This window comes from Frigoribacterium sp. Leaf44 (assembly GCF_001421865.1).
GTDB lineage: Bacteria > Actinomycetota > Actinomycetes > Actinomycetales > Microbacteriaceae > Frigoribacterium.
Genome location: NZ_LMLG01000006.1, coordinates 793,262 through 848,806 on the forward strand (window position 1 = coordinate 793,262; position 55,545 = coordinate 848,806).

Sequence of the window (55,545 nt, forward strand, 5' to 3'; positions counted from 1 at the left end):
ACGGGAACCGGCCGACTCGAGTGCGGCCGGGGTGGGCCTCAGACGGAGGGCTGTCCGGCGGCGTACCAAGCGGCGAGCCGGCGCAGACCCTCGTCGACGCTGACGGCGGGCGTCCAGCGGAGGTCGTGCTGCGTGCGCCGCTGGTCGAACCAGTGCGCCGTGGACAGTTGCTCGGCGAGGAACCTCGTCATGGGTGGTTCGTCGGTGCCCGGCCGCACGGCCCAGACGCGCTCGACCAACGACCCCGCGGCGCGGGCGATCCCGGCCGGCACCCGCAGGCGAGGCGCGGGCACCCCTGCGGCCGCGCAGATCCCGGCCATCAGGTCGGCGACGGTGCGGGGCTCGCCGTTGCTGATCACGTACGACCCGCCGCTGACCTCGTCCACGCGCTCGAGGGCTGCGGCGATGCCGGACGCCGCGTTGTCCACGTAGGTGGAGTCGATCAGGGCGGCGCCGTGGTCGAGCAGCGGCAGGCGGCCGGAGCGCGCACGGTCGACGATGCGCTCGACGAGTTGGGTGTCGCCCGGGCCCCAGACGAGGTGCGGGCGGACGGCCACGACGCGCAGGTCGGCGTCGGCGGCGCCGAGGGCGACGCGCTCGGCCGCGGCCTTGGTGCGGGCGTAGTCGCCGCGAGCGTGCCCGGGTGAGGCGGGCAGGGCGTCGTCGCCGACGATCGACGATCCGGCGTGCGCGACGGACGGCGACGAGACGAAGACCAGCCGCGGGACCGAGGAGGCGCGCATCGCCTCGACGAGGGAGCGCGTGCCCCCGACGTTGACGGCCTCGAACTCGGCGGCGTCACCCGTGAGCGACACCTTCGCGGCGAGGTGGACGACGGCGTCCTGGTCGCGGGCGGCGGCGGCCACGGCCCGCGGGTTCGTCATCGACCCGAGCACGTCGCGGACGCCGGGCACGCCCGAGGCCCGGCGTTGGAAGGTCGTGACCTCGTGTCCGGCGGCGGCCACGGCCCGGGCGACGGCGCCGCCGAGCAGGCCGCTCGCGCCGGTGACCAGCACCCTCACGGGCGCACCCCGCATCGGCAGACGGGCGTGTTCGCCCAGGAAGGGCGTCCGTGTGCGCCCGTGTCGGACGAACCCGCCCGGGTTCGGGCAGCGCCACCGACCGGCACCCTCACGGGCGGCGCATCCGGCCGCCAGACAGCACGGACGTCGCCCACGCGGCGAGGCCGGTGCGGTCGATCTTGCTGTTGTGTCGCACGTCGGTCGGCAGCTGCGGCACGACGAGCACCGCGGCCACGGGCCGACCCGACGCCGACCCGACGGCCGAGCGGACCGAGGCCGCCAGGGCCGCGGACGCCAGCCCCGCGCGACGAGCCGGGGGGACGGTCTCGGCCACGACGACGACCTGCTGCGTGCCCGCCGGGCCGACGCCCACGACGGCGGCGCGGGCGATGCCGGCCCGCGCCTCCACGGCCTGTTCGGACGCCACCGGCGTCAGCACGCCCGTCGCCGTCGTGATCACGTGGGGCAGGCGGCCCTCGACCCAGAGTCGCCCCTGCGCGTCGAGGTGCCCGACGTCGCCGGTGCGGTGCCGGCGGGTCTCGGCGGTCGAACCCAGGCGGCTGATGCGGTGCGTCAGCCAGAGACGGTCGTAGTGGTCCTCGACGTGGGGCGCCGAGACGACGATCTCGCCGGTCACGCCGGCGTCATCCGTGAACGTCGAGGAGGCGCGGCCCGCGTCGTCGAGCGGAGCGATCCGCACCGTCGTGGTCGCGCCGGGCAGCCCGACGCAGACACCGCCGGCGTCGAGCGCGCCCGCGGCGACGGCGGCCGCGCGGTCGGCCGTCGCGGAGCGCACGCCCTCGAGGGTGACGTCGGTCATCAACAGGCCCTCGGTCATGCCGTAGGGCGTGTGGGGCGTCGCGTTCGGCATGAGGTCGCCTGCGGCGGCCAACAGGGTCTCGGAGACGGGCGCACCCGCCGACAGGAACGTCTCGACTCCGGCGAGGGCGCGGTGGTCGGCGTCGTCGAGCTCGTCCGACGTCGCGACGACGTTCGTCAGTGCGGCGGGGGAGAGGAACACCACGGTGGCGTCCACCGCCGCCGTGGCGGCGGCGACGGCGCGGGCGGTCAGGGTGCGCGGCTTCGTGACGTCCATGTCGGGCGTGACGCTCGTCGCCCCGAGGGCGGGGCCGAGCAGGGCGAACGGGGCGAAGCCGGCCACCAGGCCGGTGCCCGGTCCGACGCCGTACTGCTCGGCCAGCGCGTCGCGCAGGGCGGTCAGCTGGCCGTGCCGGTAGACGACGCCCTTCGCGGGGCCGGTCGAGCCCGAGGTGAAGAGGATCGCGGCCTCGGCGTCGGCCGTGGGCGCGTCGGGCAGCTCGGCGAGGGCGTCGTGGGCGCGGCGGCCGAGGGCGGCGATCTCGGGTAGCGACGCCTCGACGCCGAGCGCCCGGGCAGCGACGGGCGACAACGTCGTCGTCGAGATCTTGCGGCCCGGCCAGCCGAGGGCGGTCGCCGCCGTGAGCCCCGGGAGCTGGCCGATCACGTGGTCGGGCCAGGCGCCCCGGACGGCGCGGGTCAGGCCGCGCACGCCGAGACCGGCGTCGGCCACGACCACGACGGCGCCGAGGCGGACGCAGGCGTAGAGCACGGCGGTCAGGTCGGCGCCGGGCTGCACGAGCAGCGAGACGCGGTCACCGGGGCGCACGCCGTGCGCGCGGAGACCGAGGGCGATCTCGTGGACGCGACGGGCGAGCAGGCTCCAGCTGACCGAGCGGGGGCCGTCGGCACCCGCGGGTGCCATCTCGACGAGCGCGGTGGCCGGGCTGTCGGCCAGGGAGTCGAGGTACGACCAGAGCGGGCGGTCCTGCGGGGAGGCGACCCGCGCCTCCTCGGCTGCGACGGCGGCGTCGGCGACCGCGGCGGCGCCGTCGGGCAGGCGGTCGCCCAGCCAGGTGAGCACGGCCCCGGCGTAGTCGACGTCCTCGGCGACGAGGTGGCCGGCGCCCTCGAAGCGGTGCACGTCCGCGTGCGGCAGACGGTCGACCAGGTCGTCGAGGTACCGGTCGGAGAAGATCGGGTCGCGCGGGCCCCAGAGCATCAGGGCCGGCACGGTGAGTTCGCGCAGACCCTCGGCGATGCGGTCGAGCTCGGGGCTGCTGACGTGCCCGTCGTCGACCGGGATGTCGGCCACGAAGCCGCCGATGCCGCCGCGGCGGTCGGCCTGGCGGTACGGAGCCCGGAAGCCGTCCTTCACCTCGGCCGACAGCGGCGGGTGGGCGAGACCGAGGGTCACGTCGAGGAACCCGGTGGTGCCGACGGTCGCCCGGCCCAGCACGCCGCGGGCCAGGGTGAGGCGCAGGGGAGCGGGGATCTTCTCGCCCTCGGGCTGGTGGATCGCGGTGTTGAGCAGCATGAGCCCGGCGAGCTGGCCGGGGTGGTCGACTGCCCAGCCCATCGAGACGACGCCGCCCCAGTCGTGGCCGAGGGTGACGACGGGCCCGGTGACCTCGAGGGCCTCGGTCAGGTCGCCCAGGTCGGCGACGCGGCGGGCCAGGGTCTGCGGCGAGCCCGTGCGCTCGGAGAAGCCCATGTCGAGCTGGTCGACCGCGACGACGCGCCAGGCGGGCCCCCCGGCTGCGGCCGTCTCGACCGTGCGGGCGACGAGGCGGCGCCAGAGGTACGACCAGGTCGGGTTGCCGTGCACGCAGAGGATGGTGCCGACCGGTTCGGCGCCGACCTCGGCCAGCGCCTCGGCGTTGTCGAGGACGTGCCAGGTGCGGGAGGCGCGGTGTGCGCCGAGCCCGTACGGCACGTCGACGAGACGCGACCACGACGGGTCGAGCCCGTCGAGACCCGCGGGGGGACGTGACGCCGGCGCCGTGGCGGAGGCGGACCGCGGGAGCCGACTCACCAGGCGAGTTCCATCATCGCGGTGTTGATGCCCGAGCCCACTCCCATCAGCAGGACGCGGTCGCCCTTGCTGAGGGTCTTGCTCTCTTCGACCAGCGTGATCGGGATCGACGCCGGGCCGACGTTGCCGAGGTTCGGGTAGGTCAGGGGGACGAGCTTCTTGTCGATGCCGGCGGCCTTGACGAACGCGCCGGTGTGCACGTCGCTGACCTGATGCATGATGTAGCGGTCCATGCGCTGCCAGTTCCAGTCGCGCTTGGCCTCTTTCCAGGCCGAGACGACGAGTTCCATGCCGCGCTTGAGCAGGGCCTTGGCATCGGTGAACATGCCGTCGACGCTGCCGACGCAGAGGTCGTAGTTCTCGGTGGCGGCGCGGGTGACGCCGCCGACGATGCGGTGACCCTCGGGGTGGAGGTCGGCGCGGCCGATGACGGCGGCGGCGGCCCCGGAGCCCAGGGTGAGGCTGGCGAACTCGCTCATGAAGTCGTCGCGGCCGTAGCCCTTGGTCAGCAGACGGTCGATCGTGTTGACCTGGACGTCGTCCGCGTCCTCGCCGTCGATGATGACGGCGTAGTCGATCTGGCCGGCGTCGATCAGCTGGGCGGCGAGGGTCATGCCGTTGACGAAGCCGAGGCAGGCGTTGGCGATGTCGAAGTTCGTCGCCGACGAGGGCAGGCCGAGGCCGTGGTGCAGGCGGACCGCGACCGAGGGCTCGAGGTGGGGGCGCGTGACCGACGTGTTGATCAGCAGGCCGACCTGGTCGGGGCGGATGCCCGCTTCGGCCATCGCGCGCTTGCCCGCGTCGATCGCCGCCGAGTCGAAGCTCTGCTCGGTGCTCCAGTTGCGGCGCTCGTACACGCCGGCGACTCGCTGCAGCAGGCCCGTGGGCAGCTTGAGGCGCTTGAGCACGGGGGCGAGCTTCTCGTCGATGCTCTCGGAGGTGGTGACCCGGTCGGCCATGGTGCTGGTGACCGACAGCAACGCGACGTTGCTGTGCCGGGTCGTAGCGTTTCCGTTCAACGGAACTCCCTGTCGAGTTGTGGCGGGATAGGGCTGCACGCGCGCGCGGGGTCGCGAGCGGAGCCGAACGTCGTGGGCACCGGTTCGGTGCATCCGTCAGTTTACGGCGACGGACGCTGGGTGGTTGCCAGGTTGACGGGGCACGTCCATGCCCTGAACGGCATGTGACCGGGGGTTCCGGCGTCAGGCCTCGGGGTCGCGGGGCAGCCGGACGACGCGGCGTCGGTCGTCGCGCGTCCACCAGACGAGGTCCGCCACGGCCCAGGTGACGGCACCCAGACCGGCGGCCACGACGATCACGGTGATGACGGTGACGTGGCCGCCGCCGACCGTCAGGGCGGCGACGATGCTCGCGATCACGACGAGCGCGCAGAACGACGTGACGAGGGGCAGGGCGAGGCCGCCGCGTTTGGTGAGCAGCCAGTTCGGCACGTCGGGGTCGACGTGGACGTCGCGTCGTCGCACGGTGCCTCCTCGGCGGATCGGGGTCCCGGCGATCGTAGCCCGCGCACCTTGTACCCTCGGGTGCATGAGCGACCTGCGGCGACCCTGGTTCACCCTGACGAAGACGGGCGCCGTGGTGCCCGCCGTGTTCGAGGTGCTGATCGGCCTGTTCGGCCTCGTCGTCCAGGTGCTCAACATCGCCTCGGGGGTGCCGGTCCAGGCGCTGACCGTCATCATCCTGATCGTGGCCGTGCTGCTGGTGGCCCAGGGCGTGGCCGACCTGGTGTGGTGGAGCAAGGACGGCCGCCGGGCGAGGGCGCGCCAGGTCTGACCACCGACCGGGGCCTGCCCCGGGCCTAGGCGCTCGCCTCCGGGCGCGGCCGCCGCAGTCGGTGCGTCGCGAGCAGCACGACGACCACGACGCCCACCCCGATGGCGGTGTCGGCCGTCCGGGCCGCCACGAGGGCGCCCACGTCGACGGGTGCGCCGCCGAGTGCCCGCATGCCGAGCGCCATGGGCGTGATGAACACGAGCGCGAGCCCGTAGTTGCGGACGATGAGCAGCTCGGTCGCGAACTGCAGCACGCCGAAGGCGACGATCAGGGCGGCGACCCCGGGGTGCCAGGCCAGCAGCAGGGCGGCGAGGCCGACCCCGACGAGGGTGCCGAGGAGGCGGTGGCCGGCCCGCACGAGTTGGCCCGCCGTCGCGGTCCCCACCACGGGCACCACGGCCGACACCATCGCCCAGTACGGGCTCTGCACGCCGAGACCGAGGCTGATCAGCCCGGCCACGATCGAGGACACCAGGCAGACCGAAGCGTGGACGATCGTCCGTCGGCCGTCCAGGGGGCGCGGGCCGCGCCTCCATCGGCGTCCGTCGACGGTGGCGAGCGCGCGACGGCCGGCGGGCAGCAGCACGCCTGCGAGCGAGGCGAGCAGGGCGAGCGCGAGACTCGCCGGGGCGACGACCGCTGCCACCGCGACGGTCGACGCGGTCGCGGGCACGAACGCCGAGACGCCGAGTCCGAAGACGAAGAAGAGCGGGCCGGGCGGGCTCCACCGGCGCAGGTCGGAGACGGCCGACGTGACGCTGGCGACGAGACCGATCGTGACGACCAGCACCCAGACCGGGGCCGCCGAGGCGGCCAGCGCGGTGCCCAGGACCACGCAGGCGACGAGGGAGAGCCCGGCCTCGAGCTGCATCTCGAGCCGCTGGAAGCGGGGGAGCCCTCGGCCGAACGCCGAGGCGAAGGCGCCGAAGACCGCGTAGGGCGTCCACTCGACGTGCCCGATCAGGGCCAGGACGACCATGGGTACGAGCACCGAGACGGCCACCCGGGCGGCCGGACGGTGGGCGCCGTCGTGTGGGCCGAAGCGGACCAGGTCGCGTGGGTGCGGCAGCAGGCGGTGGGTGGGGGTCGTGGTCGTGATGGGGCGGTCCTCTGGTCGACGCGGCGTGGGCGCTCGTCGTCGAACTGCTTCACGGGTGAATGATCTGGGGGCTACTTTACTCGTGAACCATCGATAGGCTCAAGGGCATGACCGACGCCGGGCCCCGCGACGTGATGGACGACGTCCACGACCGATGGCGCGAGCTGCGGCCCGACCTCGACGTCTCGGCCATCCCCGTCATCGGCCGCGTCAACCGGCTCGCCCGCATCGTGCAGCGGCGCAGCGACGACCTGCTCGCCGAGTTCGGCCTGGGGCGGGCGGACTTCGACCTGCTCGCGGCCCTGACCCGACGCGACGCACCGACGAGTCCGACGCAACTGGCCGACGAGACGCTCCTGTCGCCGCCGGCCGTCACGAAACGCGTCAAGGGCCTGCTCGCGGCAGGCCTCGTCGATCGCACGGCCAATCCCGCCGACCACCGCGGCTACTTCGTCGCGCCGACCGTGGCCGGGCGCCGCCTGATCGACCGCGTGCTCGAGGTGCAGCTCGCCGACGAGCGGGCGATCCTCGCCGCCCTGCCCGAGGAGGCGCGCGCGGCCGTCGCGGACGGCCTGCGTCACCTGCTCGTCGCCCTCGAGGGCTGAGCCGCACGCGTCCTGTCGGGACGACGAGAGAAGAGAGCCGGCCACGGGACTTGAACCCGTAACCTTCCGATTACAAGTCGGATGCGCTACCAATTGCGCCAGGCCGGCGGAGCGTGCCCATCTTACCCAGCCCGCGCCTCCTCACCCGGCCTGGAGGATGCGGTCGGTGCAGGATTGGCGTTCCGAGGCCGAGAAGTGGTGAAGTAGACGCAGCGCACCGCGCCCGCCGGACGCACCGACCTGAGGAGCCCCCTTGTCCACGATCTTGACCGCGCTCGGTTCGCTCGCCATGCTCTTCGTCGCCTTCGCCCTGTTCGCCTACTCGTTCGGCTCGGGCGAGCCCAACGCCTTCGTCTTCTTCGGGGGCATCGTCCTGATGACCGGCTCGTTCTGGCTGCCCATCACGGTGATCGGCAACAGCCACAAGACCTGGTGACCGGGTCGGTGCCCGCAGGGGCACCGACCGACTAGGGCGTGCTGACGAACTGCTCGGGGTCGAGCAGCTTCCGCGGCTTCGCGTCGTCACCGTCGCGCCCGCCCACGTAGAGCCAACCCAGCAACTGCTCGCCGTCGCGCAGGCCGTGCGCCGTCGCCACCTCGGGGGCCCGGGTCAGGACGCCGGTCCGCCAGAACACGCCCCACCCCTCGTCGTCGAGCACGAGCGACAGCAGGTGCGCCACACCCGAGGCGACCGATTCTTGCTCCCAGTAGGGCACCTTGCGGCTCTCGCGCGGCGAGACGACCACCGCGACGATCAGCGGTGCCCGCAGCGCCTTCTGCGTCAGCTTGTCGCGGGCGTGGCCCTCGGCCCCACCCGCGTCGGCCAGTGACCGGCCCACGACGAGCCGGTCGTCTCCGCGGAACTCGATCAACCGCCACGGGCGCAACTCGGAGTGGTCCGCCACCGTCGCCGCCGACCGCACGGCGTCGAGCAACTGCTCGTGCGTCGGGGCGACGTCGGTGACCTTGGACCGTGACCGTCGACGCCGGGCGGCGTCGGCGACGGCGCTCACTACTCGGCGGCCTTGAAGTCGAGCGAGATGCTGTTCATGCAGTAACGGTCACCGGTCGGCGTGCCGAAGCCGTCGGGGAACACGTGGCCGAGGTGCGAGCCGCAGTTCGCGCACCGGACCTCGGTGCGGGTCATGCCGAGCGAGTTGTCCTCGATCAACTGCACCGCGTCGGGGTTCACCGACTCGTAGAAGCTCGGCCAGCCGCAGCCGCTGTCGAACTTGGTGCCGCTCTTGAACAGTTCGGCGCTGCACGCCGCACAGGCGTAGACGCCGGCACGGCTCTCGTCGAGCAGTTCACCGGTCCAGGGACGCTCGGTGGCGGCCTCCCGCAGGACGGAGTACTGCTCGGCGTCGAGCTCTTCGCGCCACTGCTCGTCGGTCTTCTCGATCTTGTACGCCACGATGATCTCCTTGCTTGTCGGGACTCCTCATTCAACACGGTCGACCGGTGCACGATTCCCCGGCCCCCACCGGGCTGTCAGACTCCTGGTCGTGAGCACCTCCGACCGCTTCCTGGCCGCGGCCCTCGCCTTCGACCGTGAGGGGTCGCCGTCGCAGGCCGAGCTCGCGCGGGGCATCGCGGGCGATCCGACGGCGCTCGCCGTCGTCGAGCGAGCCGAGGAGGCGCGGCGCCAGCCCGTCCTCGTCCTCGCGGTCTGCCGGTGGCTGGGTGCGCCGCACGGGTCGTGGTCGGCGCTGAGGCCCTGGCTGCTCGCCCGCTCCGACGACGTCGTGGCCGAGCTCGGCAGGCGACTCACCCAGACCAACGACGTGCGCCGCTGCGCCCCGCTGTCGATCGCGTTGGCCCGCGTGCCCGGCCCGATCGCCCTCATCGAGGTCGGCGCCTCGGCCGGGCTCTGCCTCGGTGTCGACCGCTACGGCTACCGCTCGGGCGACCGGATCTGGGGTGACGCGTCGAGCACGGTGCAGCTCGGGATCGACGTGGTGGTCGAGGGCGCGACCCGTTCCCGGGCGGAGCTGCCGACGGGACGGCTGCCCGAGGTCGTCTGGCGGGCGGGGATCGACCTCGACCCGGTCGACGTCCGCGACCCCGAGCGGGTGGCCTGGCTCGAGACCCTGCTGCCGCCCGAGCGCGGTGATCGGCGGGACCTGCTGCTGCGGGCCGTCGCGCTCGCCCGCACCGCGCCTCCTCGGCTCGTTGCGGCGGACGCCGTCGACGGTCTCGCCGCCCTCGTGGACGAGGCCCCGACGGACGCCACACCGGTCGTGGTCTCGACGGGCACGCTCGTCTACCTGCCGGGTCGGCGGCGCCAGGCTTTCGTCGACGAGGTCGGCCGGCTGGGTGCGCGGTGGATCTCGTACGAGCGCCGCGACCTGCTGACGGACGTGGTCGCCGAGGTGCCGCCGGGGGTGTCCGCCGACGACGCGTTCGCGGCCCTCGCCCTCGACGGCCGGGTGCTGGGCGTGGGGGACGCCCACGGCACGCGGCTGCACCTCACGGCCTGACCGCGGGTCGACGGGTCGCGGCACGAGGCGACCGGCGGCGCCTCGGGCGGGTGGACGCGTTGTCGGACCACGCCCCCGGCCTCCGCGATCGGTCGGGGCGCCGCCCATAGGATGACCCGGAACCCAGGGGAGGGCCGCCACGATGGACGAGAACGCGACAGGTGACGACGTGCGCTCGAGCGTGCTGTCCGAACGTGACCGCGCCGTCCTGGACTTCGAACAGCGTGCCCCCGCCTCGGCCGGTGCCCGGGAGGCCGCGATTCGTCGGGAGTTCGGCCTCGGGGTCGTCCGTTACCAGCAGTTGCTCAACTCGCTCATAGACCGACCCGCTGCACTGGCTTACGCACCCATGCTCGTCGGCCGCCTGCAGCGCCTGCGAGTCGCCCGCCACGACGCCCGATCGACCCGTTCGTTCGGTCCGACCCGCTGATCCACGAGAGACCACGCATGCCGAAATTCGACCGAGACCGGTTCGACGACGTCCCCGCCGACCTCGACCGCGTCGGGGCCCACCGGGCCGAGAAGCGCCCCGGCAGCGGCTGGATCGGCTTCGCTTGGGCGGCCCTCGCCGTCGGCGTGCTGGTCGGTGCCGGCGTCGTGTACCTCGGGGTCGCGAACAACAGCTTCCAGTTCGTCAACCCGTCGGCGTCCGGCACCGCCGAGGCCCAGGCGCCCGACACCGAGACGGCGACCCCTTCGGCCACGCCGACGGTGGCCCCGCTGACGGACCCCTCGCAGGTCGACCCCGCGGTCACCACGATCACCGTGCTGAACGGCACGGCCACCGCCGGGCTCGCCGGTTCGGCCTCCGAGCGGCTCGAGACCGCCGGCTGGGTCGTCGGCACGCAGGGCAACGCCAGCGAGCGCGTCGCGACCTCCACCGTCTACTACTCGGCGGCCGACGACGAGGCCGCGGCGCTCGGGCTCGCCCAGCAGCTCGGCATCACCGACGTCGAGGCGAGCGCGGCCTTCCCGGGGGCCGCCGTCACGATCGTCCTCGGGGCCGACTACAGCTCCTGACGCCGCCGTGCGACGCCCTCGCGGCGTCGCCCGATCCGAGGAGGCGCGAGTCCCGTCGGGCCCTCACCGCGCCTCCCGTGTTACGCCCGCGTTTAATTACCGGTGAAATCCTCGTTTTCTGCGGGTGTTTCTCGTTCGAGGTGTGTTCTTCCGCTTTTCCCGTGGCTAGCATCTGGAATTGGTCGCCTCCCACGGCTCGCCGACCTGGTGTTCTGCACGAGTGACGCTGTCCCGTCCGGGCTCGCAGATGATTGCGTCGACGACCCGGCTCTGCAGCACCGCACGCGCCGTACCACCACAGCAAGGGGAGCGACACCATGGCAAACGGGACCGTGAAATGGTTCAACGCGGAGAAGGGCTTCGGCTTCATCACCGTCGAGGGAGACGGCCAGGACGTCTTCGTGCACTACTCGGCCATCGACATGAGCGGGTACAAGGTCCTCGAAGAGGGCCAGGCCGTCGTGTTCGAGGTCGGCACGGGCGACAAGGGGCCGCAGGCGGAGTCCGTCCGGCTCGCCTGACGCCCACCGGTGCGCCTCGACGCACCGACGCCTCGCCGCACGCCGTCACGGTCCGCCGTGGCGGCGTGCTCGTGCGTCCGGGCCCCGCCACGTCACTTGCACTCTCATCGGGCGAGTGCCAGAATCGTTGCTGGCACTCGCGACACGTGAGTGCCAATGCTTCTGCTTCATGACGTCCGGGAGGGACGAAAAACACACATGGCTAAGATCATTGCTTTTGACGAAGAGGCCCGTCGTGGCCTCGAGCGTGGCCTGAACATCCTGGCCGACGCGGTGAAGGTCACGCTCGGCCCGCGTGGTCGCAACGTCGTGCTCGAGAAGAAGTGGGGCGCCCCCACCATCACGAACGACGGCGTCTCCATCGCCAAAGAGATCGAGCTCGACGACCCCTTCGAGAAGATCGGTGCCGAGCTCGTCAAAGAGGTCGCGAAGAAGACCGACGACGTCGCCGGCGACGGCACGACCACCGCGACGGTGCTGGCCCAGGCCCTCGTCCGCGAAGGTCTGCGCAACGTCGCGGCCGGTGCCGACCCCATCTCGCTGAAGCGCGGCATCGAGAAGGCCGCCCAGGCCGTCTCCGACCAGCTGCTGGCCGACGCGAAGGACATCGAGACCAAAGAGCAGATCGCTGCCACGGCCTCGATCTCGGCCGCCGACCCCACCATCGGTGCGCTCATCGCCGAAGCGATCGACAAGGTCGGCAAAGAGGGCGTCGTCACCGTCGAGGAGAGCAACACCTTCGGCACCGAGCTCGAGCTCACCGAGGGCATGCGCTTCGACAAGGGCTACCTGTCGCAGTACTTCGTCACCGACCCCGAGCGCCAGGAAGCCGTCTTCGAAGACGCCTACGTGCTCATCGTCAACTCGAAGATCTCGAACATCAAAGACCTGCTGCCGATCGTCGACAAGGTCATCCAGTCGGGCAAGCAGCTGCTCATCATCGCGGAAGACGTCGACGGCGAGGCCCTGGCCACGCTCGTCGTGAACAAGATCCGTGGCATCTTCAAGTCGGTCGCCGTCAAGGCCCCCGGCTTCGGCGACCGTCGCAAGGCGCAGCTGCAGGACATCGCGATCCTCACCGGTGGTCAGGTCATCGCCGAAGAGGTCGGTCTCAAGCTCGAGAACGCCACGCTCGACCTGCTCGGTCGTGCCCGCAAGGTCATCATCACCAAGGACGAGACGACCATCGTCGAGGGTGCCGGTGACGACGAGCAGATCGCCGGCCGCGTCCGTCAGATCCGCAGCGAGATCGAGGCGACCGACAGCGACTACGACCGCGAGAAGCTCCAGGAGCGCCTCGCGAAGCTCGCCGGTGGCGTCGCCGTCATCAAGGCGGGTGCCGCGACCGAGGTCGAGCTGAAAGAGCGCAAGCACCGCATCGAGGACGCCGTGCGCAACGCGAAGGCCGCCGTCGAAGAGGGCATCGTCGCCGGTGGCGGCGTCGCCCTCATCCAGGCCGGCAAGACCGCGCTGGCGAACCTGCAGCTCGAGGGCGACGAGGCGACGGGTGCGAACATCGTCCGTGTCGCGATCGACGCTCCCCTGAAGCAGATCGCCTTCAACGCCGGCATGGAGCCCGGCGTCGTGGCCGACAAGGTCCGCGGGCTCGACATCGGTTGGGGCCTCAACGCCGCGACCGGCGAGTACGTCGACATGCTGGCAGCCGGCATCATCGACCCCGCCAAGGTCACGCGTTCGGCTCTGCAGAACGCCGCGTCGATCGCCGGTCTGTTCCTCACGACCGAGGCCGTCGTCGCCGACAAGCCCGAGAAGAACCCGGCCCCGGCCGGCGACCCCTCGGGTGGCATGGACTTCTAGTCCGCAGCCGCGCGGCTCACACCGCGCACACGCTCAAGGGCGGTTCCCCTCCGGGGGAGCCGCCCTTCGGCGTTGCCGGGGGGAGGGACGTGAGCCGCGGTTCGGCCGGGCTTCGGCACCGGCTCCGGACGACGCCAGAAGTGGACACGACACCACGTTGTGGACACGGCGCCACGAGAAGACGTGGTGCGGTGTCCACTTCCTGGCGTCGTGGGCCGGTTGCACGGGTCGCGGGGCGTCCGGCGTCCGGCGCGGGCCGGGGTCGGTCGGGCTACGCGGTCGCGACGGAGGGCTCGGCCGGGGTGAGAGCGTCGGCGGGCATCAGCGGGAGGGCGACCCGGAACGTGGCTCCACCCCCGGGGGTGTCGTCGACGTCCACCGAGCCGCCGTGGGCCGCGACGATGCCGGACACGATGGCCAGGCCGAGGCCGCTGCCGCCCGTGTCGCGGGTACGCGACGAGTCGGCCCGCCAGAAGCGCTGGAAGATCTTCTCGCGGATCTGCGGTGGGATGCCCTCGCCGTGGTCGACGATGGCGACGGTGGCGACACCACGCCCGGGGTCGGACTGCACCACGAGCTCGATCGGGCTGTCCGCCTCGGTGAACCGCATGGCGTTGCCCATCAGGTTGGTGATCACCTGGCGGATCTTGTTCTCTTCGCCGTGCACGATGGCCGGGGCCTCGAACCTCTGCACTTCGCCCTGGAGCTGGGCGGCGGTGGCCGTGTCGCCGTTGCGGACGGCGCGAGCCCTCAGGCTGCGGAGGCGGGCGAGGGTCGCGCCCGCGAACGAGATCGCACCCGTCGCGCCGGGTGAGGCATCCGTGGGTGAGGTGCCTGCGGTCGGGGTGCTCGCGGCCGGTGGTGCGGCCTCGGGGGAACGTCCGTCGGCCGGTGTCTCGTCGCCGTCGGTCAGGGCCGGCACCGCGGCGAGGACGGGCTCGAGCACGATCACGTCGATGTCTCGATCCGGGTTCGACGCCATGGTGTCGAGGGCCGAATCGCGGGCCAGCTGCACGAGGTCGACGGGACCGAGCTCGAGCGGTTTGGACTCGTCGAGACGGGCGAGGGCGAGGAGGTCCTGCACCAGCACGCCCATGCGGATGGCCTCCTTCTCGATGCGGTCCATGGCCTGGGCGACGTCCTCGGGCTTGGTCAGCGCACCCATGCGGTACAGCTCGGCGTAGCCGCGGAGGGAGACGAGCGGCGTCCGGAGTTCGTGGCTCGCGTCGCCGACGAAGCGGCGCATCTGGTCGATCGTCCTGGCGCGGTCGTCGAAGGCGCTGTCGATCCGGTTGAGCATCGTGTTGAGGGACCGGTTCAGTCGTCCGACCTCGGTGTTCGGCGTCGTCGAGTCGAGTCGCTGGGTGAAGTCGCCGTCGGCGAAGCGGGCCGCGGTCGCCTCGACGTCGCGCAGCGGCGCGAAGGTCGACGTGACGAGCAGGCGGGTGAGGGCGGCACCGAGCACGACGACCGAGAGGCCGAACCCCAGGAAGATGCCGCCGAAGCGCCCGATCGTCGCATTGGTGCCCGCCAGGTTGGTTCCGGCCACGATGACGGCGGGCACGGTCGTCACGCTGCCCTGGGCGTCGGTCGAGCGCAGGGCGGCCGCGTGGGCGAAGAGGCGCCACTCGTTGTCGCGGCTCGAGTTGTACCGGTTGAAGGCCTCGTCGAGGGGAGCGCCGGCGACGCCGACGCCGGTGAGGTCGGGGGCGTCGGTGGCACTCGACAGCTGCGAACGGGTGTCGCAGATCAGGTCGCCCTCGTCGTCGAGGATCGCGACGTAGCTGCTGGTGAGGCCCGCGAAGTTCACGGTGCACGACCGGGAGTCCGCCTGGTCGAACGAGGCGCTGGTGAAGTTGGTCGCCGAGTTGCGCAGGGACGTGTCGACCTGTCCCATCAGATAGGTGCTCAGGACGGTCATCGTGCCGAGGCCGGCCACGACGAGGCCGAGGGTGACCAGGGTCACCGTGATGCCGGTGATCTTGGTGCGGATGGAGATCTCGTTCCACCACTGCGAGAGGCGAGCGTGCATGAGGACAGACGCTAGCGGAACCGGCTGGGCACACCCCGCCCGTCGGAGCACGGACGACGACGCCCGACCGCTCGGGGCGGTCGGGCGTCGTCGTGTTCACGCACCAGGGCTGGTGGTCAGGCCTTCGTGGCCTTGAGCATGTAGCCGAAGCCCCGCTTGGTCTGGATGATGGGCTCCGTCGAGAACTGGTCGAGCTTGCGACGCAGGTACGAGATGTAGCTCTCGACGATGCCGGCGTCGCCGTTGAAGTCGTACTCCCACACGTGGTCGAGGATCTGGGCCTTCGAGAGCACGCGGTTCGGGTTGAGCATGAGGTAACGGAGCAGCTTGAACTCGGTGGGGCTGAGCTCGATGGCCGTCTCACCGATGGTGACCTCGTGGGTGTCTTGGTCCATCGTCAGCTCGCCGGCACGGATGATGGCGTCTTCGTCCTCGTTCATCGTGCGACGCAGGATCGCCTTGATGCGCGCGACGATCTCGTCGAGGCTGAACGGCTTGGTGACGTAGTCGTCGCCGCCGACCGTGAGGCCGGTGATCTTGTCCTCGGTGTCGTCCTTCGCCGTGAGGAAGAGGATCGGCGAGGTGTAACCCGACGAGCGGAGGCGCTTGGTCACGCCGAACCCGTTCATGTCGGGCAGCATCACGTCGAGGATGATCAGGTCGGGTTCTTCTTCGAGGACCGCCGAGATCGCCTGCGCACCGTTGCCGACCGCACGGACGGCGAAGCCCGCGAACCGCAGGCTGGTGGTCAACAGGTCGCGGATGTTCGGTTCGTCGTCGACGATCAGGATCTTGGGGCCGTCACTCATGCGCCCAAGTATCTGCGCGCCTCCTCGGTGTTTCCTGTGAGGCGGAGGAGCGTCACCCGCACGTGGGCGGAGCGGCAGCCCTCAGGCGGCCGAGACGGCAGGTCGCTCAGGCGTCCGGGCCGGACCACTCGACGTTGGGTACCAGGGCGACGCGCGTGGTGAGCTCGAGCAGCTCGTCGGGCACGGCCAGGGTGAAGTCCACGCCCTCACGCCGCTCGAGCACCGCCGTGTAGCCCGAGGCCCGTGTGATCTGCCAGCCCGGGAACTCCTCGACGGAGGCGGCGACGACCTGGGCCTCGGAGGCGTCGTCGGTCGCGCCGATCGCGGTGAGCCCGGCGAACAGGTGGTCCTTGACGGGCGACCCGGCGAGCAGGTCGCTGCGTTCGATCACCTCGGGGTCGGGGCTCCAGGTCACGATGCTGAGGGTCGCCCCCGCGTGGAGGCCGCCCTGCACCTCGTAGGTGCGGGCGACCGACACGACGACGGACGGGTCCCACTCGGCGAACCGGGCGACCTGGCCGCGGAACTCCATGGCGTCGTGGTCGAGGGAGGCCACGAGCGGACCGAACGTCGCGAACGGGGCCTGGTCGGCCGCGAACACCCTTCGCAGGCTGTCGCGCCAGAGCTCGTCGTCGCCCAGGGGGAGGTCGGCGTCCGTGGCGTCGCTCACGCGGCGACCACCGGCGAGTCGAGGATCGTGTAGCTGTAGCCCTGTTCGGCCAGGAACCGCTGACGGTTCTGGGCGAAGTCCTGGTCGACCGTGTCGCGGCTGACGAGCGTGTAGAACGAGGCCGGCAAGCCCGACTTCTTCGGCCGCAGCAGACGACCGAGTCGCTGTGCCTCTTCTTGCCGCGACCCGTACGAGCCGCTCACCTGGATGGCCACGGTCGCCTCGGGCAGGTCGACCGAGAAGTTGGCCACCTTCGAGACGACGAGCACCTTGAGGTCGCCGTCGCGGAAGCGCTGGTAGAGGCGCTCGCGCTCGTCGATGGCCGTGCTGCCGGTCAGCGTGGGGGCGTCGAGCACCGCGGCGAGCTCGTCGAGCTGGTCGAGGTACTGGCCGATGACGAGGATCTGCTCGCCGTCGTGCCGGGCCACGAGGTGCTTGACCACGTCGAGCTTGGCCGGGGCCGTCGCGGCCAACCGGTAGCGCTCGTCGTCGGGGGAGGCCGCGTACTCGAGCCGCGCCTCCTGGGGGAGGTCGACCCTCACCTCGTAGCACGAGGCCGGCGAGATGAAGCCCTGGGCCTCGATCTCCTTCCACGGGGCGTCGAAGCGCTTGGGGCCGATCAGGCTGAAGACGTCGCTCTCGCGGCCGTCCTCGCGGACCAGCGTCGCGGTGAGGCCGAGGCGCCTGCGGGCCTGCAGCTCGGCCGTCAGCTTGAAGACCGGCGCGGGCAGGAGGTGCACCTCGTCGTAGACGACCAGGCCCCAGTCGAGCGCGTCGAGCAGCGAGAGGTGCGTGTACTTGCCCCCGCGGCGGGCCGTGAGGATCTGGTAGGTGGCGATGGTGACCGGCTTGACCTCTTTCACCGAGCCGGAGTACTCGCCGATCTCGTCCTCGGTCAGCGAGGTGCGCTTGAGCAGCTCGTCCCGCCACTGTCGCGCGGAGACGGTGTTCGTGACGAGGATCAGCGTGGTGGTGCCGGCGGCCGCCATGGCCCCGGCCCCGACGAGGGTCTTGCCGGCGCCGCACGGCAGCACGACGACGCCCGAGCCGCCCTCGAAGAAGTTGTCGATCGCCTTCTGCTGGTAGTCGCGCAGGTGCCAGTCGCTCTCGTCGAGGTCGATGGCGTGCGGGGTGCCGGGCGTGTAACCGGCGTGGTCCTCGGCGGGCCAGCCGAGCTTGACGAGCTGTTGCTTGACCTCGCCGCGCGCCCACGGCAGGAGCTCCCACAGGTCGTCGGCCCGCTTGACGCCGAGCAGCTCGCCGACCTTCTTGGCCCGGGTGACCTCGCTCAGCACGGAGCTGTCGGTGCCGCGCAGCAGCAACTGGTCGCCGTCGCGCTCGATGACGATGCGGCCGTAGCGGGCGACGGTCTCGGCGATGTCGACGCTGACGCTCTGCGGCACCGGGAACTTGCTGTACTTCTCGAGCGTGCCGAGCATGTCGTCGGCACTGTGCCCGGCCGCCCGTGCGTTCCACAGTCCGAGGCGGGTGATGCGGTAGGTGTGCACGTGCTCGGGAGCGCGCTCGAGCTCGGCGAAGACGCTCAGGTCGTGCCGCGCGTCCTCCGCCTGCTCGTGCGCGACCTCGAGCAGGACGGTGCGATCGCTCTGCACGATCAGGGGTCCGGTCATGAGGGTCGAGTCTAGGCGCGCCCGGTCTCGGCTCTCACAGCCGGGCACCGGTCGGCGCCCACCCGGCAGGACGAGGAGGCGCGGCTCGGCCGACGAGGGGCGCCCGCCTCAGTCGCGACTCGCGACCGCCACCACGTTCTTCAGCGGCAGCGTGCGCTCGACGTCGGACTTCTTGTCGCGACCGCGGACGCGTCCGCCGCCGATGCCGGTGGGCTCCATGTCGAGGGTGGTGGTGCTGCCGTCGGGCATCGCGACCGTCACGGTGACCGTCAGACGGCCCTTCACGGCGGCGTCGAGCTGGCGGGCGATCCAGGCACGGTCCGTGGACTCGTCACCGGAGCCGGGGTCGGTGTGCAGACGCTGGACGAGTTCGCGCAGCGGGTCACGCGTCTCGATCGGGGCCGGTCGCCGGGGTCGGCGTCGGGACGGCGGGGCGACCTCGGCACCGCCCTCGTCGACCACGACGACGGGGTAGCGCTCGTCGCTCAACGACCAGAAGACGGTGTCGCGTTCGAACCGGCTCGCCACGGTCGTCGCGTCGACCCGGGTCAGGGCGAGGGGCGAGAGCGACTGGTCGACCTCGAGGGTGTCGAGGCTCGCGCGGTCGTCCGCGACCACGAGCGACAGTGCGTCGCCCGGCACGCCCGCGGGGGCGCCGCCCGGCGCGATCGCGCGGACGCGGTAGCGCCCGTGCCGTTCGGCGCTCTGCTGGATCAGGTAGTCGAGCGGCTGGGGGATGCCCGTCGACGAGATGCCGCCGAGGAACTCGCGCAGCGAATCGGCGGACTCGCCCTCGCTCAGGGCCCGTTGCAGTCCGCCCTCGGTGATGCGGTAGGTGGCCGCGAGGCCTGCGCTCTCGACCACCGCGATGACGCGGAGCCGGGCGTCGATGGCGGGCGACAGGGGCCCGGGCGACACGACGCTGAGGTCGTGCTGCAGGTAGACCTGCTCGACCGCGTCGGGCAGCAGGGCGGCGACCCGGGTGCGGGCGGCGGCCGGACCGTCGCGGAACAGGGCGACGGCCGCCGAGGTGGGGGTGTCGTCGGAGGTCAGGCCCAGCACCTCGGCGCTGCGCGAGAACGCGGCGATGCGCTCGGTGATCCAGCTGCCGCCGGCCGGGTAGGACCAGTCGGAGAACTCGCGCAGCGGCAGTCCCCACGACGTGTCGACGCGTTGCTCGAGCACCGCGAGGATCTCGGTCGGCAGCGATGCGAGCCAGGCCCGCGTCAGCGTCTGCCACCGGTCGGGCCAGGAGGCGCGGAGCCAGTCGGTCGCGTCGGCGGCCACGACCCAGCCGTCCGGGCTCGGCGCGGCCAACCCGGCCCGCACGGCGATGGCGAGCACGGTCGCCACGTCGTCGACGTCGATGCGGGCGGCCTCGGCGAGGCGCCTCGATTCGGGCAGGGCCAGGCCCCCCTTCGCGAGCTCGCGGGCAGGTGACTGCTCGAGGGCACGGAGGATCTCGGCGACCTCGATGACGACGGCGTACAGCCGCTCGGCCGAGCGGGCGTCGGCGTCGTCGCGGGCCTGGTCGAGGACGGTCTCGAGCACCACCGGCGGTCGTTCGGAGGTCAGGACCTCGAGGGTCAGGGCGGGGTCGTCGTCGAGTCGCTCGCCCACGGCGTCGAGGGTCGAGACGGAGTCGCCGCGGCGGACCACGAGGAAGGCCTCGTCCACGCGGTCGAGCGCGGCGGCCACCGTCTCGCGGTCGACCTCGAAGGCGGCGTCGATGCGCTCGTGCACGGCGTCGACGTCGCCCGGCGCCCGCACGACCTGCAGCACGATGAGCGCGACGCGGTCGAGGTGGGCGAGGGCGTCGCGCACGCTGGCCGGCTCCAGCAGGACGTCCGCGAGGTCGAAGGCGTCGTGGACGCTCGACGCCCGGACCTGCCGTCGAGCGAGGCGGCGCAACAGGTCGTCGTCGTCGATGGCGCGCAGGACGCCTGCGAGGTCGAGTGCACTAGCCATGGTCGAGGCCTCCAGCCGTCGTGCAGCCCGGGTCTGCGGTTACCGTCTGGTGCCCCGTGAGTCGCGGCTGCGACGCACGGCGCTCGCCACCACGAATGCGAGGAGCATCGCGAAGGCGATCGGGAGCCCGATGAGGGGCAGGATCGTGAGTGCGGGCCAGACGCCCGCGGTGAAGTCGGTGACACCCGTCGCCACGCCCACGAACCTCGTGAAGAACGCGAGGACCGAGACGACGACGATGGCGAGGAGCATGAAGAGGAGGACGCGCTCTGTACGATTGACGTCAGAGGGCGCACTCGGTTCGATCTTCTTGGCCACGGGTCAACGATAGTGCGGTGCGGCCCTACCCGGCGATCTAAGCTGGGGCGACCCACCCCCAGGGTCACCCGTCTTCACGAGAGGTCCAGTCATGCCCACCGGCAAGGTCAAGTTCTACGACGACGAGAAGGGCTTCGGCTTCATCAGCAGCGATGACGGCCAAGAGGTCTTCCTCCACGCGTCGGCCCTGCCCGCCGGCACCGTGGGTGTCAAGGCGGGAACCCGCCTCGAGTACGGCATCGCCGACGGCAAGCGCGGCGCGCAGGCCCTGTCGGTCCGCGTGCTCGAAGCCGCCCCCAGCCTCGCCAAGATGAACCGTCGCTCCGCCGACGACATGGCCGTCATCGTCGAAGACCTCGTCAAGGTGCTCGACAAGGCCGGCGGCGACCTCCGTCACGGCCGGTACCCGCAGAACGGCGCCCGCATCGCCGTGCTGCTGCGCACCGTCGCGGACTCGTTCGATGCCTGAGGCCGCCACGCGCACGCCCTGGTCCGAGCTCGCCCGTCGCGCCCTCACCGAGATCACGCCCGACGAGACGATCGGTGCCGAGGTCGACCCGGTCGACGACGAGCCCGGCGTCACCTCGGTGCGCTTCGCCACGCTGCTGCCCGGTTACCCCGGCTGGCACTGGACGGTGAGCGTCGCCCACCTCGACGGCGAAGAGCCCTCGGTGCTCGAGGCCGAGCTCATGCCCGGTGACGGCGCCCTGCTCGCCCCGGACTGGGTGCCGTGGGCCGACCGCCTCGCCGACATGAAGGCCCAGGAGGCGCACGGCGACGACGAGGACGACGAGTCGGACGAGGACGACGACGAAGACGACTCGGACGACGACGACGCGGACGACGAGGACGAGTCCGACGACGAGCGCGGGTCGATCGTGCACGGCGGCGACGTGGACGGCGTCGACATCGACGACCTGGTCGACGCCTCCGAGGACTCCGACGACGACTCCGACGATTCCGGGCGGGCCGCGGACGCACCGGTCGTGCCGGCCGCGCACCCCGAGGCGGACCTCGACGACGACTCGCACGACGACGACTGGGACGGCGAGGATGAAGACCCGCTGAGCAGGCGACGGAAGTAGTCCCTCAAGCCCGACCCGCGCCTCCTGCGTCGGGGTCGAACCACGACGAAGGCCCCGACACGATCGTGTCGGGGCCTTCGTCGTGCGGGCGATCGGTCAGAGGGCGTCGACGACGAACTCGATCGACCGGATCAGCTGGCGGACGTCGTCGGGCTCGATGGCCGTGAAGGTCGCGACGCGCAACTGGTTGCGGCCGAGCTTGCGGTAGGGCTCGGTGTCGACGATGCCGTTGGCGCGGAGCACCTTCGCGATCGCGGCGGCGTCGATCGACTCGGCGAAGTCGATGGTCGCCACGACCTGGGAACGGTGCGACGGGTCGACGACGAACGGGGTCGCGTACTCGGAGGCGGTGGCCCAGTCGTAGAGCGCCGACGACGACTCGCGCGTGCGGGCGTCGGCCCAGGCGAGTCCGCCGTTCTCGAGCATCCAGCGGGTCTGGTCCTCGAGCAGCAGCAGGGTCGTCAGGGCGGGCGTGTTCAACGTCTGGTCGAGCCGCGAGTTGTCGACGGCGTTCTTGAGGCTGAGGAACTCGGGGACGTAACGGCCGCTGGCGGCGATCCGCTCGACGCGCTCGATCGCCGCGGGGGAGAAGAGCGCGAACCAGAGGCCGCCGTCGCTCGCGAAGTTCTTCTGCGGGGCGAAGTAGTAGACGTCGGCCTGCGAGGCGTCGACGTCGATGCCGCCCGCCGCGCTCGTCGCGTCGACGACGGTGAGGGCGCCGGGGTCGCCCGCGACGCGGGTGACCGGGGCCATGACGCCGGTCGAGGTCTCGTTGTGCGGCCAGGCGTAGACGTCGACGCCCTCGAGCACCTCGACCTCGGCCAACGAGCCGCCCTCGGCGGTGACCACGTGGGGGGCCTCGAGCCAGGGGGCGGCGACGGCCTTGGCGAACTTCGAGCCGAACTCGCCGAACGACAGGTTCTCAGCCCGCTTCTCGACGAGCCCGAACGCCGCAGCGTCCCAGAAGGCGGTCGAGCCGCCGTTGCCCAGCACGACCTCGTAGCCGTCGGGCAGGCGGAAGAGCTCGCCCAGTTCGGCGCGGACGCGACCCACCAGGTCCTTCACGGGGGCCTGACGGTGCGAGGTGCCGAGGATCGTCGCGCCGGCGGTGACGAGGTGCTCGAGCTGGGCGGCCCGCACCTTCGAGGGGCCGCAACCGAAGCGGCCGTCGGTGGGCAAGAGGTCAGTGGGAATCCGGATGTCCGCCATGCGCTCGATCCTAGTGACGCGGCGCGGTGCCCAGCGTGCAGCCGGTAGGCTTGCGGGGTAGTCCACGTGTTCCACCGGGAGGCCCCTGTTGACCGATCTCGTCGACACCACAGAGATGTACCTGCGCACGATCCTCGACCTCGAAGAAGAGAACATCGTGCCGCTGCGTGCGCGCATCTCCGAGCGTCTCGGCCACTCCGGTCCGACCGTGTCGCAGACCATCGCCCGCATGGAACGCGACGGCTTGGTCGTCGTCTCCGGCGACCGACACCTCGAGCTCACGCACGACGGACGCGCGAAGGCGACCCACGTCATGCGCAAGCACCGCCTCGCCGAGCGCCTGCTCGCCGACGTGATCGGCCTCGACTGGGCCTACGTGCACGACGAGGCCTGCCGGTGGGAGCACGTCATGAGCGAGCAGGTCGAACGACGACTGCTCGACATGCTCGACCACCCGACCGAGTCGCCTTACGGCAACCCGATCCCCGGGCTCGACGAGCTCGGCGACTCTCCTGCGGGGCGCTTCCTCGACGGCGTGGTCAACCTCGTGGCCGTGCTCGCCGAGCATCCCGAGGGTGTCACCCGGCCGATCCGTCGCCTGGCCGAGCCGGTGCAGTTCGAGCCCGAGCTGCTGCAGCAGTTGCAGGGCGCCGGCGTGCTGCCGGGCGGCGTCGCGACCCTCCGCTCGGCGGGGTCGTACGTCTTCGTCAAGGTCGAGGGCCACGACGAGGGCCTCGAGCTGCCGACCGAGGTCGCACAGCACATCTACGTCGGGCTCTGACCGCTCACCGAGGCGGGATGCGGCCACGCGGGATTCTTGCGTCCGTGCGCCGCGCCTCCTGCGTTCTGCGCCGGATCACGCAGTCGTTTACCGATTCGTTACAAATATCCCTCTCGAGGATGATCTCGCAGGGGTCGCTGGGCTACAGTCGCTGAGTCCCCAGGCTACTGAACCGGCCGCCGGACCCGTGGCAGGACGTCTCTCACGCCCGTCTCCTGCCGTGTGTCGTCGCGATACGAACGAACGGACGGGACAGCTTCCCGAAAGCTGTCGAGACGCAGGAGACCCACCCTCTTGACCCTCCCCGGCTCAGACCACACCCCCGACGTGCGCCCGAACCGCACCGTCGCCACCCGCACCCCCGCCGATCTGCCGACCCGCTCGTCGCTGCGTCGCGCCCAGGCCGCGCCCGCCGCCCGCCCGGGCCGCCCGTCGGTCAAGCGCAGCGTGGTCTCGGTGACCGTGATGACGCTCACCGCCGGTCTGATCGGCACGATGGCGCTGCCGGCGTTCGCGTCGAACCCGGCGGCGGCAAACGGCCCGAGCGTCGGGGCCGCGTCGACGAGCTCGTCGACCAGTCACGCGCAGAGCGTCGCGGTCGGCGACGACGTCGCCCTCGCCGACGCCACCCGAGACGGGTACACGGCGACGTCGCAGGCCGAGCTCAACGCGGCGGCACTGGCCACCCAGCGCGAGGCCGAGCGTGCCGCCCTGGCCGCGAGCTACGCCAGCTACACGGGCCCGACGGCTGCCCAGAACGTGGCCGCCGCGACGAGCTCGGCGACGGGTACGGTCGCGACGCCCGGAGCGTTCAGCCTGAGTGCCGTCTACGCGACGGCCTTGCAGTACGTCGGCACGCCCTACGTCTTCGGTGGAGCGACCCCGGCCGGCTTCGACTGCTCGGGCTTCGTCATGTACGTCTACTCGCAGTACGGCATCTCTCTGCCGCACTCGGTCACGCGCCAGGGTGCCATGGGCACGCCGATCTCGGCCGCCGAGGCGCAGCCCGGCGACGTCGTGATCTTCAACGACGGGTCGCACGACGGGTTCTACGCCGGCAACGGCATGATCCTCGACGCGCCGAAACCCGGTGGGTCGGTCAGCGTGCGACCGCTGTGGACCTCCGCGGTGCACTACGTGCGCTACGGGGCGTAGGCGACCCGCGCCTCCTGCGCCTGAACACCCTGTGAAGAGCCGCCCTGCCCCTTGGCAGAGCGGCTCTTCGGGGCTTAGCCTGGCGATCTCGGAGTTCCGCTGAGACCAGGAGCGTCAGATGCCTCGTTCGACCGCCACCCGCACCATGGGTGCGCTGTCGCACGAGCACATACGACACCCCGCCATGTGACAGAGCACCGTCCCCGTGACGGTGCTTTTTTCGTATCGGCGGGCCTGCTGGGCCTGCGCCACCCCCGAGAGATCGAATCCCTGGAAGCCGTCCAGGGTGCTTCGAAAGGGAAAGCATGCGCACTCTCGTCCTGAACGCCGGTTACGAGCCCCTCGCCGTGGTCTCCGACCGGCGGGCCCTCGTCCTCGTCATGAGCCGGAAGGCGACCGTCGTCGCCGCCGATGCGGAGCACCCCGTGCTCGGGGCGGTGACGTCGTGGGACCGCCCGTCGGTCATCGTGCTGACGCGGTACGTACGCATCCCGCACACCCGTCAGATCCCCGTCTCGAGGCGCGGCGTCATGCGGCGTGACTCGCACCGGTGCGCTTACTGCGGGCGGGCCGCGACGACGATCGACCACGTGCAGCCGCGGTCGCGAGGTGGGGCGGACAGCTGGGAGAACCTCGTCGCGTGCTGCCTCCGGTGCAACAACCTCAAGAGCGACCGCACCCCGCACGAGATGGGCTGGGTGCTGCTCGTCACGCCGAAGCCGCCGCACGGGGTCGGCTGGGTCGTGCGCGGCATGGAGCGGACGCAGGCGGACTGGGACGAGTACCTCGCGGCCGCGTGAGGGTGGCGCCCTCCGCTGGCAGCTCGTCCGCCTGCCGATGAACGCGGTTTCGAACGATGCACCGGGTTGCTTCCGGGTGCATCGTTCGAAACCGGGTTCATGGTGGGCCGAACGGCAGGAGGCGCGGCTTCGGTAGACTCGGACGGTCAGCCTCTGTAGCTCAATGGAAGAGCAGTTCCGTCCTAAGGAAAGGGTTGGGGGTTCGAGTCCCTCCAGGGGCACCGATGCAACAACGATCCCTGCCCTTTGGCGAGGGTATGAGCACACACCAGTGAGCCCGGACAACAACGGGTCCCGTGTGGCGAGGTCGTGACAGGCCGTAGTCGACGCACTAGCAGCGTCCTCCCCGACGCTCGACGGATGGCTTGTCGACATGCGCCGACAGCTGAGGCGTGTTCCTCTAGTCGCCGTCGTCCTCACCGTCGCCAGGTACTACTTCCTCCCGATTGAGTTCATCGAATCGATGTAGTCCTCCAAGAGTCCAGATGCAGCAAGGAGTCGCCAAGGGTTACTTGCTGCCGCAACTTCACGATCAGCATCCTGGATCCTGCACCATGAGCAGCGATTGCCCTCTTGTAGAGGCTCGCTGCAGACCTCGCAAGTGTTCTCGGGTCTCGAGATCGCACCTTCCGCAAAGACACGAGATGAACCGTCCGAAGCCAAGAAGAATGGGCTCATATTGTTTCGCCCAATCTTGCACTCGTACACCTCGCAACCGATTTCTGCGGCGTAAGAGCGCAGTTGAGACTTCGTCTCGGCAGTAGTGTTCGAGCCCAGGATCACTGCGGTCACACAATGCTGCGGAATCGAAAGGAGTGACGCTCCATCCACATCAACGAGGTTGGTCGCATCATTCAGGACTAGACGCCTCTCCTTCTCGTACGACCAGCACGAGGCCTTTGTGAAGTATGCGGCGTGGTACACGCTATTGCGAAGAAAGTAGACGTCCCTAGGCTTCTGTCGAAACTGTGCCCGTGCGAGAGAATGCGCGAGGTCCTCGGCGCGCGAGTCGCGATAGGTGACGTTCTGAATAGCGGAGGAGTCGCCCAGTTCAGCACGTAATTGAGCCTCATCCACCTCGATGACGAACCCCTCACCGTTCTGTCCGTAGTGAGCCCACATAGGAACGACATCAGGGTGACGCGAGAAGCATGTTGTGGGCATCATATTTAACTCGCCAATCACTTCCTCATAGAAAGCGAGAGTTTCCGGCGGAGAATTATGGTCAACGGTGAGGAATAACTCGAAAGGATCATTGAACTCGCTCGGCAGGGAGAACTTGAGCGTTGCGCCATCGCGCGAAAGTGCCTTGTCTGCAAGCTCAGGGGCGAGATATTTATACAATTTATCGGCCAAAGGATTTTCCTCCAGGAACAGAGTCTCACCTTGATCAGGCTTTGCTTTGCCACGATCGGGGCGCAGGGAAAACGATACAGCGATCATCCGCCCGGTATGTCTCGACCCGGGGAACCAGGCTCGTCCGAAGTGAACGCGTGCGGACAACGATCGGGCTCCTCGCTCGCTGGAGGGGCCAGCGCAAGAAGCGCCCGGCTAGTATCCGATCAAGCGGTCCGTGGCTATGTCAGCAGAAGTGGTGCCCACGCAACGAGTCGGAACGGGGAACATGAACGATCAACACTCGGTGAAAAATATTGTTCTCCGGAACTTTCGCGGCATCGTTGGGCCAATGGGGGTCGAGTTTCCTGTCCCTGGGGCGTCCGGGAGCGTGTTGTTCATCCTTGGAGACAACGGCACGGGCAAGTCCTCCGTCTGTGACTCCATCGAGTTCGCAACGCGCGGTGTAATAAGTCGACGCTTACAGGGCGGAGAAAAAACACGTCGTGAAGTTCGGAATCTCAGCGACAAAAAAGCGCCGCCCAGCGTGTGGCTTGAGATTTCAAGCGGAGAGCATTTTGTGCGAGGCGCTCCTCGCGGTCACGACTGGGTATGGCCGGAGGGGTCATCGCCGCTTCAACGCGACAATCCTGTACCGGGCTTCGAGTATGCACCCGTAGTCATCCGCCGCGAGGCGGTTGAGTCGTTCTGGCGTATTCCTGCGGCGTCGCGCTTGGACTACTTCTGGGACTACCTCAAGCCGCCCGGTGTACAGGTACGCACGTCCGCCGACGAACGGACTCTTACAGAATATGCGACAGCCCTTCGCAACGTCAAAAGCGCGCGTCTTGAATTCCTCGAGATCTTGCCGAAGAAAGGATGGCCCGCAGAGTTTGTCCTTCCGACACACAGCGTTATCGCAGGCGACACGCTCTACCGCGCCTTGAAAAGGTATCTCGACGGACAGGGGAAGGGGCGCGTTCCGTCGAAACGTGATCGCGCAGTTATCCAGTTCTACGTAGATAGCCTCTCGGTTGAAGAACGGCTTCGGCATGATGCTGCCCAGGCCAAATTGAAGATGCCTCGAGACACTCGAGAGCTGCGACTGTTGTTGGCTGGAATCGGTCCTCGCGTTGCGGGTGACTTCTACGGGATATACGGCGAGGAGTGGATCACGGACATCCGCTTCGACATAGGCGCGGACGGTTCCCTCGACATCACCCTGATTCGCGATCGGGGAAGACCGCTCCGACCCGAAGAGGTCTTAAGCGAGGCGGGTCTCGACATCCTCTCGCTGATCATCGCGGTGGAGCTGCATGTCGCGGCGGCGGACCTAGGCCAGGCGCGGGTCCTTGTCTTCGACGATGTGTTCCAGTCCGTGGACGCAATCTTTCGAAAGCGAATCGTCGACCACCTCGCGGGATTGCTACAGGGATGGCAGTTGGTCTTTACCCTGCACGAGCGGCTGTGGCTAGAGATTGCGAAACGCGCGTTCGATAACACGAAGTTCGGCACCTCGGTTATTCACCTTCGATCAGGTGGCTTCGCGCGCACGCCCGTACTGATCTCTGTGCAAACTGGCCCGTTGCGTGACCTGGAGGCGGAGATTGCCGCTGGCGGGTCGTCTGTGGCTATCGCGGGCCTCGCTGGCCGAACGTTGGAGGGCTTGGCTGAGCGACTGTCCACGTTCCTTGGGGTCACCATTCGACGCAAGGAGGGAGACCGGTACGAGATGAACGACCTCTGGCCAGCGGTGAAGGTCGAAATTGATAAGTCAGCCGAGACGAAGGCGAAAGTCCTCGCAGCCACGATGGATCACTCCACATTCCTCAGAAATCGTGTAGGTGCGCACGCAAATGACTGGGCTGACGGGCTCTCGGATGCTGAGGCTGTGGAGTCCGCCAGGCACGTGATCGACCTCTGGCGCGTTTTTCTGTGCCCCTCCTGCGGCCGATTCGGGAAGAGAGAAGCGCTCGGATCAGGCAGTTGGCATATGCGGTTCGGATGCTGCGTATCGCCCATTGGCACGACTCAGCCTGGGAGCGCCTAACACCGAAAAGTTCGCCAAGGTCCTCCGAGCGAGCGGTGCCCACCCATCCCACCGCGACAGTCCTTATACGGTAGGGCGTGTGGCCCGAAGACAGGGCGGCGATGTCCATTCCGGGTTTTGCCCGATGCAGGCTTCACTCCCCGCAGCACTGCGTGGTGCTCGCAGGCGGCTCCGCTCGGGCGGCGCGCTAACGAGCCCACTAGGCGTTGAGCAGGTGGCACCATCTCGTCGTCGGTCTCGGGGCTCTCGGGGACGGGCGCGGACCATGCCCTCGAGGGAACCGGCCCGACGGCGCTGGTGCGCCGTCCCCCTTCAGGTGCACTCTTCGCTAGCGCTCGTCGCGCCGTTTCCTCAAGCCGGGAGCTCGGGCAGGGCCAGGAGTGCGATGCCGAGTGCGGCCGCCACCGCCCCCAGCGCAGTGATCGCCACGCCCGGCAGGGGGCTGCCGCCGTCCCGTTGACGGACGATCAGGACTCCGCCGACGATGCCGACGAGCCCGAGGACGAGGAGGGTGATCGAGAACACCATGAGGAGCCTTCCGGTTGATGGGAACGGTGCTGACGCCGCCGAGCCTGCGTGGGGGAGTCGCTGGCGCCCGCCACCATGCCCATGCGCTCAGGCGGCCGGGGACAACGCTACCTGGAGGCCCGGATCGCCGAGGGGCCAGGGTGGGGTCATGCCGACCGCCGCAGAGACCGCCCGCACGACCCGCTACGACCGGCAGATCGGGCGCCGCGATCTCACCGAGTGGCGGTCCGCCGCCGGTCAGCGGCTCGCGTCGCGGCACAAGACCGTCGCGCAGAAGGTCGGCGCGCGCCGCGCCCTCGTCGCGACGCTCGCCGTCGGGGGCGGCATCGCGATCGCCGCGACCGCCGGGGCCGCCTACATCTACGACGGCGTGACGGGCCGCGACGGCATCGAGAGCCTCGACCGGCCGGCGCTCAAGCGGGCGAAGAAGCTCCGTTCGCCGGCGACGAACGGCGCGGCCGCCGCCATCGCCCACGTCTTCGGACCTGTCGTCCTGCCCGCCGTCACCGTCGGAGCCGCCGCGGCCTTCGGCTTCCGGGACCGCCACCCCAGCCCCGTCGCCCTCGTCGTGGCGGCTGGCGCCGGCTCGCTCGCCATGACGGTCGTGGGCAAGAAGCTCATCAAGCGCAACCGGCCCGACCGTCACGAAGCCATCCCGCCGTTCGAGAAATCCCCGTCGTTCCCGTCGGGCCACACCCTGAACACGACCACGATCCTCGGCGTGCTCGCCTACCTCCTCGCCCTCCGACAGGAGAAGCAGGCGCCGCAGGTCGCCCTCGTCGGGGCCGCGGCCGGCACCGCCGGCGTCGTGGGGCTGTCCCGCGTGTTGCTCGGGGCCCACTGGTTCACCGACGTGGCCGTCGGCTGGGTCAGCGGCATCGGCTGGCTCTCGCTGATCGTCACGAGCCACCGCCTCTACCTCAGCACCCAGGACGACGACGACGTCCACGAGTGACGCGGCGACAGACGGCTCGTCACCAGGGCGACGTCGATGCGCGGCATCCACGAGAACGTCACATGTCGCATTCACAGCGCCCTTTCATCCCACGGCGTCGATGCTGTCCGGATGACGAACCGTCCCATCCTGCGTCAACTCCCGACGGCGGTTCGGGACGGGCGGGCAGAGTCCACGCCCCACCCGGCGGGCGACCTGGTCGCCCGGACGAGACGTCGCCTCGAGAGACGCCCGATCGTGCCGGCCGCGGCGGCGTTCTCCGTTACCACCGCCGTCGGCACGGTCCGCTACCACGACCGTCACGCCGCCGATGCGGACCACCTCGTCGTCGTGGTCCTGGGGGCGCTCCTGGCCGTCACGGCGGCGGCGCTCACCCTGACCCCTGCGCGGAAGCCGTGCCCGCCACCGGCCCTGGCCGGCCTCGCGCTCGGCACGGTCGCTCTCGTCCTGCTCGCGCCCAGCACGGCCTGGAGCGTCGTCCCGCTGGTCGTCCTCCTCCAGGTGACGACTCCCGTCGTCGTCGCGACGATCTCCGGAGGCGCGGCGGTCTCGGCCGTCGTCGTGTCGGTACCGCGCCTGGCAGGCTCGCGCGACGACGTCGGGCTCGTGCTGGGCTGTGCGCTCGCAGGCCTCGTCTTCCTGCTCGCGGTGGCACTCGCCCGGTCGGCGCTCGACGCCCGTGCCCGCACGGTCCGCGAGCTGACGGCCGCGCGCGCCCTGGTCTCGGCGGCCGAGCGACGTGCCGACCGGCTCGAGGCCCGACGTCATCTCGCCGCCGAGCTGCACGACACGGTGGTGCAGTCCGTCGCTGGTGCCCTCTTCCTCGCCGACGCCGCCGAACGCACGGGCGAGGGGAGGCACGCGGAGGACGCGCGCCGGGCGCTCCGGGTCGCGGTCTCGGACACCCGGGCGCTCGTCCACGGACTCGAGTCGGGGTCGGGTCAGGAGGCGGCGGCCGGGTTCGAGGGCGAGCTCGCCGAGGCGGCCGCTCGGGTGGGGGCCACCTGCGAGGTGATCGGAGAGCCGCGAGCGCTTCCTGCCGCGTCGTCCCTCACGGTGCTGAGGGCGGCCCAGGGGGCACTCGGCAACGCCGAGCGACATGCGAGGGCCACCTGCATCGCGCTCGAGCTCCGGTACGACGAGCACGGGGTCGTGCTGCGGGTCAGCGACGACGGAGTCGGCTTCGATCCCCACGCCATGCGACCCGGCGGGCCCGACGGCGGGCACGGGCTCTCGATCATGCGGCGACGCCTCGCGGCGGTGGGCGGTGCGCTCACGATCAGGTCCGATGCGCGCGGCACGGTCGTCGAGGTGGTCGTGCCGTGGGTGGAGTCGTGATCCGCGTCGTGATCGTCGACGACCACCCGGTCCTCCGGGCCGGAGTCGCGGCGGTCCTCGCGTCGTACGAGGACATCGACGTCGTCGGCACCACCGGCAGCCCCGTCTCGGTCACGCGGCTCGTCCAGGACGCCGCTCCCGACGTCGTGCTGCTCGACCTGGGTCTCGGTCAGCGCGACGGCGGGGAACTCATCCCCGACCTCGTCGGCTCCACGCGGGTCCTGGTCTTCACGGCCTCGGGCACCGATCTGGCGATCACGCGGGCCCTGGCCGCCGGTGCCACCGGATACCTGCTCAAGGACGCGTCGTCGGACGAGCTCGCGGCGGCCGTGCGGTCGGTCGCCGCCGGGACGGCGGTGTTCTCCCACGCCGTCGCCGGTCGGATGCTCGACCGGGTGCAGCGTCCCGACGAGACGCTGACGCCGCGCGAGGGGGAGGTGCTCGAACTCCTCGGCGCCGGACTGACGAACCGAGCCATCGCCGAACGGCTCTACCTCAGCGAGTCGACGGTCAAGACCCACCTGGTCCGCGTCTTCGCCAAGCTCGGCGTGGACGGCCGCGCCGCGGCGGTCGCGGAAGCGACCCGCCGCGGCGTCATCGAGCTCACCTGAGCGGGGCCTCGCGCCTCATCCGGCGATCGCGTCGAGCCCGGCCTTGGCGTACTCCTGGTCCTTGTCGCCCGAGGGGGCGCCGCCGACGCCGATGCCCCCGATCGAGGACTCGCCGGCCTTGACCGGGACGCCTCCTGCGAGGAAGAGGGTGCCGTCGAGGTCGCGCAGCCCGACACCGTCGCCGCTGGCCCGCTCGGCGAGCTCGGACGTGGCGGCACCGAACGCGGCGGCCGTGTAGGCCTTCTCGCGAGAGGCGTCGAGGGTGTGGGCCGCGGCGTTCTCGCCCCGGACGAAGGCCTGGAGCTGGCCGTTCCGGTCGACGACCGAGACGCTGACGAAACCCGTTCCGTCCGCTTCGGCGGCGGCGAGAGCAGCGGACGCGGCCTTCATCGCCTCGGACGAGCTCAGCCTCTGCGCCTGGACGACGGAACCCTCGGTGACCGTCGAGGCGAGTCGGGCGGTCGTGGAGTCCGGGCTCGGCGAGGACGTCGAGGTGCAGCCGGCCGTGACGGCGACGGCGAGGGCGGCGAGGGTGACGAGAGTGGTGCGGGGGAGGCGCATGCGAGTTCCTTCGTGTTCGGTGCGGGGACGGTTCCAGCGTCTCGCGACGGCCCCTCCCGGCACATCGACCGTCCGGTCCGCGGATCGGGTCCGAACGGACGACCCGAACGGACGGCCCGTCCGACCGACCTGACCGGCCGACGTGACCTCCGAGGCGGCCGTGCGCCGCGCCTCCTCGTCCGGGGCCTCGGCCGGAGGCACCGGGCGTCACGCGCGGTCGTGCAGCGTGACCTGGTAGCCGTCGGGGTCGACGAAGGTGAAGGTGCGGCCGAAGGGGCCGTCGACCGGGGCGGTGGCGATCTCGACGCCGGCGGCGACCAGGGCGTCGTGGATGTCCTGGGCGTCGGGGGCGAGCAGCCAGAGGCCGACCCCGCGACCGAGCGGGGCCGCGTCGAGGTCGACGCCCGGCAGTGGGCCCCGCACGGCGAAGGCGATCGGCGTCGTGGCGAAGACGACCGCGTGCGGCGGGCCGTCCTGCCGGGTGAGGCCGAGGTGCTCTTCGTAGAACGCGGCCGAGCGCTCGACGTCGCGGACCTGGAGGGAGATGAAGTCGGGGCCGGTGGCGGTCATGGTGCCTGCTCTCGTGTCGTGGCGGATGATGTCAGTTGGCTGACACAGCAGAACCTATGTCAGACTACTGACATGAGTCAAGCTGCGTCGACCATCGACCTCGAGACCTCGGTGGGCTACCTGCTGAAGGAGGCCTCGAGCGCCCTGCGTGCCGCCATGGAGGCCGAGCTGCGTCCGCTCGGCATGACCATCACGCACTACTCGTGCCTCGAACTGCTGGCCCAGCGCCCCGGGCTGTCCAACTCCGAGCTCGCCCGAGGCGCCTTCGTCACGCGGCAGTCCATGAACGTGCTGCTGCAGTCGCTCGAGCGCGACGGGCTCGTGCGGCGGGCCGACCGGGCGCCGTCGGGGCGGGCGTTGCCGACCGAGTTGACGGCGGCGGGCCGCCGGCAACTGGCGACGGCGAGCGCCGCCGTGCGGGGCGTCGAGGACACGATGACGCAGGGCCTCGACCAGGAGGCGCGGCGTCAGGTGGTCACGGCGCTGCGGGCATTCGCGGCCGCGTTGCGCTGACGGACGTGGTCGGGGCTGGTCGAGTCGTGCCTCCCCGTGTGGCGCCGGGGACGGGTCAGGCGCTCTCGCGCCACATGATCTCGGTCGGCAGCAAGAGGGCGGTGTGCGTCTCGTCGGTGCCGCCGAGCTGGTCGAGGACCTGGCGGGCGGCCCGCCGGCCCAACTCCTCGGCGGGCTGGCGCACGGTCGAGAGGGGTGGCGTGCAGCGCAGCGCCCACGAGCTGTCGTCGAATCCCACGATGCCGAGGTCGCCGGGCACCGAGATCCCGCGCCGGTGGAGGACGTCGAGGGCCCCGGCGGCGACGGCGTCCGACGCCGCGAAGACCCCGTCGACCCGAGGGTCCCGTTCGAGCAGCTCGGTCATGCCGTCGACGCCGGCCGAGTAGCTGTAGAAGGGGTTGCGCACCACGAGGTCCGGGTCGTAGAGGTCGCCGAGCGCGGCGCGGAAGCCGGCGAGGCGGTCTTCGCCCGAGTCGCGGTCGAGTCCCGAGGCGAGCATGCCCACCCGGGTGCGCCCCGTCGACACGAGTCGGCGCACGATCGCCTCGGCGGCGGCCTGGTTGTCGATGCCGATGAACGGGATGTCGGGAGCGTCGCTCGGGTGGCCGACGAACGAGGCCGCCAGCCCGAGCTCGGCGACGGCCTGCGAGATGGGGTCGCCGGTCCGGGCGGACAGGATGATGGCCCCGTCGACGAAGCCCCCGCGCAGGTACTCGACCACGCGGTCGCTGTCGCGCTGGGAGTCGATCATCAGCGTGACGAGTTGGTGGTCGGCCTGCGACAGGACGGCGTTGGTGCCGATCAGGATGTTGCCGATGTTCGGGTCGTCGAGCACGACCGAATGGGGCTCGTGGACGATCAGCGCGATCGCGCGCGACCGCTGGGTGACGAGGTTGCGCGCGGCCGCGTTGCGGACGTAGCCCACCTTGGCCACGGCGGCCTCGACGGCCTCGCGCGCCTGGTGCGAGACGTAGGGCTCGTTGTTCAGCACGCGCGACACGGTGCCCCGCGAGATGCCGGCCTCGGCGGCCACGTCGTGGATCGTGGCACGCCGACGCGGAGATCTCGGACCGGGCATGTCGGTCACCCTAGCGGAGCCCGGGACGCTCGGGATCGTTCCCGGAGAGGTGACGGAGGGGCGGCCGGTCGGGTAACCGTACGATCACGGTCGGCTCCTCCGCTTTGACAAACCGGCGGCCGTGGGCTTAGCTCTGTGAACGTTCCCAGAAAGTGCCACCCGATTCTTCGGGCCATCATCTGGGAACGATCACAGGAACCCTGTGAACCTTCGCCGTCGAAGGGCCTCCGGCCGTTCGTGAAGGACACCCGCCGAAGAAGCCGAGGCCCCGTGTGACCCAGACTGCTGCCGAGCCCGCCGTCGTCGCCCCGCCGTCCCCGCGTCCGACGAAACCGCGGAAGCCGTTCCGGTACCGCAAGGCGATCGCGATCTTCATCGTCCCCTTCGCGGCGCTCTTCGCGGCGTTCTACCTGACGCCCATCCTCTACGCCGTCTTCCAGTCGCTGCAGAAGGTCGAACGGGAGGGCACCTTCGGCGCCCCGACGCAGGTCTTCGGCGGCCTCTCGCAGTACGCGTTGGTCTTCCAGAACACCGAGTTCTGGTCGTCCATCGGCCGCGTGCTGCTCTTCGGCGTCGTCCAGGTCCCGGTGATGCTCCTGCTCGCGCTGCTCTTCGCCCTGCTGCTCGACTCGCCCCTGCTGCGCGGCAAGCGCTTCTTCCGTCTCGCGTTCTTCGCGCCCTACGCCGTGCCGGGCGTCATCGCGGCGATCATGTGGGGCTACCTCTACTCGCCGAGCCTCTCGCCCTTCTCCGCCGTCACGTCGCGAGCGGGCCTCCTCGACGGCGGCACGGTGCTCTGGGCGGTGGCCAACGTCGTCACCTGGGTGTTCGTCGGCTACAACATGCTGATCATCTACTCGTCGCTCCTCGCGATCCCCACCGAGATCTACGAGGCGGCCCGCCTCGACGGGGCCTCGCAGTGGCGCATCGCCGTCGCGATCAAGATCCCCCTGGTCGTCCCGGCGATCGTGCTGACCGCCGTCTTCTCGGTCATCGGCACCCTGCAGCTGCTGACCGAACCGCTGGTCTTCCGCCAGTTCACGTCGACCATCTCGTCGACCTTCACGCCGAACATGCTCGTCTACTCGACGTCCTCGGTGCCCAACTTCAACCTCGCGGCGGCATTCAGCGTCGTCCTCGCGGTCGCCACGTTCATCCTCTCGATCGGGTTCCTCCGGTTGACCCAGCGGAAGGCCGACTAGTGACCGTCGACGCCCCCATCCGTCCCGCCAAGTCGTTCGACGACGCGACGACCCCTGCTCGTCGACGCGGCGGGGGCCCCCGCGAGAGCGTGATGTCGCGAACGGCCGCCATGGTCATCATGGGCGCCTTCACGCTGTACTTCCTCGTGCCGATCTTCTGGCTGCTGGTGTCGTCGACCAAGACGCTCGACAACTTCAACTCGAGCGCCGCCCTGTGGTTCTCGCCGACGTCGGCGCAGGACTTCGTCGGCAACGTCGGCCGGCTGTTCACGTACAACGATGGCATCTTCCCGCGGTGGATGCTCAACAGCATCGTCTACGCGACGGTCGCCGGCGCGCTCGGCACGATCCTGTCGGCGATGTGCGGCTACGCCCTGGCCAAGTACCGCTTCTGGGGTCGTGAGGCGCTGTTCAACATCTTCCTGGGTGGCGTGCTCGTGCCGGCGACGGCCCTGGCTCTGCCGCTGTTCCTGATCTTCAGCAAGGTCGAACTGACGGACACCTTCTGGGCGGTCTTCCTGCCCAGCATCGTGAGCCCGTTCGGCGTGTACCTCAGCCGCATCTACGCGGCGTCGAGCGTCCCCGACGAGATCGTCGAGGCCGCCCGCATCGACGGCTCGAGCGAACTGCGCACGTTCTTCACCGTGGCGATCCGGCTGATGTCGCCCGCCCTCGTGACGGTGTTCCTGTTCCAGTTCGTGGCGATCTGGAACAACTTCTTCCTGCCGCTCGTGATGCTGCGGTCCCAGGAGCTCTTCCCGGTGACCCTCGGCCTCTACACCTGGAACTCCAACGTGAGCCAGTACCCCGAACTGCGCACTCTCGTGCTCGTCGGCGCGCTGGTCTCGATCGTCCCCCTGCTCGTCGCCTTCCTCAGCCTGCAGCGCTTCTGGCGCAGCGGCCTGGGGTCCGGCGGCCTCAAGTAGCCGAACCCGCGGCCCCGGCCGTTCCGTTCCGCCGCTCCCGTCCTGATCCACCGACCCGCACCTCCTCGACCTCCTCTCCGCAAGGCAACGACGTCGTTCCCTCCCGTGGCCGGCCCCTCCGGCTCCGCACCCCGATTGGACACCAGATGAAGACATCCCGAGTACTCACGATCGCGGCGGCCGCCGTGGTCTCGACCATGGCCCTCGCCGGTTGCAGCTCCGGCAGCGGCTCGGACGGCGCCTCCGGCGACTCCGCCTCGTGCGAGGCGTCCTCCGGCAAGGTCACGCTGAACTTTACGACCTGGGTACCGAACATGGACAAGGTCGTCGCCCTCTGGAACGAGGAGAACCCCGACATCCAGGTCAAGGTCTCGATCGTGCCGAACGGCAACAGCGGCACCTACCAGAACTTCTTCAACCAGCTGCAGGCCGGCAACGCCCCCGACATCGGTCAGGTCGAGTACGACACCCTGCCCGCCTTCCGCGTGCAGGACGGCCTGGCGAACATCGCCTCGTGCGACGGCGTCTCCGCCGCGAAGGCCGACTACTCCGACGGCCTCTGGAACCAGGTCACCTTCGGCGAGGACGACTCCGTCTACGCGATCCCGCAGGACTCCGGTCCCATGGCTCTGTACTACCGCAAGGACCTCTTCGAGCAGGCCGGCCTCGACGTCCCCACCACGTGGGAGCAGTACGCCGAGGACGCCGTGAAGATCAAAGAACTGGGCGGCAGCATCACCAACTTCGCCAAGGGCGACGTGAACCAGTTCGCCGGTCTGGTCTCGCAGGCCGGTGGCCAGTGGTTCGACACCGCGGACGGCACCTGGAAGGTCGACATGGGCGACGAGGCGTCGACCAAGGTCGCCGACTACTGGCAGGACCTCATCTCGAAGGACCTCGTCACGACCCTGCCGAGCTTCACCGACGAGTGGAACAACGCGTACAACACCGACCAGGACTGGACCTGGGTCTCGGCCGTCTGGGGTGCCAACACCATCTCGAGCGGCGCCCCCGACACGTCGGGCAAGTGGGCCGTCGCGCCCATGCCGCAGTGGAAGGACGGCGAGTCCGCGTCGGCCGCCTGGGGCGGATCGTCGAACGTCGTCTTCAAGGGCAGCGAACACCCCGCCGAGGCGTCGAAGTTCCTCGTGTGGCTGAACACCTCGACCGAGTCGCTCGAGGCGCTGAACAAGGAGGCCAACCTCTACCCGGCCTCCACGACCGGTGCCGACCTGCCGGCCCTGACCTCGGGCGTCGAGTTCTACGGCGACCAGGCCATCTACGAGGACTTCGCGAAGGCCGCCGAGAACATCCAGCCCTTCACGTGGGGCCCGACGATGACGCAGACCTACAGCGACATCTCGGACGGCTTCGGGACGGCCGCCTCGGGTGACGGCACCCTCCTCGACGCCTTGAAATCGGGCCAGGAGAAGACCGTGGCCGCGATGAAGGCCCAGTCGATCACCGTCGAGTAGCGATGATCCGAGGAGGCGCGGCGTCGGTGATCCCGGCACCGCGCCTCCTCTGCGTCCGGACGGGGGCGCTCGTCACGCGGTGCCCCCCGCGGTCTCGTCCACCAGGGTGCGCCCGAGCGACACCGTGCCCTCGTCGTCCGCGTAGTGGCCGTAGGGCGCGATCGGCCGGTAGCCCGCCGACTCGTAGAGGCGGATCGCGGTGTCGTGGGCCACGTTGGTCTCGATCACCATCTCGGTGACGCCGGCGTGTGCGGCCGACCGTTCGAGCCAGTGCAGCACGAGCCGGGACAGGCCGTGCCCGCGTCGGTCGGGCCGCACGTACATCCGCTTCAGCTCGGCCCGTCCGTCGGGCAGCAGGCGCCAGGCTCCGAGGGCCACGGGCTCGCCGGCCTCGTAGGCCACGGCGAACGTACCCCTCGGCAGCTCGAACTCGGAGCGGTCGATCGGGCTGTCGTCGCGCCCGCCGTAGATCTCGACGTACAGCTCTTGCAGTCCCTCGACGAGCTGCTGCACGTCGGGGTGGTCGTAGGGGCGGGGTTCGATGCTCGTCGCGGGCGCCGGAGTGGTCACCGGACCATCTTCGCCGATGGCCGGACGTCGGGCGCGACCCGGCGCGGCTCGGCTCGGTGCGTCAGCCCGCGTCGCGCCCGGTCACCCGGTCGAGACCGGACGAGGAGGCGCGGTGCGCGTCCCCGAGGTCGCACCCCAGGGCGACGAGCACGCGGGCGACCAGCTCGACCGTCCACTCGGGGGTGACGAGCTCGGGGCTCGACCACCAGGTGTGCAGCCCGCCGAGGAGGCTGCCGCCGACCAGGGACAGTGCCAGGTCGACGTCCAGCTCGGCGAACGACCCCGCGGCCTGCCCGGCGTGCACGAGCGCCCGCGCCTGCGGCACCAGCGCCGCCTCGGCGTCGAGCAGACGCAACCCGTTGCGCGCGACGACCACGGCCACGGCCGGGTCGCTCTGCGCCAGGCCGAGCACCACGTGCATCGCGATCGCCGCCGTCGTCACGGGGGAGTCGTCCGCCTGTCCGAGTGTCGCCATCCGTTCGGTCTGCGCGTTCAGCACGCTCTGCACGGCCTCGTCGAAGAGCTCGTCCTTGCCGGCGAAGTGGTTGTAGAAGGTGCCGAGGCCGACGTCCGCCAGCTGTGTGATCTCGGCGACGGGGACGGCGGCGTAGTCGGCCCGTCGGAGCAAGGCGACGCCGGCCTCGACCAGCTTGCGACGCGTCTCGCGCGTGCGGCGGGACGTCCTCGAGGGGTCGACCCGCGCCTCCTCGTCGTCCGGTTTCACAGGGGCCTCTCACGTGTCTGGCGGGATGTCTGGCTACATTCTGTCACGACTGACGAATTCATCAGATTTGACAAATCATTCGAGGAGCATCGTGCCCGACGTGACCATCACCGCCGCCCGCCCGGACCAGCTGGACGCGGCCGCCGCCGTGCTCGCCGAGGGGTTCCGCGACGATCCCGTGATGTTCGGGTTCGTCCCGCGCGGGCGGCGGCGCCACGCACGGCTGGTCGACCTCTTCGCGGCGATGATGCGCTCCATCCCGGCGGGCCGTCGCACGGTCGACGTGGCCGTCACGGACGACGACGGGGACGTCGTGGGGGCGGCCGTCTGGGAGGCGCCGCTCGCCCGACCGTCGTCGCCGTTGCGCCTGCCGGTGTCGTCCGCGGAGCTCGGGCAGCTGCCGCGGTACCTGCGGGCGCTCGGGCTCGGCGGGCTCGTGCCGGCTGTCCGGCACCAAGCGACCCTGGCGGCGCCCCGCCCGCGGCTGCCCCACTGGTACCTCGGTGAGATCGCGGTCGGCGACGCGGCCCGAGGGCTCGGCGTCGGCACCTCGCTGATCGAACACCGCCTCGCGACCGTCGACGAGCGCGGTGAGGCCGCCTACCTCGAGTCGTCCACCGAGCGGAACCGGGCGCTCTACCGGCGCATGGGCTTCGTCGAGCTGGGGCCGATCCGCGGGCTGCCGGGTGCGACGCCCGCCGCGATGTGGCGCCCGGCGACGAGCTCGCGTGGCTCGACCTCCGACCGGTCGGGCTCGGTGACGGCTCCGACGTCGTCCTGATCGCCGTGGCTCGCGTCGCACTCGACGCGGCCCTCGCCTCCGGCTCTCGCCTCCGGCCCGGGAGGCGCGGGTCACGCCCTTTCGGGGCTCGCGTGCGACCCCGGGGTGCTGGTCGAGGCCGTGCGACGCGTCGTCGCCTTTCTCGTCACCTGTGCATGAGTCGTTGGTCGAGATGTCACGACATGCCGCTCGGCTTCAGACGTGAGCGGCATGTCGTGACATCTCGGCGGGCCTCACGAGACGTCGCGCCGCAGTTGCCGCCACCAGCCGAGCCCGAGTGGCAGCACCACCCAGAGCAGCAGCGAAGTGAGGGCCTGCCCGGCGCCGGGGATGTCGCCGGGGCCGTCCGCCCAGCCCGGGTGTGGTTGGGCGAGCCAGGCCGCGAAGGCGAGCGTCGAGATCCACGGGGCCGCGGTCGGGACGAGGAGCGCAGCCGCGATGTCGAAGGTGAGCGGCAGCAGCATGGTGACGACGATGGCCAGGGGTGTGTTCAGCAGCAGCGATCCGACGGCCGTGCCGGTCAGGGCCGCTGCTACTGCGAGGGCGACGACTCCGCCGGCGGCCGTCGTCACCGCCCGCCAGTCGGTGGTCGCCAGCAGGTCGGGGTGCAGAACCACGAACGCGAGTGCCGCAGCGGCGGCCGTGACGAGGGCGACGCCGAGGACGAGCCCGACGATGGCGACGAGGCGTGCTGTGAGGACGAGGAGTCGCCGCGGCGTCTGAGTGAACGTCGCGAGGGCGGACCGCCCGTTCCAGTCACCCGTCACCGCGAGCACGGCGACGACGGGAAGAAGGACCGTGAGTGGGATGCCGACGCCGCTCACGAAGGTTTCGAGCGACGCGTCGGAGGCCTGGGACAGAGCGACCGCGCCGGCGCCGAGAAGTGCGATGGCGGCGAAGAGCCCTCGGGCAGCCCGGGTATCAGTCGCCTTCATGACCTCGATGAGCAAGAGGACGGGCCACGGGGTCATGAGGTCGCTTTCGGAGTGGACGTGGCCGTGGGCGCGTGAACGGGCACGAGCGGTGACGTCCCCCTCAGGAGCCCCTGTGCCGTGGACGGGCGGGCTGCATGTTCGCCCGAGGTCTGGTCGAGAAAGAACGACTCGAGTGACTGACGCGACTCGGACAGATGGGTCAGCGGGATGCCAAGGGTCACCGAGAGGCGTCCGACGTGATCGGCCGTGGTCGCGGCGGTGAGGCGCGTCGTGGCATCCCGCCCTCGGCCGACCGTCACCTCGTCGTCGACGAGGGCTCGAACTAGCCGGTCGTCATCCGTGCTGGCGAAGGCGACGTTCGTCAGGCCGGCGGCTCGCGCCGGCCCGGCGTGGACGACGCGGCCGCGGTCGAGGATGACGACGTCGTCGGCGATCGTCTCGATGTCCCCGAGGTGGTGGCTCGACAGCAGGACGCCGCCACCGCCCCGGGCGAAAGCGACGACGAAGTCGTTCAACCAGCGGAGCCCCTCGGGGTCGAGGCCGTTGCCCGGCTCATCGAGGATCAGCGTCGTCGGCTCGCCCAGCAAGGCGACGGCGAGGCCGAGACGCTGACGCATGCCGAGACTCAGCGAACCAACCCGGCGGTCGCCCACACTCGACAAGCCGACGAGACCGAGACAAGTGTCGACACGATGCGACGAGACGCCGATCGCCAGTGCTCCGAGGCGAGCTGTCTCGTAGACGGTGCGTCCACCGTGGCCCGCGCTCGCGTCGAGCAGGACACCGACGATGCGACCCGGCCGCTCGATCTCAGCGAAGGGCAGTCCGTCGAAGAGCGCGGTGCCGCTCGTCGGGCGGACCAGCCCGAGCATTGCCCGCAGCGTCGTCGACTTGCCTGCCCCGTTCGGCCCGAGCAAAGCCGTCACGCGGCCCGCTCCGGCTTCGAAGCTCACGTCGGCGACGACGACCCGTCGCCCGTAGGTCTTGGTCAGGTTGCGGACCGAGACGGCCGCGCTTTCGCGGACCACGACGTTCACGCGCGAGCGGCGAGGATGAGGATGGACGTCACAGCGCACGCGGACACGAGGAAGAACGCCGCGATTGGTTGCGGTCCTCTGGGCGATCGTCGGGTCGCCAGGCTGAGAAACCAGACGCCGCCGGCCAACGGGATGAATGGCGCGGGCCAGTGCTCCATCATCGCGAAGCAGGTCAGGAGGGAGAGCGAAACGGCCAGGCCGGACAAGGCGGTGATCCGGGCGCGGGTGGCATGGGCGGGCTCGTGCGGGGCAGACAACAGGACTTCTTCTTTCGTGATGTGAGGTTACGGGGTCGGGGCCCTGAGGGCTCCGCCCCCGTAACGGATCAGTGGAAGTAATTCCAGAGTTCCCAAGCCGTCAGCAGATTCGCGATCGCGCCGGCCTCGTGCTCGCCCGCGTCACCAATATGTCGCCTCTGTCATTGCGGATGCAAGGGCAAAGATGCACCTGTGGAAACGTCGGGCCGTGTCACCGTCCGAGTGGTATCGACGTGCGCGGCCTCGGGTCTCGCCCCGGCGGGCGCGTCGGGATCGAAGTCGGCGGGCTCAGGTTGCGTGGGCTGGTGCTGCATCAGCTCGGAAGGCGCAGCAAGGGGGGTTGGATGTCTTCTCATGGCGGTCGGAGCTGCGGTGCCGTGCTGCCTGCATCCCTGGGTGGCCTGCGCTCGACGAACGCGACGCCCGGCTGCCGGGCCGATCCGCACCTCCTGCCCTGCGGGCACGTCGTGACATCTCGACGACTCGTCCCCAGGGTGCGGCCTGCGGGAGCCGTCCAGATGGGGCATGTATCTTCATGTCGAGAGACTTCTGCGCGGTAGCGTAGAGGCAGCACCACCGAGCACACGCATGCCCGACAACGAGGGAGCACCTGCCGCATGGCGAAGATCATCTACACGCTGACCGACGAGGCGCCGATGCTGGCGACCTACTCGTTCCTGCCCATCATCCAGGCCTATGCCAAGACCGCGGGAGTCGACGTCGAGACCCGCGACATCTCGCTGGCGGCCCGCATCATCAGCCAGTTCCCCGAGCGCCTCACCGACGAGCAGCGCCAGGGCGACGCCCTGGCCGAGCTGGGAGCCCTGGCGAAGACGCCCGAGGCCAACATCATCAAGCTGCCGAACATCTCGGCCTCGATGCCGCAGCTCAAGGCCGCGGTGGCAGAACTCCGGTCGCAGGGCTACGACCTCCCCGACTACCCCGACTCGCCGTCGACCGATGCCGAGAGCGACGTCAAGGCCCGCTACGACAAGGTCAAGGGCAGCGCGGTCAACCCCGTGCTGCGTGAGGGCAACAGCGACCGCCGCGCCCCCCTGTCGGTCAAGAACTACGCCCGCAAGCACCCGCACCGCATGGGCGCCTGGACGGCCGACTCGAAGACGAACGTCGCGACCATGGGCGTCGACGACTTCCGTTCGAACGAGAAGACCGTCGTCATCCCGGCCGACGACACCCTGCGCATCGAGTTCGTCGGCACCGACGGCGAGACCCGCGTGCTGCGCGAGTCGATCCCCGTGCTGGCCGGCGAGGTCGTCGACGGCACCGTGCTGCACGTCGCCGCGCTGCACGAGTTCCTCGACGCCCAGATCGCCCGGGCCGAGGCCGAGGGCGTCCTGTTCTCGGTGCACCTCAAGGCCACGATGATGAAGATCAGCGACCCGATCCTCTTCGGTCACGTGATCCGCGCGTTCTTCCCGCGGGTGTTCGAGCAGTACGGTGCCGACCTGGAGGCTGCCGGGCTCGACCCCGCGAACGGCCTCAACGGCATCCTGCAGGGCCTCGCGGCGCTGCCGAACGGCGACGAGATCAAGGCTGCGTTCGACCGTGGCATCGCCGACGGGCCCGACCTGGCCATGGTCGACTCCGACAAGGGCGTCACGAACCTGCACGTGCCGAGCGACGTCATCGTCGACGCGTCGATGCCCGCCATGATCCGTACCTCGGGTCACATGTGGGGCCCCGACGGCGGCGAGCACGACACCCTCGCGGTCATCCCCGACTCGAGCTACGCCGGCATCTACCAGGCCGTGCTCGACGACTGCCGCGCGAACGGCGCCTTCGACCCCGCCACCATGGGCTCGGTGCCGAACGTCGGCCTCATGGCCCAGGCCGCCGAAGAGTACGGCTCGCACGACAAGACCTTCGAGGTACCCGGCGACGGCACCGTCCGCGTCGTGAACCAGGCGGGCGAGACGCTGATCGAGCACGAGGTCGCCACGGGCGACATCTGGCGCGCCTGCCAGACGAAGGACGTCCCGATCCGCGACTGGGTCAAGCTCGCGGTCACCCGTGCGCGCGCCAGCCAGACGCCCGCCGTGTTCTGGCTCGACGAGACCCGTGCCCACGACGCCACCCTGATCGGCCTCGTCCGCACCTACCTCGCCGAGCACGACACCGAGGGCCTGCAGATCGAGATCCTCTCGCCCGTCGATGCGATGGCGTTCTCGCTCGAGCGCATCCGCCGCGGCGACGACACCATCTCGGTCACCGGCAACGTGCTGCGCGACTACCTGACCGACCTGTTCCCCATCATGGAGCTCGGCACCTCGGCCAAGATGCTCTCGGTCGTGCCGCTGATCAACGGCGGCGGCCTGTTCGAGACGGGTGCCGGCGGCTCGGCTCCGAAGCACGTCTCGCAACTCGTCGAGCAGGACTACCTGCGCTGGGACAGCCTGGGCGAGTTCCTCGCCCTCGCCGTCAGCTTCGAGCACCTCGCGACGTCGACCGACAACGCGCGGGCACAGATCCTCGCCGACACGCTCGACCGCGCCACGGGCACCTTCCTCGACGAGAACAAGTCGCCCGGCCGCAAGCTCGGCTCGATCGACAACCGCGGCAGCCACTTCTACCTGGCCAAGTACTGGGCCGACGAGCTCGCCGCCCAGACCGACGACGCCGAACTGGCCGCTGCCTTCGCCGGGCTGGCCGCCACCCTCGGCGGGTCCGAAGAGGCGATCGTCGCCGAACTGATCGCACCCCAGGGCACGGCCGTCGACATCGGGGGCTACTACCACCCCGACGCCGCCAAGACCGAGGCCGTGATGCGTCCGTCGCGCACGCTGAACGAGGCGCTCGCGACGCTGTAGGGCGCGAAGCTCTCGAGAGCAGGAGGCGCGGTGCCGGTCGGCACCGCGCCTCCTGTCGTCCGTCGGGTCGGGCACTCGTCGGGTCGGTCGCCCGTCGGGTTCGGGCCGGTGGCGGGCCCGGGGGTCGCCGTCGGGACCGAGTGGGCAGAAGATGCTCTTCGTGGGCCGCCGAGCAGCATCTTCTGCCCACTCGGTGCTCCGTGCGGGGTGGGGGAGCGGGCCGACGTCAGGGGTGCAGGGCGTGGCGGGCGGTGGCGCGGACGGCGTCGGTGACGGCGTCGAGCAGGGGGGACGCGAGGGTCCAGCGCTGCCAGAAGAGCGGCACGTCGACCGGGTCGGCGGCGGCCAGCTCGACCAGGCGCCCGGCGTCGAGTTCGGGGCCGGCCTGGGCCTCGGGCAGCATGCCCCAGCCAAGGCCGAGCACGACGGCCCGGGCGAAGTCCGCCGACGCGGGCACGTGGTGCCGGGGAGCGAGCGGCTCACGGCCCGTGAGGCGTCGCACGAAGTCGTGCTGCAGGTCGTCCGTGCGGTCGAAGACCACCATCGGGGCGCGGTCGAGCTTCCCGTGGTCGGAGGCGTCCGGTGTGCTGCCCGCACCCGACGTGACGCCCGCGCTCGTCGCGCCCGTGCGCCCGAGACCGTCCGGCCCGCCGCCCAGCCACCGCTCGACGAACCCGGGGCTCGCGACGGCTCGGTACCGCATGACGCCGAGCGGCTCCGAGCTGCAGCCCTGCACGGGCTCCCGGGTCGCGGTGACGGCGGCCAGCACGTCCCCCGAGCGCAGCAGCTCGGCCGTGTGCTGCTGGTCGGCTCGGCGCAGGTCGAACACCACCGGCACGGTCGGCGGGACGGCGGCCAGCGCGTCGAGGAACCAGGTCGCCGTCGAGTCGGCGTTGACGGCGATCGGCAGGGTCGTGGGGACGGGATCGTGGGATGGGTGATCGGCTCCGTCGCCCCCGTCGAACCCGCCACCGCCGAGCCGGGCCGACGCGTCCGAGGTGAGCAGGTCGACCTGGCGGGCGTGACGCAGCAACACGTCACCGGCGTCGGTCGTGGTGACCGGCGTGGTGCGTCGCAACAGCACCTGCCCGGCCGCACGCTCGAGCTGCTTGATGCGCTGCGACACGGCGGACTGCGTCACGTGCAGGCGTCGCGCGGCCGCCTCGAAGGTGCCTTCGTCGACGATCGTGCGCAGCGTGTCCAGCTGGTCGAGTGCGAAACGGGCCATGAGCAGAGCTTATGCACCATCGCGAACATGAGTTGGCGCGATGCTCGGGGCGGCCCTAGCGTGGCGGCATGACCTTCGCGACCGTGCTTCCCGCCGTCCTGTTCGGCTTCGGCACGAGCCTCGCCCTGATCGTCGCGATCGGTGCCCAGAACGCCTACGTGCTCCGCGTCGGGCTCCAGGCCGTGACCCGTGTCGTGGTGCCGGTCGTCGTGGTCTGCGCCGTGAGCGACGCCGTGCTGATCAGCGCCGGGGTGGCCGGGGTCGGGGCGCTCGTCGAGGCGGCACCGCAGGCGGTGGTCGTCGTCCAGCTCGTCGGGGCCGGGTTCCTGCTGGTCTACGGCGCCTTCGCCGCGAAGCGGGCGATCCGCCCGGTCGGCGCGCTGACGGTCGACGTCGCGCCGGAGTCGGCTCGAGTCGGCGTCACCGCAGGAGGCGCGGTGCCGGCCGACGGCGCCCCACCCGTCGCGCAGGGCCCCCGCCCACCGGCTGCCGGGCGCGCCGTCTCGCCCGCCCGGGTCGTCCCGGCCGTCCTCGGTGCCCTCGCCTTCACCTGGCTCAACCCCCACACCTACCTCGACACGATCGTCTTCCTCGGCTCGGTCGCGAACCACCAGCCGCCCGACCTGCGCTGGTGGTTCGCAGCCGGAGCGATCGCGGGGAGTCTCGTGTGGTTCTCGGCGCTGGGGTTCGGCGCGCGCCTCCTGCGTCCCCTGTTCGCGAAGCCGGTCGCCTGGCGGGTGCTCGACGCGGTGATCGCCGTCGTCATGGTGGCCCTCGGACTGCGGCTGCTGTTCGGACTCTGACGGTGCCAGGTCGGTCGACCCGGTCCGATGTCGAGCCGGTCCGACGTCAGACCGGACGCTCGGCGATGGCTCGCTGCCAGCGGACGAGCATCACCCGTGCGTAGTGCACCGCCGACACGTAGTGGAACACCAGCCCGACCAGGAAGACCAGGTACCCGACGCCGATCACGGTCGTCCACTCGGGGCCGTCGAGCGCCACCCCGAGCAGCAGCACCGCGAGGCCGACGAAGCACAGCCCGGTGCGCAGCCGCCCGGCCCACCAGACCGGCAACGCGGGGTCGCCGCGGAACGCGAGCACGGCGCCGATCGCGAGCAGCACGTCGGGCACCATCAGCAGCACGGCCTCCTGCCAGCCGAAGACGTCGGCCGTCGCGAACGCCACGGCGACGACGACCACGGTCAACCGGTCGGCCACGGGGTCGAGCCACGATCCGAGCACCGAGACGGAGTCGGTGCGCCGGGCCACGAACCCGTCGAGCCAGTCGGTCGCGAAAACGACCGCGATCACGACGAGGGCCGGCCACCAGAGCTCGGCGATCAGCAGGCCGGCGAAGAGCGGCAACAGCAGGAGGCGCGCAGCCGTGATCGCGTTGGGCACGGTCCGCCAGTCGTCCACCTCGAAGAGGCGGTGGCGCAGGGCGCCGAGCCGACGGGACGACAGGTGCTCCGCGACGAACTCGCCCGAGGCGGACGCCCCCGCGACGACGGGATCGGCCACGGCGTGCCCGGCCGCGTGGACGGCGGACGCGACGGGCCCGCGGTCGTCGACCCGCGCCTCCGCGTCCGCTGCGTCGTCGGGGGTCTCAGCGACGTCGCGGGCCTCGGCGTCGCGGGCCTCCGCGTCGTCGGCGGCGACCGTCTCGTCGACGGTGCCGTCCGCGTCGTCGGCGGCTGCCGCCCGACGCCGGCGCACGAGCCGCACGACGAACACGATCGCGACGATCAGCGCGGCGCCGATCAGCGCCCACGACGAGAACTGCCCGAGGTACTCCTGCGCCGCCTCGAGCGAGGACCGCAGCAGGAACCCGATGCCGACGTAGACGGCGGCCCAGGTCAGCGCCCCGCCGAGCGACGCGGGCAGGAACGACCGGTAGGGCACCTTCGCGACGCCGGCGGCCGCCGGCGTCAGGGTGCGGACCACCGGCACGAGGCGGGTGAGGAACACCGCGGCCGCCCCTCGACGCTCGAGGACGGCGACGGCACGGTCCCAGCTGTCGACGCCGATCCGGCGGATGATGCGCGTGTCGCGGAACCCCGTGCCGAAGCGGCGACCGAGCAGGTAGCCGACGTGGTCGCCGAGCGAGCCGCCGATCGCCACGGAGACGAAGAACGCGACCGCCGGCCAGGGGCTGTCGAAGGTCGCGGCGAGCAGCAGCACGATCGTCTCGCCCGGCACGAAGACGCCGAGGCCGAGCCCCGACTCGGTGAACGAGAACAGGGCGCCCAGGGCCCAGACGAGCGGGGTCGGCAACGACGAGCCGACGTCGGTGATCCACCCGATGAGGTCCATCCCGCCAGGCTAGGGGAGGGGCGCTGAGGGGCGCGTCGACCGGGGGACGGGGGCGTGGTCGTCCGGGGGACGGGACGGTGTCGGCCGCGGGGCGGATGCGGGTCGGTCCGAGTCGGTAGGGTCGCGGCATGGTCAGCTTCGCGGACAAGCCCGTGCTCGACGTGACGGTCGAGCAGTGGCGCGAGTACCTCGAGGGCGACCCCGACGTGGGCGGGGTGCGGCTGACGCTCCGCAAGGTGCGGTCGACGAGGCCGGGCATGACCTGGTCCGAGGCGCTCGACGTCGCCCTCTGCCACGGCTGGATCGACGGTCAGACCAGTCGGCTCGACGACGACTTCACGCTCACCGCGTTCCAACCGCGGCGGAAGGACAGCCCGTGGTCCCAGGTGAACCGCGAGCACGTCGCCCGCCTCGTCGCCGAGGGGCTCATGACCCCGGCGGGGCAGGCCGAGGTCGACCGGGCGAAGGCCGACGGGCGCTGGGACGCCGCCTATCGACAGAAGGACGCCGCGCCTCCGGACGACCTGCAGGCCGCTCTCGACGCCGACCCGGCGGCGGCCGCCCACTTCGCGTCGCTGACGAAGACCGAGCGGTTCCGGGTGTACTTCCGGCTGGCCGCGCTCAAGCGGCCGGAGACCCGCGCGGCGCGCATCCGCGACGTGGTCGCGGCGGCGGCCCGCGGCGAGCAGCACTACCGCTGAGCCGAGCGCAGGAGGCGCGGGTCGCGTCAGCGGCGCGAGCGCTGCTTCCAGAAGCGGCCGGCCAGGCGCGCCAGACCGACCAGGGCCACCGACAGCACGGCGAGTGCGACGAGCAGCACGACCATGTAGAGCGCCACGGGACCGTAGCCGCCCAGCGCCTCCGGGTCGTAGAAGGGGTACGGGTAGAACGACGTGACGGCCCCACGGACGAGCGAGTACACGCTGTAGAGCACGGGCACGACGAGCCCCGTCGCCGCCGCGGACCAGGGCAGGCGGCGACCGGCGGGCAGCACGAGCCAGTCGACCAGCACGGCGACGGGCATCACCATGTGCACGACGACGTTGACCCAGGGCAGGACGCCCCCGGCCACCTCGGTCAACAACACGTTGAAGACGAGGCCGACGAACACCATGTTCACCACCGAGACGAGCCGGACGACGTCCCAGGCTCGGCTGCCGGGGCGACGACGCAGGGTGCGGACGCCGCCGACGACGAAGACCACGACGGCGAACAGGTTGCTGAGGTTCGTGAAGAACGAGAAGAAGTTGACGACGCTGTAGTCGTTCTCGAGGGTGTCCGCGAACTGGGCGGCGACGGCCACGAGGGCGAGCGTGGCGAAGGCGAACCGGTACGGGACCATGAGCTGAGCGCGCGTCATGTCCTCACCCTAGTGAGCGCGGCGGATGCGACGGCCCTCCTGCCCTCGCCCACCTGCCGCCGATGGCACCGCCGTCTGGACGTCGCACCGCGCACATCGGCGGTGCGACGTTCAGTCGGCGGTGCGACCGGAGACGAACGTCGGGCAGGCGGGCAGGCGCCCGGCCGGGGTCGGACGCCGACGCCCGGGTCAGGCCTGCTCGATCTTCTCGATCAGGGTGGCCTTGGGGTACCGCGACACGTTCGTGATGCCCTTCGTCCGGGCGAGGGCGCGCAGCGCGACGAGCGTCTGCGCGTGCAGGTCGACGTGGGCGTCGTGGCCGTCGGGCAGCTGCACGGTCGTCTCGTCGACCTCGGGCAGGGGCGGGGTGTAGATCGAGCGCGGCTCGGCCGGGGCGGTGGACGACGGGGTCGACGAGGAAGTCTTCGAGGCCTGCCCGGCGCCCTTCGCCGTCTTCTTGGCGTTCTTCAGGCCGCTCGCGGCGTCGTCGAGCGCGTTCTCGAGCGGCTTCACCGAGGGGCGGGCCTTCTTGGCGAGCTTCTTCGCCCGGCGCTTGGCCTCGGCGACGGCCGCCCGGGCGTCGGTGACGGCGTCCTCGGCCTTGTCGTAGGCCTTGGCGGCGGATTTCTTGAGCTTCTTCTGGTCGGCCACGGGTGAGGCCCCTCTCTCGAACGTGCGGAAATCGTGCACCAGAGCGTGGCACGGCCACCTGGGACGGTTGTCAGTCGACCTGTGACGACTTGTCGTTCGCCATGCGGTCCCGTTCGGCGCGCAGCGACTCGATCGTCTCGGGGTCGAGGAAGTCCACGAACGGGTTCGGCTGACCCGTCCGTGCGGCGACCACGTCGGTGTACGTGGCGGCGGCGCGGCGGACCTTCGCGGTGGCGCGACCGAGTCGTTTGGACGACGAGGACTTCGCCGTGACGACCTCGGCGTGGTGCTCGAGGGCGTCGACGAGGTCGGCGAGGGCTGTCGGGATCTTCTTGGCCATGGTCGGGGGCCTCTCGGGTGAGGGAACGGGTGGCGGGCCGTCGCGGGCCGGTCGGGACGGTCGCGGACGCGGGCCCGATCGTTGCCCGACCAGGCGAACGGCAGGTGAACGGCCCCTGGGTGCGGGATCGGCGCGGGCTAGGCTCGCCTGCCATGACGAGCGCTCGGGTGTGGCTGCTCGACGTCGACCGCGATCCGGATGCCGGGGGGCCGACGGCACCGGAGGTCGGCGACGAGCACGAACGGGCCCGTGCGGCGGCCTTCGCGGACGCGACCGACGCCCGACGGTACCTGGCGGCCCATCGTGCGCTGCGCCTCCTCGTCTCGTCCTGCACCGGTCGCGACGCTGCGAGCCTCGTCTTCGACCGGGAGCCGTGCCGGGGCTGCGGTGGTCGACACGGTCGCCCGGTGCTGCGGACGGCGGACGACCTGCACGTGAGCCTGAGCCGGAGCGGACGCTGGGCGGCCGTGGCGCTCCGGACCGGGGCCGCCGTCGGCGTCGACGTCGAGCGGGCCCGGCCGGCCGGTGCGCTCGAGCACCTCCGGCCCGACGTGAGTCCCGAGGACGTCGACGTGGACGTGCTGCGCGCCTGGGTGCGGAAGGAGGCGCTGCTCAAGTCGACGGGGGAGGGGCTGACCACCGCGATGTCGACGATCCGGCTGTCACGGCGGCCCGACGGCACGAGGACGGACGGCCGTCGGGGGACGGTCCACGACCTCGAATCGGTCGCCGACGTCGTCCTCGCGGTCGCGGGCGACGGGCTGTCCCGCCCCGTGTTCACCGACGCGTCACCTGACGTCCTTAGCGTGCGGCCGTGAGTCAGACCCCGCCCGGCGTGATCGCCGGCTCGCCCGATGCCCCCGCGGCCCGCACCCTCGTCGACGTGCTGCGGGCGACCGCGCTCGCCCACCCCGACGCCTCGGCGCTCGAGGACGAGCGGGGTGCCCTGAGCTACGCCGAGCTCGTCGTCCGCGTCGAGGCCGCCGCGCGGGCTCTCGCCGACGCCGGGGTCCGACGCGGGGACCGCGTCGGCGTGCGCATGCCGTCGGGCGACTCGACGCTCTACCTGACGATCCTGGCCGTCCTGGCCGCCGGGGCCGCCTACGTGCCGGTCGACGCCGACGACCCGGACGAGCGAGCCGAGCTGGTCTTCGGCGAGGCAGGCGTCGTGGGCATCGTCTCGGCGGGTGGCCGCTTCACCCTGCGCGACGCCGATCGACCCGCGAGCCTCGTGCTCGCGGCGCCGGCCGCCCACGTCAGCGGACGGGGCGCGGCGCTCGCCGACGCCGACCGGCTGCCCACCCCGGCCGACGACGCCTGGGTGATCTTCACCTCGGGCTCGACCGGCACGCCGAAGGGCGTCGCCGCGAGTCACCGTTCGGCGGCCGCCCTGGCCGACGCCGAGGCGCGGATGTTCCTGTCGTCGCCGGGCGTCGAGCCCCTCGGGCCGGGCGACCGGGTGCTGGCCGGGCTCTCGGTCGCGTTCGACGCCTCGTGCGAGGAGATGTGGCTCGCCTGGCGCAGCGGCGCCTGCCTGGTGCCGGCCCCGCGCAGCCTCGTGCGGTCCGGGGCCGACCTCGGTCCGTGGCTCGTCACGCACGGGATCACCGTCGTGTCGACCGTCCCGACGCTCGCCGCCCTCTGGCCCGACGAGGCCCTCGAGAGCGTGCGGCTGCTGATCTTCGGCGGTGAGGCGTTACCGCCCGAGATCGTCGACCGGGTGGTCGGCGACGACCGCGAGGTGTGGAACACCTACGGGCCGACCGAGTCGACGGTCGTCGCCACGGGGTCGCTGGTCCGGGCAGGCGAGACCGTGCGCATCGGGTTGCCGCTCGACGGCTGGGACGTCGCGGTCGTCGACGCGGCCGGCGAGCCCGTGGCCGAGGGCGAGATCGGCGAGCTGATCATCGGCGGCGTCGGCCTGGCCCGCTACCTCGACCCTGCCAAGGACGCCGAGAAGTACGCGCCGCACGAGCAGCTCGGCTGGGAGCGCGCCTATCGCAGCGGTGACCTGGTGCGGTTCGACCGGGCCGGGCTCGTGTTCCAGGGGCGGGCCGACGACCAGGTCAAGGTCGGCGGGCGCCGCATCGAGCTCGGTGAGATCGAGACCGCGCTGCAGGCCCTGCCCGGGGTGGGCGGCGCCGCCGCGGCGGTGCGGACCACGGCCGCCGGCAACCAGGTGCTGGTCGGCTACCTGGCCGTCGCGTCGGCCGAGGCGTTCGATCGGGGGGCCGCCCTCGTGCGCCTCCGGGACGAACTCCCGGCCGCCCTGGTGCCGCTGCTGGCGCTGGTCACCGGCGACCTGCCGACGAAGACGTCGGGCAAGATCGACCGCGACGCGCTCCCGTGGCCGTTGGTCGACGCGACGTCCGGTGGCGACGGTGCCGGTGGCGGGCCCGTCGGTGCCGGTTCGATGACCCCGGTCGAGCAGCTCGTCGCCGAACGCTGGCGCGAGGTGCTCGGCGTGCCCGTCCCCGACGCCTACGCGAACTTCTTCGACCTCGGCGGGGGATCGCTGGCCGCGGCGCAGCTCGTGGCCCGGCTCCGGGAACTCGACCCCGAGTTCACCGTCGCCGAGATCTACTCGCACCCCCGGCTCGGTGCCCTGGCCGAGGCCCTGTCCGTGGCGGACGTCGACGACGAGGCCTCGCCCGCCGACTTCCACCGGTCGGTGCCGACACCCCGACGCACGCAGTGGCTGCAGACCCTGCTCGGGGTGCCCCTCCTCGTGCTGTCGGGCGCGCGCTGGCTGACCTACGCCCTGACCGCGAGCACGGTGCTGCGCTGGTGGAGCGGCTTCGACGCCCTGCCCGCGGTCGACGGCCGCCTGCTCGTCGTCGCGATCGTCGTGTTCGTGACCCCGCCGGGACGCATGGCGATCTCGGTGCTGGCCTCGCGCCTCCTCCTCCGGGGGGTGGAGGCGGGCGATCATCCGCGCGGCGGCAGCGTGCACCTCCGGCTCTGGCTGGCCGAGCAGGTCGCCCACCAGATCGGGGCGGTCGGACTCGCCGGCGCCCCGTGGATCAGCTACTACGCGCGTGCCCTGGGCGCCCGGATCGCGCCCGACGTCGACCTGCACGCCCTGCCGCCGGTCACCGGCATGCTGCGCATCGGTCGCGGGGCGTCGGTCGAGCCCGAGGTCGACCTGGCCGGCCACTGGATCGACGGCGACGTCGTGCGCATCGGGGCGATCCGCATCGGGGCGGGCAGCACGATCGGCATGCGCAGCACCTTGCTGCCGGGCACCCGCATCGGCAAGAACGCCTCGATCGCGCCCGGGTCGGCGGTCTTCGGACGGGTGCCCTCGGGTCAGCACTGGGCCGGTTCGCCGGCCGAGCGCATCGGCCGCACCCGCGCCTGGTGGCCGGAGGATCGGCCGCCCTCGCCGACCCGCTGGTTCGTCGCCTACGGGGCGTCGGCGATCGTCGTCGCGTTGCTGCCGGTGGTCTCGGTGAGTGCAGGAGGCGCGGTCGTCGCGCTCGGTGTGCGGGGTGCGGGTTCGCTGACGGACGCGTGGTGGCGCGCCCTCGCCCTCCTGGTGCCGGGCACGCTCGTGGCCGGGCTGGTGGCCGCCGTGCTGGTCGTCGCGCTCACCCGACTCTGGGCCCTGGGGGTGACCGAGGGCACCTTCGCGGTGCGGTCGAGGGTCGGCTGGCAGGTCTGGAGCACCGAGCGCCTGCTCGATCTCTCGCGCACCCTGCTGTTCCC

56 protein-coding genes and 2 tRNA genes (1 of these 58 running past the window's edge) are annotated in these 55,545 nt (G+C 71.1%); 28 read left to right on the forward strand and 30 right to left on the reverse strand.

Going from position 1 to position 55,545, the window contains the following annotated elements:
• Nucleotides 1-38: 38 nt before the first annotated feature.
• From ASE87_RS12260 to ASE87_RS12275, 4 genes are all read right to left on the reverse strand, one after another.
• Nucleotides 39-1,022 (reverse strand): NAD(P)-dependent oxidoreductase, encoded by a 984-nt coding sequence (locus ASE87_RS12260; protein ID WP_056229604.1) that lies wholly within the window; start codon nt 1,020-1,022, stop codon nt 39-41.
• A 109-nt stretch (nt 1,023-1,131) separates the two neighbouring features.
• Nucleotides 1,132-3,876 carry an alpha/beta fold hydrolase gene (locus ASE87_RS12265; RefSeq protein ID WP_056228837.1) on the reverse strand — a complete coding sequence of 915 codons (2,745 nt, stop codon included), beginning with the start codon at nt 3,874-3,876 and terminating at the stop codon, nt 1,132-1,134.
• The gene (locus ASE87_RS12270; protein ID WP_043593545.1) at nt 3,873-4,895 is read right to left on the reverse strand and encodes a 3-oxoacyl-ACP synthase III; all 1,023 of its coding nucleotides are present in this window, start codon (nt 4,893-4,895) and stop codon (nt 3,873-3,875) included. The genes ASE87_RS12265 and ASE87_RS12270 overlap by 4 nt, the downstream gene beginning before the upstream one ends.
• Nucleotides 4,896-5,078: 183 nt before the next feature.
• On the reverse strand, nt 5,079-5,360 hold the full coding sequence (locus tag ASE87_RS12275) for a hypothetical protein (protein WP_056228842.1): 282 nt from the start codon (nt 5,358-5,360) through the stop codon (nt 5,079-5,081).
• Between the two features lie 64 nt (nt 5,361-5,424).
• On the opposite strand from ASE87_RS12275, the gene ASE87_RS12280 reads away from it, so the two are divergent.
• On the forward strand, nt 5,425-5,670 hold the full coding sequence (locus ASE87_RS12280; RefSeq protein WP_043593542.1) for a hypothetical protein: 246 nt from the start codon (nt 5,425-5,427) through the stop codon (nt 5,668-5,670).
• Nucleotides 5,671-5,695: 25 nt separating this feature from the next.
• Here ASE87_RS12280 and ASE87_RS12285 read toward each other — a convergent pair whose 3' ends face one another.
• Nucleotides 5,696-6,673 carry an FUSC family protein gene (locus ASE87_RS12285; protein ID WP_056228845.1) on the reverse strand — a complete coding sequence of 326 codons (978 nt, stop codon included), beginning with the start codon at nt 6,671-6,673 and terminating at the stop codon, nt 5,696-5,698.
• Nucleotides 6,674-6,876: 203 nt separating this feature from the next.
• Here ASE87_RS12285 and ASE87_RS12290 point away from each other — a divergent pair, with 203 nt between their 5' ends.
• Nucleotides 6,877-7,374 (forward strand): MarR family winged helix-turn-helix transcriptional regulator, encoded by a 498-nt coding sequence (locus tag ASE87_RS12290; RefSeq protein ID WP_056228848.1) that lies wholly within the window; start codon nt 6,877-6,879, stop codon nt 7,372-7,374.
• 35 nt (nt 7,375-7,409) lie between these two features.
• Here ASE87_RS12290 and ASE87_RS12295 read toward each other — a convergent pair.
• Nucleotides 7,410-7,482 (reverse strand) — tRNA-Thr (locus tag ASE87_RS12295).
• Between the two features lie 145 nt (nt 7,483-7,627).
• On the opposite strand from ASE87_RS12295, the gene ASE87_RS12300 reads away from it, so the two are divergent.
• A complete protein-coding gene (locus tag ASE87_RS12300) occupies nt 7,628-7,810 on the forward strand; it encodes a hypothetical protein (RefSeq protein ID WP_043593536.1) in 183 nt (60 codons plus the stop codon).
• A gap of 31 nt (nt 7,811-7,841) precedes the next feature.
• Here ASE87_RS12300 and ASE87_RS12305 read toward each other — a convergent pair whose 3' ends face one another.
• Together ASE87_RS12305 and msrB are read right to left on the reverse strand one after the other, a co-directional pair.
• The gene (locus ASE87_RS12305) at nt 7,842-8,387 is read right to left on the reverse strand and encodes a nitroreductase family protein (protein WP_043593534.1); all 546 of its coding nucleotides are present in this window, start codon (nt 8,385-8,387) and stop codon (nt 7,842-7,844) included.
• Nucleotides 8,387-8,788, reverse strand: coding sequence for a peptide-methionine (R)-S-oxide reductase MsrB (gene msrB, locus ASE87_RS12310; RefSeq protein WP_043593533.1), 402 nt, complete (start codon nt 8,786-8,788; stop codon nt 8,387-8,389). Before msrB ends, ASE87_RS12305 begins: the two co-directional genes overlap by 1 nt.
• Nucleotides 8,789-8,879: 91 nt before the next feature.
• Here msrB and ASE87_RS12315 point away from each other — a divergent pair, with 91 nt between their 5' ends.
• From ASE87_RS12315 to groL, 5 genes are all read left to right on the forward strand, one after another.
• Complete coding sequence (locus ASE87_RS12315; protein WP_056228851.1) at nt 8,880-9,854, forward strand: DUF2332 domain-containing protein; 975 nt, start codon at nt 8,880-8,882, stop codon at nt 9,852-9,854.
• Nucleotides 9,855-9,996: 142 nt separating this feature from the next.
• Entirely contained in the window at nt 9,997-10,284 is a 288-nt protein-coding gene (locus ASE87_RS12320; protein WP_043593530.1) for a DUF3263 domain-containing protein, read from the forward strand.
• 17 nt (nt 10,285-10,301) lie between these two features.
• Complete coding sequence (locus ASE87_RS12325) at nt 10,302-10,874, forward strand: LytR C-terminal domain-containing protein (RefSeq protein WP_056228853.1); 573 nt, start codon at nt 10,302-10,304, stop codon at nt 10,872-10,874.
• A 317-nt stretch (nt 10,875-11,191) separates the two neighbouring features.
• A complete protein-coding gene (locus ASE87_RS12330; RefSeq protein WP_043593527.1) occupies nt 11,192-11,395 on the forward strand; it encodes a cold-shock protein in 204 nt (67 codons plus the stop codon).
• 198 nt (nt 11,396-11,593) lie between these two features.
• Nucleotides 11,594-13,213 carry a chaperonin GroEL gene (groL, locus tag ASE87_RS12335; RefSeq protein ID WP_043593524.1) on the forward strand — a complete coding sequence of 540 codons (1,620 nt, stop codon included), beginning with the start codon at nt 11,594-11,596 and terminating at the stop codon, nt 13,211-13,213.
• 271 nt (nt 13,214-13,484) lie between these two features.
• Here groL and ASE87_RS12340 read toward each other — a convergent pair whose 3' ends face one another.
• The 6 genes from ASE87_RS12340 to ASE87_RS12365 all read right to left on the reverse strand — a co-directional run bounded on the left by ASE87_RS12340 (nt 13,485) and on the right by ASE87_RS12365 (nt 20,641).
• Complete coding sequence (locus ASE87_RS12340) at nt 13,485-15,245, reverse strand: cell wall metabolism sensor histidine kinase WalK (protein WP_056228856.1); 1,761 nt, start codon at nt 15,243-15,245, stop codon at nt 13,485-13,487.
• 116 nt (nt 15,246-15,361) lie between these two features.
• Entirely contained in the window at nt 15,362-16,054 is a 693-nt protein-coding gene (locus ASE87_RS12345) for a response regulator transcription factor (protein WP_043593521.1), read from the reverse strand.
• 106 nt (nt 16,055-16,160) lie between these two features.
• A complete protein-coding gene (locus ASE87_RS12350) occupies nt 16,161-16,724 on the reverse strand; it encodes a hypothetical protein (protein ID WP_056228859.1) in 564 nt (187 codons plus the stop codon).
• Nucleotides 16,721-18,355, reverse strand: a complete 1,635-nt coding sequence (locus ASE87_RS12355; RefSeq protein ID WP_056043095.1) for a DNA repair helicase XPB — start codon at nt 18,353-18,355, stop codon at nt 16,721-16,723. Before ASE87_RS12355 ends, ASE87_RS12350 begins: the two co-directional genes overlap by 4 nt.
• 108 nt (nt 18,356-18,463) lie before the next feature.
• On the reverse strand, nt 18,464-20,323 hold the full coding sequence (locus ASE87_RS12360) for a helicase-associated domain-containing protein (protein ID WP_056228862.1): 1,860 nt from the start codon (nt 20,321-20,323) through the stop codon (nt 18,464-18,466).
• Nucleotides 20,324-20,362: 39 nt separating this feature from the next.
• Nucleotides 20,363-20,641: a hypothetical protein gene (locus ASE87_RS12365; protein ID WP_056228865.1), complete on the reverse strand. Its 279-nt coding sequence runs from the start codon at nt 20,639-20,641 to the stop codon at nt 20,363-20,365.
• A gap of 91 nt (nt 20,642-20,732) precedes the next feature.
• Here ASE87_RS12365 and ASE87_RS12370 point away from each other — a divergent pair, with 91 nt between their 5' ends.
• Nucleotides 20,733-21,110: a cold-shock protein gene (locus ASE87_RS12370; protein WP_043593516.1), complete on the forward strand. Its 378-nt coding sequence runs from the start codon at nt 20,733-20,735 to the stop codon at nt 21,108-21,110.
• On the forward strand, nt 21,103-21,726 hold the full coding sequence (locus tag ASE87_RS12375) for a DUF3027 domain-containing protein (RefSeq protein ID WP_056228868.1): 624 nt from the start codon (nt 21,103-21,105) through the stop codon (nt 21,724-21,726). Before ASE87_RS12370 ends, ASE87_RS12375 begins: the two co-directional genes overlap by 8 nt.
• Nucleotides 21,727-21,822: 96 nt before the next feature.
• Here the strand turns inward: ASE87_RS12375 and serC are convergent, their stop codons facing one another.
• Nucleotides 21,823-22,935 (reverse strand): phosphoserine transaminase, encoded by a 1,113-nt coding sequence (gene serC, locus ASE87_RS12380; RefSeq protein WP_056228870.1) that lies wholly within the window; start codon nt 22,933-22,935, stop codon nt 21,823-21,825.
• Between the two features lie 88 nt (nt 22,936-23,023).
• On the opposite strand from serC, the gene ASE87_RS12385 reads away from it, so the two are divergent.
• The 4 genes from ASE87_RS12385 to ASE87_RS12400 all read left to right on the forward strand — a co-directional run bounded on the left by ASE87_RS12385 (nt 23,024) and on the right by ASE87_RS12400 (nt 25,892).
• Nucleotides 23,024-23,716, forward strand: a complete 693-nt coding sequence (locus ASE87_RS12385) for a metal-dependent transcriptional regulator (protein ID WP_056043076.1) — start codon at nt 23,024-23,026, stop codon at nt 23,714-23,716.
• Nucleotides 23,717-24,043: 327 nt separating this feature from the next.
• Nucleotides 24,044-24,871: a C40 family peptidase gene (locus ASE87_RS12390; RefSeq protein ID WP_157489852.1), complete on the forward strand. Its 828-nt coding sequence runs from the start codon at nt 24,044-24,046 to the stop codon at nt 24,869-24,871.
• 305 nt (nt 24,872-25,176) lie between these two features.
• Nucleotides 25,177-25,671 (forward strand): HNH endonuclease, encoded by a 495-nt coding sequence (locus ASE87_RS12395; RefSeq protein ID WP_056228876.1) that lies wholly within the window; start codon nt 25,177-25,179, stop codon nt 25,669-25,671.
• 149 nt (nt 25,672-25,820) lie between these two features.
• Nucleotides 25,821-25,892 (forward strand) — tRNA-Arg (locus ASE87_RS12400).
• A 211-nt stretch (nt 25,893-26,103) separates the two neighbouring features.
• Here the strand turns inward: ASE87_RS12400 and ASE87_RS15845 are convergent.
• Nucleotides 26,104-27,114, reverse strand: coding sequence for a DUF2971 domain-containing protein (locus tag ASE87_RS15845; protein ID WP_082452587.1), 1,011 nt, complete (start codon nt 27,112-27,114; stop codon nt 26,104-26,106).
• Between the two features lie 181 nt (nt 27,115-27,295).
• Here ASE87_RS15845 and ASE87_RS16155 point away from each other — a divergent pair, with 181 nt between their 5' ends.
• Nucleotides 27,296-29,056: a hypothetical protein gene (locus ASE87_RS16155; protein ID WP_157489854.1), complete on the forward strand. Its 1,761-nt coding sequence runs from the start codon at nt 27,296-27,298 to the stop codon at nt 29,054-29,056.
• 351 nt (nt 29,057-29,407) lie between these two features.
• On the opposite strand, the gene ASE87_RS16160 is transcribed toward ASE87_RS16155, so the two are convergent.
• Nucleotides 29,408-29,584 carry a hypothetical protein gene (locus ASE87_RS16160; RefSeq protein ID WP_156155457.1) on the reverse strand — a complete coding sequence of 59 codons (177 nt, stop codon included), beginning with the start codon at nt 29,582-29,584 and terminating at the stop codon, nt 29,408-29,410.
• Between the two features lie 148 nt (nt 29,585-29,732).
• Here ASE87_RS16160 and ASE87_RS12410 point away from each other — a divergent pair, with 148 nt between their 5' ends.
• From ASE87_RS12410 to ASE87_RS12420, 3 genes are all read left to right on the forward strand, one after another.
• Nucleotides 29,733-30,539 (forward strand): phosphatase PAP2 family protein, encoded by an 807-nt coding sequence (locus ASE87_RS12410; protein WP_056228881.1) that lies wholly within the window; start codon nt 29,733-29,735, stop codon nt 30,537-30,539.
• A 111-nt stretch (nt 30,540-30,650) separates the two neighbouring features.
• Nucleotides 30,651-31,877, forward strand: coding sequence for a sensor histidine kinase (locus ASE87_RS12415; RefSeq protein WP_056228883.1), 1,227 nt, complete (start codon nt 30,651-30,653; stop codon nt 31,875-31,877).
• On the forward strand, nt 31,874-32,488 hold the full coding sequence (locus ASE87_RS12420) for a response regulator transcription factor (protein WP_056228886.1): 615 nt from the start codon (nt 31,874-31,876) through the stop codon (nt 32,486-32,488). Before ASE87_RS12415 ends, ASE87_RS12420 begins: the two co-directional genes overlap by 4 nt.
• 15 nt (nt 32,489-32,503) lie before the next feature.
• On the opposite strand, the gene ASE87_RS12425 is transcribed toward ASE87_RS12420, so the two are convergent.
• Nucleotides 32,504-33,049 carry a heme-binding protein gene (locus ASE87_RS12425; protein WP_056229607.1) on the reverse strand — a complete coding sequence of 182 codons (546 nt, stop codon included), beginning with the start codon at nt 33,047-33,049 and terminating at the stop codon, nt 32,504-32,506.
• Between the two features lie 207 nt (nt 33,050-33,256).
• Complete coding sequence (locus ASE87_RS12430; RefSeq protein WP_056228888.1) at nt 33,257-33,619, reverse strand: VOC family protein; 363 nt, start codon at nt 33,617-33,619, stop codon at nt 33,257-33,259.
• 72 nt (nt 33,620-33,691) lie between these two features.
• Between ASE87_RS12430 and ASE87_RS12435 the strand changes: the two genes are divergently transcribed.
• The gene (locus tag ASE87_RS12435; protein WP_056228891.1) at nt 33,692-34,132 is read left to right on the forward strand and encodes a MarR family winged helix-turn-helix transcriptional regulator; all 441 of its coding nucleotides are present in this window, start codon (nt 33,692-33,694) and stop codon (nt 34,130-34,132) included.
• Nucleotides 34,133-34,187: 55 nt separating this feature from the next.
• Here the strand turns inward: ASE87_RS12435 and ASE87_RS12440 are convergent, their stop codons facing one another.
• Nucleotides 34,188-35,210, reverse strand: coding sequence for a LacI family DNA-binding transcriptional regulator (locus tag ASE87_RS12440; RefSeq protein ID WP_043593549.1), 1,023 nt, complete (start codon nt 35,208-35,210; stop codon nt 34,188-34,190).
• Nucleotides 35,211-35,482: 272 nt separating this feature from the next.
• Between ASE87_RS12440 and ASE87_RS12445 the strand changes: the two genes are divergently transcribed.
• The 3 genes from ASE87_RS12445 to ASE87_RS12455 all read left to right on the forward strand — a co-directional run bounded on the left by ASE87_RS12445 (nt 35,483) and on the right by ASE87_RS12455 (nt 38,813).
• Nucleotides 35,483-36,412 carry a carbohydrate ABC transporter permease gene (locus ASE87_RS12445; RefSeq protein WP_056228894.1) on the forward strand — a complete coding sequence of 310 codons (930 nt, stop codon included), beginning with the start codon at nt 35,483-35,485 and terminating at the stop codon, nt 36,410-36,412.
• Between the two features lie 92 nt (nt 36,413-36,504).
• Nucleotides 36,505-37,338, forward strand: a complete 834-nt coding sequence (locus ASE87_RS12450; protein ID WP_043596471.1) for a carbohydrate ABC transporter permease — start codon at nt 36,505-36,507, stop codon at nt 37,336-37,338.
• Nucleotides 37,339-37,484: 146 nt separating this feature from the next.
• Nucleotides 37,485-38,813, forward strand: coding sequence for an ABC transporter substrate-binding protein (locus ASE87_RS12455; RefSeq protein WP_056228897.1), 1,329 nt, complete (start codon nt 37,485-37,487; stop codon nt 38,811-38,813).
• A gap of 72 nt (nt 38,814-38,885) precedes the next feature.
• Here the strand turns inward: ASE87_RS12455 and ASE87_RS12460 are convergent, their stop codons facing one another.
• Both ASE87_RS12460 and ASE87_RS12465 read right to left on the reverse strand, forming a co-directional pair.
• A complete protein-coding gene (locus tag ASE87_RS12460; RefSeq protein WP_197073564.1) occupies nt 38,886-39,383 on the reverse strand; it encodes a GNAT family N-acetyltransferase in 498 nt (165 codons plus the stop codon).
• Between the two features lie 61 nt (nt 39,384-39,444).
• Nucleotides 39,445-40,107, reverse strand: a complete 663-nt coding sequence (locus ASE87_RS12465; protein ID WP_056228898.1) for a TetR/AcrR family transcriptional regulator — start codon at nt 40,105-40,107, stop codon at nt 39,445-39,447.
• Nucleotides 40,108-40,198: 91 nt separating this feature from the next.
• Here ASE87_RS12465 and ASE87_RS12470 point away from each other — a divergent pair, with 91 nt between their 5' ends.
• A complete protein-coding gene (locus ASE87_RS12470; protein ID WP_235472292.1) occupies nt 40,199-40,888 on the forward strand; it encodes a GNAT family N-acetyltransferase in 690 nt (229 codons plus the stop codon).
• Between the two features lie 233 nt (nt 40,889-41,121).
• On the opposite strand, the gene ASE87_RS12475 is transcribed toward ASE87_RS12470, so the two are convergent.
• From ASE87_RS12475 to ASE87_RS12485, 3 genes are read right to left on the reverse strand one after another with little or no spacing between them, the layout of a single operon-like run.
• Nucleotides 41,122-41,859 carry a hypothetical protein gene (locus ASE87_RS12475; protein ID WP_056228901.1) on the reverse strand — a complete coding sequence of 246 codons (738 nt, stop codon included), beginning with the start codon at nt 41,857-41,859 and terminating at the stop codon, nt 41,122-41,124.
• Nucleotides 41,856-42,860 (reverse strand): ATP-binding cassette domain-containing protein, encoded by a 1,005-nt coding sequence (locus ASE87_RS12480; protein ID WP_235472296.1) that lies wholly within the window; start codon nt 42,858-42,860, stop codon nt 41,856-41,858. Before ASE87_RS12480 ends, ASE87_RS12475 begins: the two co-directional genes overlap by 4 nt.
• Nucleotides 42,857-43,117, reverse strand: coding sequence for a hypothetical protein (locus tag ASE87_RS12485; protein WP_056228903.1), 261 nt, complete (start codon nt 43,115-43,117; stop codon nt 42,857-42,859). The genes ASE87_RS12480 and ASE87_RS12485 overlap by 4 nt, the downstream gene beginning before the upstream one ends.
• Before the next feature lie 617 nt (nt 43,118-43,734).
• Here ASE87_RS12485 and ASE87_RS12490 point away from each other — a divergent pair.
• Nucleotides 43,735-45,945 (forward strand): NADP-dependent isocitrate dehydrogenase, encoded by a 2,211-nt coding sequence (locus tag ASE87_RS12490; protein ID WP_056228905.1) that lies wholly within the window; start codon nt 43,735-43,737, stop codon nt 45,943-45,945.
• Nucleotides 45,946-46,171: 226 nt separating this feature from the next.
• Here the strand turns inward: ASE87_RS12490 and ASE87_RS12495 are convergent, their stop codons facing one another.
• Nucleotides 46,172-47,173 carry a LysR family transcriptional regulator ArgP gene (locus ASE87_RS12495; protein ID WP_043596453.1) on the reverse strand — a complete coding sequence of 334 codons (1,002 nt, stop codon included), beginning with the start codon at nt 47,171-47,173 and terminating at the stop codon, nt 46,172-46,174.
• Between the two features lie 68 nt (nt 47,174-47,241).
• Here ASE87_RS12495 and ASE87_RS12500 point away from each other — a divergent pair, with 68 nt between their 5' ends.
• Nucleotides 47,242-47,976: a LysE/ArgO family amino acid transporter gene (locus ASE87_RS12500; protein WP_056228908.1), complete on the forward strand. Its 735-nt coding sequence runs from the start codon at nt 47,242-47,244 to the stop codon at nt 47,974-47,976.
• A gap of 46 nt (nt 47,977-48,022) precedes the next feature.
• Here the strand turns inward: ASE87_RS12500 and ASE87_RS15855 are convergent, their stop codons facing one another.
• Entirely contained in the window at nt 48,023-49,486 is a 1,464-nt protein-coding gene (locus ASE87_RS15855; RefSeq protein WP_082452591.1) for a CDP-alcohol phosphatidyltransferase family protein, read from the reverse strand.
• Nucleotides 49,487-49,614: 128 nt separating this feature from the next.
• Between ASE87_RS15855 and ASE87_RS12510 the strand changes: the two genes are divergently transcribed.
• A complete protein-coding gene (locus tag ASE87_RS12510) occupies nt 49,615-50,187 on the forward strand; it encodes a YdeI family protein (RefSeq protein ID WP_056228911.1) in 573 nt (190 codons plus the stop codon).
• A 26-nt stretch (nt 50,188-50,213) separates the two neighbouring features.
• On the opposite strand, the gene ASE87_RS12515 is transcribed toward ASE87_RS12510, so the two are convergent.
• From ASE87_RS12515 to ASE87_RS12525, 3 genes are all read right to left on the reverse strand, one after another.
• Nucleotides 50,214-50,846, reverse strand: coding sequence for a Pr6Pr family membrane protein (locus ASE87_RS12515; RefSeq protein ID WP_056228913.1), 633 nt, complete (start codon nt 50,844-50,846; stop codon nt 50,214-50,216).
• A gap of 189 nt (nt 50,847-51,035) precedes the next feature.
• Nucleotides 51,036-51,497 carry a Rho termination factor N-terminal domain-containing protein gene (locus ASE87_RS12520; RefSeq protein WP_056228916.1) on the reverse strand — a complete coding sequence of 154 codons (462 nt, stop codon included), beginning with the start codon at nt 51,495-51,497 and terminating at the stop codon, nt 51,036-51,038.
• Nucleotides 51,498-51,567: 70 nt separating this feature from the next.
• A complete protein-coding gene (locus ASE87_RS12525) occupies nt 51,568-51,837 on the reverse strand; it encodes a hypothetical protein (protein ID WP_056228919.1) in 270 nt (89 codons plus the stop codon).
• A gap of 152 nt (nt 51,838-51,989) precedes the next feature.
• On the opposite strand from ASE87_RS12525, the gene ASE87_RS12530 reads away from it, so the two are divergent.
• Together ASE87_RS12530 and ASE87_RS12535 are read left to right on the forward strand one after the other, a co-directional pair.
• Entirely contained in the window at nt 51,990-52,655 is a 666-nt protein-coding gene (locus tag ASE87_RS12530; RefSeq protein WP_157489858.1) for a 4'-phosphopantetheinyl transferase superfamily protein, read from the forward strand.
• Nucleotides 52,652-55,545 carry the 5' portion of a Pls/PosA family non-ribosomal peptide synthetase gene (locus ASE87_RS12535; RefSeq protein WP_056228924.1) on the forward strand. 1,099 nt of this gene lie beyond the right edge of the window, so only the first 2,894 of its 3,993 coding nucleotides appear in the window; it begins with the start codon at nt 52,652-52,654; its stop codon lies beyond the right edge, outside the window. The genes ASE87_RS12530 and ASE87_RS12535 overlap by 4 nt, the downstream gene beginning before the upstream one ends.

Bases quoted from the DNA above. Each gene is read 5' to 3' on its own strand.
- ASE87_RS12475 (WP_056228901.1), bottom strand. From the start codon at position 41,859: ATGACCCCGTGGCCCGTCCTCTTGCTCATCGAGGTCATGAAGGCGACT.
- ASE87_RS12325 (WP_056228853.1), top strand. From the start codon at position 10,302: ATGCCGAAATTCGACCGAGACCGGTTCGACGACGTCCCCGCCGACCTC.
- ASE87_RS12440 (WP_043593549.1), bottom strand. From the start codon at position 35,210: ATGCCCGGTCCGAGATCTCCGCGTCGGCGTGCCACGATCCACGACGTG.
- ASE87_RS12515 (WP_056228913.1), bottom strand. From the start codon at position 50,846: ATGACGCGCGCTCAGCTCATGGTCCCGTACCGGTTCGCCTTCGCCACG.
- ASE87_RS12525 (WP_056228919.1), bottom strand. From the start codon at position 51,837: ATGGCCAAGAAGATCCCGACAGCCCTCGCCGACCTCGTCGACGCCCTC.
- serC (WP_056228870.1), bottom strand. From the start codon at position 22,935: ATGGCGGACATCCGGATTCCCACTGACCTCTTGCCCACCGACGGCCGC.
- ASE87_RS12395 (WP_056228876.1), top strand. From the start codon at position 25,177: ATGCGCACTCTCGTCCTGAACGCCGGTTACGAGCCCCTCGCCGTGGTC.
- ASE87_RS12375 (WP_056228868.1), top strand. From the start codon at position 21,103: ATGCCTGAGGCCGCCACGCGCACGCCCTGGTCCGAGCTCGCCCGTCGC.
- ASE87_RS15845 (WP_082452587.1), bottom strand. From the start codon at position 27,114: ATGATCGCTGTATCGTTTTCCCTGCGCCCCGATCGTGGCAAAGCAAAG.
- ASE87_RS12355 (WP_056043095.1), bottom strand. From the start codon at position 18,355: ATGACCGGACCCCTGATCGTGCAGAGCGATCGCACCGTCCTGCTCGAG.
- ASE87_RS12510 (WP_056228911.1), top strand. From the start codon at position 49,615: ATGGTCAGCTTCGCGGACAAGCCCGTGCTCGACGTGACGGTCGAGCAG.
- ASE87_RS12410 (WP_056228881.1), top strand. From the start codon at position 29,733: ATGCCGACCGCCGCAGAGACCGCCCGCACGACCCGCTACGACCGGCAG.
- ASE87_RS15855 (WP_082452591.1), bottom strand. From the start codon at position 49,486: ATGGACCTCATCGGGTGGATCACCGACGTCGGCTCGTCGTTGCCGACC.
- ASE87_RS12495 (WP_043596453.1), bottom strand. From the start codon at position 47,173: ATGGCCCGTTTCGCACTCGACCAGCTGGACACGCTGCGCACGATCGTC.
- ASE87_RS12425 (WP_056229607.1), bottom strand. From the start codon at position 33,049: ATGCGCCTCCCCCGCACCACTCTCGTCACCCTCGCCGCCCTCGCCGTC.
- ASE87_RS12320 (WP_043593530.1), top strand. From the start codon at position 9,997: ATGGACGAGAACGCGACAGGTGACGACGTGCGCTCGAGCGTGCTGTCC.
- ASE87_RS12370 (WP_043593516.1), top strand. From the start codon at position 20,733: ATGCCCACCGGCAAGGTCAAGTTCTACGACGACGAGAAGGGCTTCGGC.
- ASE87_RS16160 (WP_156155457.1), bottom strand. From the start codon at position 29,584: ATGGTGTTCTCGATCACCCTCCTCGTCCTCGGGCTCGTCGGCATCGTC.
- ASE87_RS12280 (WP_043593542.1), top strand. From the start codon at position 5,425: ATGAGCGACCTGCGGCGACCCTGGTTCACCCTGACGAAGACGGGCGCC.
- ASE87_RS12490 (WP_056228905.1), top strand. From the start codon at position 43,735: ATGGCGAAGATCATCTACACGCTGACCGACGAGGCGCCGATGCTGGCG.
- ASE87_RS12415 (WP_056228883.1), top strand. From the start codon at position 30,651: ATGACGAACCGTCCCATCCTGCGTCAACTCCCGACGGCGGTTCGGGAC.
- ASE87_RS12430 (WP_056228888.1), bottom strand. From the start codon at position 33,619: ATGACCGCCACCGGCCCCGACTTCATCTCCCTCCAGGTCCGCGACGTC.
- ASE87_RS12455 (WP_056228897.1), top strand. From the start codon at position 37,485: ATGAAGACATCCCGAGTACTCACGATCGCGGCGGCCGCCGTGGTCTCG.
- ASE87_RS12290 (WP_056228848.1), top strand. From the start codon at position 6,877: ATGACCGACGCCGGGCCCCGCGACGTGATGGACGACGTCCACGACCGA.
- ASE87_RS12360 (WP_056228862.1), bottom strand. From the start codon at position 20,323: ATGGCTAGTGCACTCGACCTCGCAGGCGTCCTGCGCGCCATCGACGAC.
- ASE87_RS16155 (WP_157489854.1), top strand. From the start codon at position 27,296: ATGAACGATCAACACTCGGTGAAAAATATTGTTCTCCGGAACTTTCGC.
- groL (WP_043593524.1), top strand. From the start codon at position 11,594: ATGGCTAAGATCATTGCTTTTGACGAAGAGGCCCGTCGTGGCCTCGAG.
- ASE87_RS12340 (WP_056228856.1), bottom strand. From the start codon at position 15,245: ATGCACGCTCGCCTCTCGCAGTGGTGGAACGAGATCTCCATCCGCACC.
- ASE87_RS12450 (WP_043596471.1), top strand. From the start codon at position 36,505: ATGTCGCGAACGGCCGCCATGGTCATCATGGGCGCCTTCACGCTGTAC.
- ASE87_RS12345 (WP_043593521.1), bottom strand. From the start codon at position 16,054: ATGAGTGACGGCCCCAAGATCCTGATCGTCGACGACGAACCGAACATC.
- ASE87_RS12530 (WP_157489858.1), top strand. From the start codon at position 51,990: ATGACGAGCGCTCGGGTGTGGCTGCTCGACGTCGACCGCGATCCGGAT.
- ASE87_RS12500 (WP_056228908.1), top strand. From the start codon at position 47,242: ATGACCTTCGCGACCGTGCTTCCCGCCGTCCTGTTCGGCTTCGGCACG.
- ASE87_RS12435 (WP_056228891.1), top strand. From the start codon at position 33,692: ATGAGTCAAGCTGCGTCGACCATCGACCTCGAGACCTCGGTGGGCTAC.
- ASE87_RS12330 (WP_043593527.1), top strand. From the start codon at position 11,192: ATGGCAAACGGGACCGTGAAATGGTTCAACGCGGAGAAGGGCTTCGGC.